Consider the following 56434-nt stretch of genomic DNA (forward strand, 5'->3'; position numbering starts at 1 on the left):
CGGCCACCATGGAGAAACACATCAAGGAGATGAAGGCGCAGCTGGATGTGGCCAAGGAGAGAAACATGCCGGCCGCCAAGAAGGAGAAGTTCCTCGAAGGCATGAACAAGGTACAGACCGAGCTGGATGCCAGCCTGGCGGCCCTGCAGGCCGGTGATCAGGAGAAGGCCCAGGCCCACCTGGCCAAGGTCAACGACCTGAAGAAGGAGTATCACAACTATGCCAAGCAGAAAGGCTGATCCCTTCCACTGGGATGGCCTGGTCCGCCTCACCCACTGGGGGGTGGCGGCCATCTGCATCGGCAACCTCTGGCTCAACGAGGCAGGGGAAGAGTGGCACGAGCGGCTGGGATACGCCGTCATGGTGCTGATAGGCCTGCGCCTGCTGTGGGGGCTCACCTTCGCACGCGGCCACGCCCGCCTGCGTGCCCTGATCCCGAGCCGGGACGATTTTCGCCAGCAGGCCGAGGCGATGCGTACGCGCGCCCCCGCGGCCCCCGGCCATCACGGCAGTGGCAAGCTGGCGGTCTGGGCCCTCTGGCTGCTGGTGCTGGCCACCGCCGGTAGCGGCTGGTTCCAGAACACCGAGACCGGCTTCGAGCTGGGGGCGGATGACTGGCACGAGTGGTGCACCTGGGCCCTGCAGGCCATGATCGCCCTGCACCTGTGCGCCATCGTCTACACCTCCTGGCGCCAGCGCAGCAACCTGGTGACCCGCATGCTGCCCCGGCGCCGGAGCCATACCCGGGTCCGGCAGCAGGAACCCAACGCCTGAATGCTTGCGGGGCCCTTCGGGGCCCCTGTGTTTCCCCTAATCGCTCGCGCCTCTCTCCCCTCCTATCCCGCCCGCACCTCCGATCGGAAGCTGGTTCCCCCATGGGTTCATGAAAGCATTTTCATTCACATTTCTTAATTAATTCAGCTTGTTCGATTTTCAACCACTCCGATTTCATGAATGCTACAGAGCCGAACGAGGTTGTTCGTTGTCCGTTCGACTCAACGACAGTGATACGTCAATAACAAGATCGAAGGGAAAATCGTCATGCACAGCACACTGTTTCGAACCGCCCTGCTGGCGGCAGCACTCGGCTCTTTCAGCCACACTGCCAGCGCCGAAGGGGTCATGGTTCACCTGTTCCAATGGAAGTTCAACGACATCGCCAACGAGTGCGAGACCGTGCTCGGGCCCAAGGGGTTCGGCGGCGTCCAGATAACTCCCCCCGCCGAACACAAGCAGGGCAGCCAGGTCTGGTGGACCGTCTATCAACCGGTCAGCTTCAGCAACTTCAACAGCTTCGGCGGTAGCGAGGCGGAGCTCAGAAGCATGATCGCCCGCTGCAACGCGGCCGGGGTCAAGGTCTACGCCGACGCCGTCTTCAACCAGCTGGCCTCGGGCACGGGCACCGCCACCGGCGGCGGCAGCTACAACTCGGGGCAATTCCAGTATCCCCAGTTCGGCTACAACGACTTCCACCACAGCGGCGACATCACCAACTACGGCGACAGCAACAACGTCTGGAACGGCGCCCTCTACGGCATGCCGGACCTCAATACAGGCTCCGCCTACGTGCAGGATCAGATCGCCACCTACATGAAGACCCTGCTCGGCTGGGGCGTGGCGGGCTTTCGCATCGATGCGGCCAAGCACATGGCCCCGGCCGACGTGAAGGCCATCCTCGACAAGGCGGGCAGCCCCAGAGCCTACCTCGAGGTGATCGGCGCAGGCGGGGAATCCGCCGACATCCAGCCCCCTCGCTACACCTACATAGACACCGTCACCGACTTCAAATACGGCACGGATCTCGCTGCCAACTTCAACGGCCAGATCAAGAACCTCAAGACCCTGGGCGAGAGCTGGGGCCTTCTCCCGTCGAACAAGGCATTCGTCTTCGTGGTCAACCACGACCGCGAGCGGGGCCATGGTGGCGGTGGCATGCTCACCTTCATGAACGGCGCCCGCTATGAGCTGGCCAACACCTTCATGATGGCCTGGCCCTATGGCTGGAAGCAGGTGATGTCGGGTTACCGCTTCGAAAACATGGGCACCTATGAAACCGACAAGGGGGCACCGGGCAGCACGCCCTGCTCCGACAGCCAGTGGAACTGCGAGCAGCGGCGCCCGACCATCATGAACATGGCCCTGTTCCACAACAGAACCGAGGGCCAGCCCGTCAGCCACTGGTGGGACAACGGCAACAACCAGATCGCCTTCGGCCGCGGTGACAAGGGCTTCGTCGCCATCAACAACGAGAGCGGCAGCCTGGTGGCCTCGGTGCAGACCGGCCTGCCGGCCGGCGAGTACTGCAACCTCCTGGGGGGCACTGATTACTGCAGCGGCGGCTATGTCACCGTCGATGGCAGCGGCAAGGCCAGCCTGAACGTGCCCGGCATGAAGGCAACAGCCATCCTCGCCGGTTGCACCAAAGCCAGCCCCTGCGGAGGTTCCGTCCTGCCGGGCAACAAGTTCAGCAGCATGAACCTGCGTGGCACTCACAACGCCTGGGGCAACACCCCCATGACCGTCGATGCCAACCGTGTCTGGTCCGCCACCCTCACCCTGACCGGCAACGGTGACGCCACCGGTGCCCAGCGCTTCAAGTTCGACGTCTTCGGCAACTGGACCGAAAACTACGGCGACAACGAGGGGGATGGCATCGCCGACAAGGGCAGCAGCAAGGATATCCTGGTCAGCGGGGCGGGCACCTACCGCATTACCCTGAGCGAGAGCGATTTGCGCTACACGGTCACCCCCCTCACCAGCAACCAGGCACCGGTGGCCGCCCTCTCCCCCAAGACCCTCAGCGTCAAGGCGGGTGAGAGCGTGGTGTTCGACGCCTCAGCTTCCAGCGACGATGGCGGCGTGGTGAGCTACAGCTGGTCCAGCGGGGGCACCGCCGCCACGGAGACAGTCCGGTTCGATACCCCGGGTACCCATACCGTGACGGTCACCGTGACCGATGCGGAAGGGTTGACCGCCAGTGCCAGCGCCACCGTGACCGTCACCGACGACAACGGCACCTATGCCAGCGTGCTGCCGACCCTGAACTTCCGCGGTACCCCCAATGCCTGGGGATCCCTTGCCATGACGCTGGTCGCCGACAACCAGTGGGAAGCCCTGGTCACCTTCGACGGGCAGACCAACCAGCGCTTCAAGTTCGACGTCAAGGGGGACTGGACCCAGAACTATGGCGACAGCAACAAGGACGGCGTGGCCGAACTGACTGGCAGCGACATCCTCACCCCGGTCATCGGCCAGTACCGGGTACGCTTCAACGATCAGACCCTGCAATACAGCCTGACCCCGGTGAGCGTCACCTATGCCAAGAATGTCGCCAGCCTCAACATTCGCGGCACCCACAACAACTGGGGCACCACCCCCATGTCCCTGGTCGGGGATCATTTCTGGCAGGCCAGCGTCACCTTCACCGGCAGCGGTGACGGCAACGGCGGCCAGCGCTTCAAGTTCGATGTCAAGGGGGACTGGACCCAGAACTACGGCGACACCAACAGGGACGGTGTCGCCGAGCTGGCCGGGGCAGACATCACCACGGCAGTGGTCGGTGCCTATGTGGTGCGCTTCAACGACCAGACCCTGGCCTACAGCCTGAGCGCCCAGTAAGGCTCAATACGCTCGGTCACTAGGCCCCAGAGTACAGAACCAGGCCTCCCGCCATATCGGCGGGAGGCCTTTTTCGTATGGTGGGTCCCGCGTGCCAAGACCATCGCGCTGGGGCTCTGGAAGACATCGCAGAGCGGGGGCGGCCCACCCTGGCCTGCGCCTCTCATACCAATGGGCACTATGACGAGGCGCTGATGAGCGCCAGAAACGACAAAGCCGCTCACGAAGAGCGGCCTTGTCTGAATGTGGTGGCCCCTGCCCGACTTGAACGGGCGACCAATCGATTATGAGTCGACTGCTCTAACCAACTGAGCTAAGGGGCCATGATGTTGGTTTTGCGGCGTGGATTATAGGGGATGCGGGATGACCCGTCCATAGTCAGATCAACCACTTGGCGAGATTTTATCCATCTTCAAACACATCCCTTGCTCACTGTCATCCATCGGCTGGTGCTGATAAAACAAAGCCCCGCATGGCGGGGCTTTCGAGAGGGGAAACGCATGCGGCTTTCGGACTACTCGTCCAGGAAGCTGCGCAGCACTTCCGAGCGGCTCGGGTGGCGCAGCTTGCGCAGCGCCTTGGCCTCGATCTGACGAATACGCTCACGGGTGACGTCGAACTGCTTGCCCACTTCCTCGAGGGTGTGGTCAGTGTTCATGTCGATACCGAAGCGCATCCGCAGTACCTTGGCCTCACGAGCAGTCAGGCCGGCCAGCACTTCGCGGGTGGCGTTGCGCAGGCTCTCGCTGGTCGCGGCATCAGCCGGCAGAGCCAGGGTGGTATCTTCGATGAAGTCGCCCAAGTGGGAGTCTTCATCATCACCGATGGGCGTCTCCATGGAGATGGGCTCCTTGGCGATCTTCAGTACCTTGCGGATCTTGTCTTCCGGCATGCCCATGCGCATGGCCAGCTCTTCCGGGTTCGGTTCGCGACCCATCTCCTGCAGCATCTGACGGGAGATACGGTTGAGCTTGTTGATGGTCTCGATCATGTGTACCGGGATACGGATGGTACGGGCCTGATCCGCGATGGAACGGGTAATGGCCTGACGGATCCACCAGGTCGCATAGGTCGAGAACTTGTAGCCACGACGGTATTCGAACTTGTCGACCGCCTTCATCAGACCGATGTTGCCCTCCTGGATCAGATCCAGGAACTGCAGACCGCGGTTGGTGTACTTCTTAGCGATGGAGATAACCAGGCGCAGGTTGGCCTCGACCATCTCTTTCTTGGCACGGCGGGCCTTGGCCTCACCGATGCTCATGCGGCGGTTGATGTCCTTGATCTGGGCGATGGACAGACCTGTCTCTTCCTCGATCTGCTGCAGCTTGCCGATGGAACGCAGGATCTCTTCGTCCATCTCGAGCAGACGGGGGGACCAGGCCTTGCCGGCCTGCTTCTGGTATTCGAACCAGGCAGTCTCGCACTCGTTGTTGGTGAAGGCAGCGACGAAGGTCTTCTTCGGCATCTTGGCCTGCTCGACGCAGAGCTTCATGATGATGCGTTCCTGCACGCGGACACGCTCCATCATCTCCCGCATGTTGTTGACCAGGCGATCGAACTGCTTGGGCATCAGGCGGAATTGACGGAATACATCGGCCAGCTGGGCGATGGCGTTCTGGGTATCGTCGTGGGCGCGGCCATTCTTCTGAATGGAGAGACGGGTGACTTCGTACTGGGCACGCAGTTCACCGAACTTCTCGCGAGCGACTTCCGGATCCGGACCGCCGTCGCCGTCGTCGTCGGAATTATCGCCGTCTTCGTCCTCGTCTTCGTCCTCGTCTTCGTCTTCGTCAGCGAGGTCGTCTTCACTGAGCTCGGAACCAATGTGGGTGGCGGTCGGCGCCATATCATCCACTTCGTTCGGGTCGATAAAGCCGGAGATGATGTCGGAGAGGCGCAGTTGTTCGGCTTCGTACTTGTCGTACTGTTCGAGCAGATAGGTGATGGCTTCCGGGTACTCGGCGACGGAGCTTTGTACCTGATTGATACCGTCTTCGATCCGCTTGGCGATGTCGATCTCGCCCTCGCGGGTCAGCAGTTCGACGGTACCCATTTCTCGCATGTACATGCGGACGGGATCGGTCGTGCGACCAATCTCGGATTCAACAGATGCCAGAGCCTGGGCCGCTGCTTCGGCAGCGTCCTCATCGGCGGTACCACCTTCAGCCATGATAAGGTCATCGGCATCCGGAGCGTTTTCAACCACTTGAATGCCCATATCGTTGATCATCTGGATGATGTCTTCGATCTGGTCGGAATCGACGATGTCTTGCGGGAGGTGATCGTTCACCTCGGCATAGGTCAGGTAGCCCTGTTCTTTACCTTTGGCAACGAGGAGTTTAAGCTGAGACTGCGGGGTTTGCTCCATAGAACTCATCCGGTTGGTGTTGCTAGGTTGCGCGTACAGTGCGCTGCTGCGCAAATAGCCAATTCTAATAGAAAACCGCCAGACATGCTATGTCTGGTTGCGGCGTCGGTCATGAGAAACCCCTGCCCGCAGTATTGTCGGGGCCAGGCGGTTATGAAATGTTTGCTTTTCATCCCGTCGATTCGGGCAACGATGTTCATATTGGGGTGACTCACTCAAATATCAAGCCCCATTCTCATTTCTTTTCTCAATCTGCACCTCTCTGATCAGCATCATCAGCTCCTGTGTTTCCTCAGAGCTTAGCCCCTCCTGCACCACCTTGGCCTGCAATTCCTCGATGCGTTGCTTCAGAAACAGGTTGATGAAACCGACGAAGGTATCCTGTAATTCTCCCAGAATATCGGGCTCCTGGTCGAGCTTTACCTCTTCAAACAGGTCGTGCATCGCCAGTTGGGCCAAGATTTCTCCTTCCTTGGTGCCACGCCAGTGCTCCAACAGGATACCCGTCGTTACCCCGGGCTGAGTCAAAATCTGCTGATGCAGCTGCAGCAGGAAGGTGATCCCCTGCAGGCGCAATCCGGCCAGTTCCGGCATGGCCGGCAACTCGGCAGTGATCGCCGGATACTGCACCATCAGGGCCAGCGCACGGCGCAGCGGTGTCAGCTTGGCAGCCTTGGGCTTGTTGCCCCCGGCCTTCGGCTGACTGCCTCTGGCAAACAGCTCGGCGATCCGCTGCTTGTTCTCCCCCCAGCGCATCATGCTGGAGAGACGAGTGATCAACCCCTCGCGGGTGAAGCCCTCCGGTACGCGGCGTATCAGTTCAGCAGCCTTGTTGGCCACCTCGAACTTGCCCGCCTCACCGGAGAGGGCTGCGTCACGCCCGAGGCGCTCAAACATGAAGTCGGCGAAGGGTTGAGCCTTGTCGAGCAGAGCCTCAAATCCCTCCTTGCCAATCTGGCGCACCAGGGAGTCGGGATCTTCGCCATCTGGCAGGAACACGAATTTGAGCTCGCGGCCATCCTGCAGATGGGAGAGGGCGTTGTCCAGCGCCCGCCAGGCCGCCTCACGACCGGCGTTGTCACCGTCGTAACAGCAAATCACCTCGGCCGTAGTACGAAACAGGGTGTGGATATGATCGCTGGTGGTCGCAGTCCCCAGCGCCGCCACCGCATAGTCGATGTCGTACTGGCCGAGCGCCACCACGTCCATATAGCCCTCCACCACCAGGATCCGGCGAGGATCCTTGTGCGCCTGTTTGACCTCATAGAGGCCGAACAGCTCCCGCCCCTTGTGGAAGATGGGGGTTTCCGGGGAGTTCAGGTACTTAGGGGTGCCGTCACCCAGCACCCGGCCGCCGAAGCCGATGACCCGGCCGCGTTTATCCCGGATCGGGAACATGATGCGATCGCGGAAGCGATCATAGCTGCCGGGGCCGCTGTCGCGGGGGATCAACATGCCACCCGAGATAAGCAGTTGCTCGTGATCCCGGCTGGCACCAAACCGCCGCCTCACCTGGTCCCAGTCGCCCGGGGCATACCCGATGTTGAAGCGTTTGACCACTTCCCCGGTCAGACCACGTCCCTTCAGATACTCCACCGCCTGCGGCGCACTCTTGAGATTGCTCTCATAGAAGCGGGCTATCTGGTTCATCAGCTCGAACAGATCCTTGCTGACCGCAGGCTGGCTATTGCCAGACCCGCCAGAGGTTTGCTCGCGGGGCACCTGCATGCCGTGCAGGCTGGCGAGCTCCTCGATGGCATCGGGAAATTCGAGCCCGTCGTACTCCATGACAAAGCCGATGGCATTGCCGTGGGCGCCACAACCGAAGCAGTGATAGAACTGCTTCTCCTGGCTGACGGTAAAGGAGGGGCTTTTTTCGTTATGAAAAGGGCAGCAAGCCTGGTAGTTCTTACCGGCTTTCTTCAACCGCACACGGGAATCGATAAGTTCGACTATGTCGGTGCGTACGAGCAGATCATCGATAAAGGATTGCGGGATCCTGCCTGCCATAACCGTCCTGTTTCATTGCATAGAAAATAAAAAAGCCGCGCATTCCCGGGGAAGCACGGCTTCTTTGACCAAACAAGAGAGTTGCCTGTTACGCCAAGCGGGTTTTCACCTGCGCACTGACGGCGCCGACATCGGCACGCCCCTGAATTTTCGGCTTCAAGACAGCCATGACCTTGCCCATGTCAGCCATGACGGCAGCACCACTTTCAGCGATGGCTTGCTCAATCAGTGCGGCAATCTCGGCTGCGGTCAGCTGCTGCGGCAGGAACTCCTGCAGCACAACGATCTCTGCGGACTCTTTGTCGGCGAGATCCTGGCGACCGGCTGCTTCGAACTGGCTGATGGAATCGCGACGCTGTTTGACCATCTTGGTCACGACAGCGAGGATCTCCTGATCATCGAGCTCGACACGGGTATCGACTTCACGCTGCTTGATCTCGGCCATCAACAAACGGATCGCTCCCAGGCGAGCCTTGTCTTTGGCAAGCATGGCGAGCTTTTGCTGATCCTTGAGTTGATCCTTCAGAGACACGGCATGATCCCTTGATTAGTACAGGCGGATACGACGTGCGTTCTCGCGGGACAGCTTCTTGGCGTGACGCTTGACGGCGGACGCCTTGGCACGCTTGCGAATGGTAGTCGGCTTCTCGTAGAACTCACGGCTACGAACTTCGGACAGGATACCGGCCTTTTCGCAAGAACGCTTGAAGCGACGCAGAGCAACGTCAAACGGCTCATTTTCACGGACTTTGATTACTGGCATGTGCCTTTCACCTCAGTGATAAATTGTTAGCTGACCTTCAATCGATCAGCATGTCTTAAAATGGTGCGAAATTATACTCTGGACAGGGAATGAAAGTAAACCCGCAGAGATCGCTCTGGTTTAAAAAACCCGCGAAGGTTACCATAGCCGTCTCATTTTAGCAGTGAAATTTTTTAGCAATGCGTGTATTGGGCATAGAGACATCCTGTGACGAAACCGGGATCGCGATCTTCGATGATCAAAAAGGGATCCTTTCCCACCAGTTATACAGCCAGGTCAAGCTGCATGCGGACTACGGCGGCGTCGTTCCCGAGCTGGCCAGCCGGGATCATGTCCGCAAGACGATCCCCTTGATCCAGGCCGCCCTGAAGGAAGCTGGGCTCGGCAAGGATGAGATCGACGGCATTGCCTACACCGCAGGTCCGGGTCTGGTTGGCGCCATCCTGGTGGGGGCTACCATAGGCCGCTCCCTGGCCATGGCCTGGGGCAAACCGGCAGTGGCGGTGCACCATATGGAAGGCCACCTGCTGGCCCCCATGCTGGAGGAGAAGGCCCCCGAGTTCCCCTTCGTCGCCCTACTGGTCTCCGGTGGTCACTCCATGCTGGTACGAGTCGACGGCATCGGCAGCTATCAGCTGCTGGGGGAATCCATCGACGATGCCGCCGGCGAGGCGTTCGACAAAACCGCCAAGCTGATGGGACTGGACTACCCGGGTGGCCCCCTGCTCTCCCGTCTGGCGGAGAAGGGCGTGAAGGGACGCTTCACCTTCCCGCGCCCCATGACCGACCGCCCCGGGCTCGACATGAGCTTCTCCGGCCTCAAGACCTTCGCCGCCAATACCATCGCCGCCAACGGTGACGACGAACAGACCCGTGCCGATATCGCCCGTGCATTTGAAGATGCGGTCGTCGATACGCTGGCCATCAAGTGCCGCCGCGCGCTGAAGGAGACCGCCCTCAACCGTCTGGTGGTGGCCGGCGGCGTCAGTGCCAACCGTCATCTGCGCGCCCAGCTTGCCGAGCTGATGGAGAGCCTCAAGGGAGAAGTGTTCTATCCACGCACCGAATATTGCACCGACAACGGCGCCATGATCGCCTATGCCGGCATGCAGCGCCTGAAGGCGGGCGTGTTCGAGCCGCTGGTCGTCAAGGCCGTGCCACGCTGGCCGCTGGACACCCTGGATCCGGTGTGATCCAAAGGATCTTTTCTAGAAGAAAGGGGCCCATGGCCCCTTTGTTGTCTCTGATGACGGTATTCGCACTGCCCAAGGCTAATTGGTTCTGAACAAGGCCTCGATGGAGAGCCCCTGCCCCAGCAGGATCTCCCGCAGGCGGCGCAGTCCTTCCACCTGGATCTGGCGCACCCGCTCCCGGGTCAACCCTATCTCGGCGCCCACGTCTTCCAGGGTCGCCGGCTCATAACCGAGCAGGCCGAAACGGCGGGCCAGCACCTCGCGCTGCTTGGGATTCAGCTCTTCCAGCCAGTGCACTATGCTGCTGCGCATGTCATCTTCCTGGGACTCCAGCTCAGGGCCCATGCCGCGCTCGTCGGAGAGCACGTCCAGCAGCGCCTTGTCGCGATCGCCACCGATGGGGGTATCCACCGAGGTGATCTTCTCGTTGAGCTTGAGCATGCGATTCACGTCGTCGACGGAGCGATCCAGTGCGAAGGCGATGTCCTCGGCGGTCGGTTCATGATCGAGACGATGGGAGAGCTCGCGGGCGGTGCGCAGATAGACGTTCAACTCCTTGACCACATGGATGGGCAGACGGATGGTGCGGGTCTGGTTCATGATGGCCCGCTCTATGGTCTGGCGGATCCACCAGGTGGCATAGGTGGAGAAGCGGAAGCCCCGTTCGGGGTCAAACTTTTCGACCGCCCGGATGAGGCCGAGGTTGCCCTCTTCGATGAGATCCAGCAGCACCAGGCCGCGGTTGTTGTAGCGCCGGGCAATCTTGACCACCAGGCGCAGGTTGGATTCGATCATGCGCTTGCGCGCCGCTTTGTCGCCGCGCAGGGCACGGCGAGCGTAGTAGACTTCCTCTTCGGCCGTGAGCAGGGGGGAGAAGCCGATCTCCCCCAGATAGAGCTGGGTGGCGTCCATCACCTTGTTCAGCTCGGGCGCCATCAGTTCATCAGAGATGGTATCTTCGGCCTCGGCCGCCACCTCCTGAACCTCTTCTTCCTCCTGAACCTCCAGCTCTTCGTCGAACTCTAACTCTGCATCCTGCATTACCAGTTGTTCTTGGCTCATGATATGTCTCCCTGACCTGCACCAGAGTAAGACCTAGCTCTCTGAGTTAACGCTTTGGCAAATAGCCCATCGGGTTGATCGACTTGCCTTTGTACCGGATTTCAAAGTGCAAGCGCACATCCGGCGCATCCGTGCTACCCATATTGGCGATAACTGCTCCGCCCTTGACGCTGTCTCCCTCTTTGACCCTCAGCTCGTCGTTGTGAGCGTAGGCGGAGAGGTAGTCATCGTTGTGCTTGAGAATAATCAGCTTGCCGTAACCCCTGAGTGCGCTGCCCGCGTAGACCACTTTGCCGCCACTTGCGGCGTAAATGGGTTGACCCTTTTGACCCGAGATGTCGATGCCCTTGTTGCCCTGTTCGGCAACGGAGAAGCCTTCGACGATCCGCCCTTTGGTCGGCCAATGCCAGGCGAGTGTTGACTTGGTGCTGATGTTTTTTTGTTCTGTCGCCTGAGCGTATGCTGTTGACGAGGCAGGAGCAATCGTTTTCTGAGCGATAAACGGGGTGGTCGTACCTGCCGGCGCCGTCGCCAGTGGTTTGGGGCCTGTGCTGGTCACGACCGGGGTCGCGGCAACAACCATCTGGCCGCTGGCCGACCCCGCAGTCCCCACGTTGAGCACCTGGCCCACGTGCAGGGCATAGGGCGCCTGGAGGTTGTTGCGCTGTGCCAGCGTCTGGTTGGAGAGACCGAACTGGCGACCGATGCTGCTCAGAGTATCGCCACGGCGCACCTCATAGGTGCCCGATCCCGTCACGCTGCCACGGCTGACCGGGCTGCCGACGCTCACCACCGAGCTGGACGCCGAGCCATCCAGCCTGAGCTGCTGACCGGGATAGATGTTGTAGGGAGGGCTGATGCCGTTGATGCTGATGAGCGAAGCCACGTCCATGCCCGAACGGAACGCAATGGAGTACAGGGTATCCCCTTTGACCACGGTATAGCCCCCGCTCTGGGCGGCAGGCTTGGCCCCCCCTTGGCGGACCGGTATGGTCGAGGCGATCTGATCATTGCCCAGGCTATGCACCGGGGCAGCAGTCTTGCTGGAGGAGCAGGCAAGCAGCAGCCATGACAACACGACGACACCGCTACCTTGCCAAACACGCGAACACATAGTGGATCCTTAACGACTAAACCAGAAATAGGCCGCAACGGCCAAACCAATACAGAGCCAACCGAGCACATCCACGTAGTGCATCAGCTTGCGCTCCATCTTCTCCCCACCCCAGCGCATCAGGCCTGCCACCAGGAAGAAGCGCATGCCGCGACCGATCAGGGAGGTGACGATGAAGGGCAATAGCGCCATATGGAGCAAGCCCGCCGTGACGGTAAACACCTTGTAGGGGATCGGCGTGAAACTGGCAATAAAAATCACCCAGATGCCCCACTGCTCGAACCACTGTTCGGCCAGGGCGATCTTGTCTTCATAACCGACCGAGGCCACCAGCGGCTGGACCACGGGCTCCCAGAGGGCATAGCCGAGCAGATAGCCGAACAGCGCGCCCAGCACCGAAAACAGGGTCGCCAGTGCGGCATAGTGCCAGGCCCGACGGGGCTTGGCCAAGGCCATGGGAGCCAGCATCACATCCACCGGAATGGGCCAGAATACGGACTCGATGAAGGCGGTGATGGCCAGATACCAGGGGGCATACTTGTGGCGTGCCCACTGCATCACCAGCACATAGAGGCGGGAAAACAACTTCACTCGACATCTCCGTCAATCAGGGGAACGAAACGCACCGGCTCCAGGATCCGGCTGGTCAGCTGGGAACCCGAACGCTCGATCAGCTGCAGGGTCTGCTGGCTATCCCCCACCGGCAACACCAGACGGCCCCCGTCGGCCAGCTGATCGGTCAGGGCCTTGGGCACCTCGCTCGCCGCCGCCGTCACCAGGATGGCGTCGAAGGGGCCCTTGTTCGGCCAGCCCAGCCAGCCGTTGCCGTGCTTGGCCGAGACATTGTGCAGATCGAGCTGGCGCAGCCGGCGTCTGGCCTGGAACTGCAGGGACTTGATCCGCTCGACGGTATACACATGCTCCACCAGATGGGCCAGCACCGCCGTCTGGTAGCCTGAGCCCGTCCCGATCTCCAGCACGTGGGCCGGATCGTTCTGGATCAGCAGTTCCGTCATGCGCGCCACAATGTAGGGCTGGGAGATGGTCTGGCCATGCCCGATGGGCAGAGCCGTATTGTCCCAGGCCTTGTGGGCCATGGCCTCGTCCACGAACAGCTGGCGCGGCACTTTCGCGATCGCCGCCAGCACGCGGAAATCTCGCACATCCTGGGCAATCAATTGGTTCAACAGGCGCTGTACTATCACAACGTCATCCCTGCAGATCCAGCCAGGCACCCAGACTCGCCAGGCTGCTGTAGGCAGTCATGTCGATGGTCAGGGGAGTGATGGAGACATAGCCCTGCTCGATGGCGGCGAAATCCGTCCCCTCGCCCGCATCCTGCTGGCTGCCGGGAGGGCCTATCCAGTAGATGGACTGGCCACGGGGATCCTCGGTGCAGATCACCGACTCGGCGCGATGGCGGTTGCCAAGACGCGTCACCCTGATCCCCTTGATCTGATCGAGGGGCAGGTCCGGTACATTGACGTTGAGGATCTGATCGGCGGGTAGCGGATGCACCATCATCCCCCTCACCAGCTGGGCCGCATAGTGGGCCGCCGTGGCGAAATGGGTCTTGCCCACCAGGGAGATGGCCAGCGACGGGAACCCCAGGTGACGTCCTTCGGTCGCGGCCGCCACCGTGCCGGAGTAGATGACGTCATCCCCCAGGTTGGCGCCGTGGTTGATGCCGGCCACCACCATGTCGGGTTCCGGGCGCACCAGCTCGTTGACCGCGAGGTGGACGCAGTCGGTCGGCGTCCCCTTCACCGCATGATACCCGGTCTCGGCGATGCGGGTGACCCGCAGCGGCACCTCCAGCGTCAGGGAGTGACTCGCGCCGCTGCGGTTGCGATCCGGCGCCACCACGATGACCTCGCCACAGGCAGTCAGTGCCTCGCTGAGGGCGCGAATGCCCTCGGCATGTACTCCATCGTCATTACTGACCAGAATTCGCATCGGTTGAGTTCCTGAAACCGTGATCGGCCTCGTCGGCCTGCATTAACTCGCGTACCACGCTGGTGGCAAAGGCGCCGGCCGGCAGGAAGAACGACAGGGTCAGCGCCCCGTCTGCCAACTGCCAGCTCATACCTTCCGGCTTGAGCAGCAGCGGGCGCCTGTCCTGATCCAGCCCGGCCTTCTCCAGCCCCTCGCACCAATCGGTATAGGGTGTCAGCACCCCTTGCTCGAACTCGGCGGCGACGCCCTGGCTGGCCAGTCGGCCACGACCCCACTGGGGCGCGGTGAGCTGCACGTCACCGGAGGCGAGGCGCGCTTCCAGCTCGGGGGTCACGCTCTCTTCGCTGAAGATGGAGTGGCTGCCCTTGAGCATCACGCAGTCACCGGCCAACAGCTGATGGGCCAGCCCCTGCTCGATGCGGGCGCTGACGATGGCGTTGAACAGCATGCTGCGCGCCGCGGAGAGATAGAGGGAGCGCTTGTTGCGATCCTTGATCCGCTTGCCGGCAAACATCGCCCTGGCCGCTTCCAGGTTGTTGCCCTCGCGCCCGAAACGCTGCTCGCCGTAATAGTTCGGCACGCCCAGTGTGGCGATGGCCTGCAGGCGGGATTCCAGGCCATCGGCCTGCTCCAGTCCGGTGAGACGCAGGGTGAAGTGGTTCCCTTTGAGGTAGCCGACCCGCAGCTTCTTGTTGTGGCGCTTCACCTGCAGGATCCGGATGCTGTCGCTCTCGATGACCGACAGATCCGGCTCTGCCTTGCCAGGCAGGTGGATGCCGAACCACTGCTCGGTCACCGCGTGGCGATCTTTCAGCCCGGCCCAGGTCACCGCGTTGCGCGCGACCCCGGCCGCATCCGCCAACAGGCCCGCCACCCAGGCGGTGTTCTCGCCGGTTTTACGCACCCGGACGAAGATATGCTCCCCCTCCCCGCAGGGCTCAAACCCGAGATCTTCATTGACCACGAAGTCGGCGGCCTCGGCCTTGAGGATGCCCCGGGCGGTGGGCGCCCCGTGCAGATAGCTAAGCTGTTCCAGCATCATTGTTTCACCAGCAGGACGACGGCTTCGGTGGCGATCCCTTCCTTGCGCCCCGTGAAGCCCAGTTGTTCGGTGGTGGTCGCCTTGACGTTCACCCGGTTCAATTCGCATTGCAGATCCGCGGCCAGCACGGCGCACATGGCGCCGATGTGGGGCGCCATCTTGGGAGCCTGGGCGATGATGGTCACGTCCAGGTTGCCGATGGCATAGCCCGCCTGCCGTACCCGGGCGAAGACGTCCCGCAGCAGGATGCGGCTGTCTATGCCCTTGAATTCGGCCGCGGTATCGGGGAAGTGGCGGCCGATGTCGCCGGCGCCGATGGCCCCCAGCAGGGCATCGCTCACCGCGTGCAGCACCACGTCACCGTCGGAGTGGGCCAGCAGCCCCTGTTCGTAGGGCACCGCCACCCCGCCCAGCATGCAGGGACCTTCACCGCCAAACTTGTGTACGTCAAAACCATGTCCGATCCGCATCATGCCTGCTGCTCCCCCATCATGCACAAACCTTCCCCATCGAATGGGTATGCCTCAAGACCATGTTCCAAGCGGATCATGCCTGCTCCTCTGTGGGTGAATCGGGTCGCGCCGGCTGGCGCGCACGCTGTTGCTGTAAATAGAGCTCGGCCAGGGAGAGATCTTCCGGCCGGGTCACCTTGATGTTGTCGGCCCTCCCCTCCACCATCCTGACGGCGAAACCGGCGCGCTCCATGGCGGAGGCCTCGTCGGTGATGGCCGCCCCCAGCGCCAGCCCCTCCTCCAGCGCCCGCCTGAGGGGGCCGGTGGGGAACATCTGGGGCGTCAGGGCGTGCCAGAGCTGTTCGCGATCGACGGTGGCGAGGATGTTGCCGGCGGCATCGGTGCGCTTCATGGTATCGCGCACCCGGCTGCCGAGGATGGCGCCGTCGCACGCCATGGCGGTGGCGATGAGCCGATCGAGATCGCCGTGGGTGAGGCAGGGACGGGCGGCGTCGTGCACCAGCACCCACTCCCCTTGCGCCACATGCAACCCGTTGAGCACCGACCAGGCGCGCTCGCTTCCCCCTTCCACCCGCCACACCCGCGGATCGGCGGCCACGGCCAGCGTCTCGAACCAGCAGTCATGGGGAGCCAGCGCCACTATCACCCGGGCTATGGCCGGATGGGAGAGCAGGCGCTCCAGGGTGTGTTCCAGGATGCACTTCCCCGCCAGCGACAGATACTGTTTCGGGCACTCGGCCCCCATTCGGCTGCCGATGCCCGCGGCCGGGACTATCGCGGTCAAGCCGCCATGGTGATCAGTCATCGTAGGGCACGCCGTCAGGCTCGGTGGCCTGATCTTTTTCTTTGGGAATGATGCGGTAGAAGGTTTCGCCCTGCTTGATATAGCCGAGATCGTTGCGCGACAGCTCCTCGATGGCCTCCAGGCCCGAGGTCAGATCGTCGATCTCCCGGTAAATCAGGTTGTTGCGGTCCTTGAGCACCAGGTTGTCCTGCTGCTGCCGCTCGATGGCATTGGAGAGATCCCGATAGTCGGAGAGGCCGTTCTTCCCGAGCCAGAAGTCATATTGCAGCCCTCCCAACAGGAGGAGCAGGATAAGAGTGAGTAGCCGCATGCACTGAGTCTCCTTCAAGCGGCCTAGTTTCCCATATTCGCAGGCAAGACAAAAGAAAGCCTGTATCGCGGATGGGGTGCCCGGAATAAAAAACATGGCGCCCACCCATGGGCGAGGCGAATACGAAAAAGCCCCGCCGGATGGCGGGGCTTTGGGAGGCTAGGAAGCAGGCGAAAATTAAGCCTGGTTCTTCACTTCTTTCAGACCGCGGAACGGAGCCTTGGCACCCAGGGCTTCTTCGATGCGGATCAGCTGGTTGTACTTGGCAACACGGTCAGAACGGCTCATGGAACCGGTCTTGATCTGGCCAGCAGCAGTACCCACGGCCAGGTCGGCGATGGTGGCGTCTTCGGTCTCACCGGAGCGGTGGGAGATGACGGCGGTGTAGCCAGCGTCCTTGGCCATCTTGATGGCAGCCAGAGTCTCGGTCAGGGAACCGATCTGGTTGAACTTGATCAGGATGGAGTTGGCGATGCCGTTGTCGATGCCGCGCTTCAGGATCTTGGTGTTGGTTACGAACAGGTCGTCACCCACGATCTGGATTTTCTTGCCCAGTTTCTGGGTCTGGTAGGCGAAGCCTTCCCAGTCAGATTCGTCCAGGCCGTCTTCGATGGAGACGATCGGGAACTTGGCAGTCAGCTCTTCCAGGAAGTCGGAGAAACCGTTGGAGGTGAAGACACGACCTTCGCCCTTCAGGTTGTACTCTTTCTTCTCGGCGTCGTAGAACTCGGAAGCGGCGCAGTCCATGGCCAGGGTCACGTCGGTGCCCAGCTTGTAACCGGCAGCGGCAACGGCTTCGGCGATCACTTCCAGCGCTTCGGCGTTGGATTTCAGGTTCGGAGCGAAACCACCTTCGTCACCGACGGCGGTGTTGTAGCCCTTGGACTTCAGCACCTTGGCCAGGTTGTGGAACACTTCTGCGCCCATGCGGACGGCTTCTTTCAGGGTCTTGGCGCCAACCGGCTGGATCATGAACTCCTGGATGTCGACGTTGTTGTCGGCGTGCTCACCACCGTTGATGATGTTCATCATGGGCAGCGGCATGGAGTAGACACCCGGGGTGCCGTTCAGCTCGGCAATGTGGGCGTACAGCGGCATGCCCTTGGCAGCGGCAGCAGCTTTGGCGTTGGCCAGGGAAACAGCCAGGATGGCATTGGCGCCGAACTTGGATTTGTTCTCGGTACCGTCGAGGTCGATCATGATCTGGTCGACAGTGGCCTGGTCCTTGGCATCTTTACCCAGCAGAGCCTGGGCGATCGGGCCGTTGACGGCTTCGATGGCTTTCAGCACGCCTTTACCCAGGAAACGGCTCTTGTCGCCGTCACGCAGTTCCAGCGCTTCGCGGGAACCGGTGGACGCGCCAGACGGAGCTGCTGCCATACCAACAAAACCACCTTCCAGGTGAACTTCGGCCTCAACGGTCGGGTTACCACGGGAGTCGATGATTTCACGACCGATCACTTTAACGATCTTGGACATGTGTATTTCCTCAGGTTTCGTAAAAAAACAACAAAAATATGCCAAAAAAAGCGGCTGTGGCACAGGGCCCCAACCGCATTTATTTTCAATTACTTCAAATTACGCTTCTGATATTCGCCCGCCGCCTTCACAAAACCGGCGAACAGGGCGTGGCCATCACGGGGAGTCGAGGTGAACTCCGGGTGGAACTGCGCGGCCACGAACCAGGGGTGATCCGGGATCTCGATGATTTCCACCAGCTTCTTGTCGGCGGAGAGACCGGTCACCTTCAGGCCTGCCGCTTCAATCTGCGGCAGCAACTTGTTGTTCACTTCATAACGGTGACGGTGGCGCTCGTAAATGGTCGGGCTGCCGTACATCTGGCGCACCTTGGAGTCTTCCACCAGGTGGCAGAGCTGGGAACCCAGACGCATGGTACCGCCCAGATCGGACTTCTCGGTCCGGGTCTCGACGTTGCCTTCGTCATCCACCCACTCGGTGATAAGGCCGACGACCGGATAGGCGCAATCTTTCTTGAATTCGGAGGAGTGAGCCCCTTCCATGCCCGCCACGTTGCGGGCGTATTCGATCAGGGCGACCTGCATGCCCAGGCAGATACCGAGGTACGGGATCTTGTTCTCGCGGGCATATTTGGCGGCCAGGATCTTGCCTTCCACGCCGCGCTCGCCGAAGCCGCCCGGTACCAGGATCGCATCCAGACCTTCCAGCAGCTCGGCGCCACGGGTCTCGATGTCCTGGGAATCGATGTATTTGATGTTGACGGAGAGACGGGTCTTCAGGCCACCGTGCTTGAGCGCCTCGTTGACGGACTTGTAGGCGTCCGGCAGGGAGACGTACTTGCCCACCATGCCGATGGTCACTTCGGCAGTCGGGTTGGCCTCTTCATAGATGACCTGTTCCCACTCGGCCAGATCCGCTTCCTTGCACTCGATGCCGAAGCGCTCGGTGATGTAGCCGTCCAGACCCTGGGACTTCAGCAGCGCCGGGATCTTGTAGATGGAGTCGACGTCTTTCATGGAGATGACGGCGCGCTCGGGCACGTTGCAGAACAGGGCGATCTTGGCGCGCTCGTTGGCCGGAATGGCGCGGTCGGAGCGGCAGATCAGCACATCCGGCTGAATGCCGATGGAGAGCAGCTCCTTCACGGAGTGCTGGGTCGGCTTGGTCTTCACCTCGCCGGCAGCGGCCAGGTAAGGAACCAGGGTCAGGTGCATGAACATGGCGTTGTTGCGACCCACGATGGCCGCCAGCTGACGAATGGCTTCGAGGAACGGCAGGGACTCGATGTCGCCCACTGTGCCGCCCACCTCGACGATGGCGACCTGGTGGCCTTCGGCACCGGCAATCACCCGCTCCTTGATGGCGTTGGTGATGTGCGGGATGACCTGGATGGTGGCGCCCAGATAGTCGCCACGACGCTCCTTGCGCAGCACGTCGGCATAGATGCGGCCGGTGGTGAAGTTGTTGCGGCGGGTCATCTTGGTGCGGATGAAACGCTCGTAGTGGCCCAAATCCAGATCGGTCTCGGCCCCGTCCTCGGTCACGAACACTTCACCGTGCTGGGTCGGGCTCATGGTGCCCGGATCCACGTTGATATAGGGGTCCAGTTTCATGATGGTCACATCCAGACCACGGGCTTCCAGAATGGCTGCCAGAGAAGCTGCGGCAATGCCTTTGCCGAGGGATGAAACAACGCCACCAGTCACAAAAATATATTTGGTCGTCATGCTGAACCTGAAAGAAGTTTAGGGAATTTTAAGGGGTGCTTCGGGGATGAAGCAGGACGGGGAAACAGTATACCAAAACCCCCACTCCCAAACAATGAACAAAAATCTATCAGGCTCCCCGCCCCCCCGTCTTGCGCCAAATCAACTTTGCTCGGATTCTTTGGTTCCGTCCCGGATGACGGCCTGTTTCCTCAGGCGCCATCCACCATGTTCACGGTTCAACTCCGCTCGGTTTCCTTGGCCTTGGACCAGGCGGCGTCCAGCTTCTCCAGGGAGCAATCCGTCATTTTCAGCCCTTCCGCGGCAATAAACTGCTCAACCTGACGAAAACGACGCTCGAACTTGGCGTTGGCGGCCCGCAGCACCTGCTCGGGATCCTTGCCCAGATGGCGCACCAGGTTGACGGTGGCAAACAGCAGGTCGCCGAGCTCGTCGCTCACCCGCGCCTCGTCCACGTCCGCCATCAGCGCCTCTTCCATCACCTCGTCGATCTCCTCGTGGATCTTGTCCACCACGGGGCCCAGGGTCTTCCAGTCGAAGCCGACGGTGGCGCAGCGCTTCTGGATCTTGGCGGCCCGGGTCAGGGCCGGCAGCGAGAGGGGAATGTCATCCAGCACGCTCGCTTTGTCGAGGGCGGCGCGCTCTTTGGCCTTTTCCGCCTCCCAGTTCGCCTTCACCGCCTGCTCGTCGCCAAGGTCGGCGTCGGAGAAGACGTGAGGATGACGGCGAATGAGCTTCTCGCTCACGGTGTCGACGATGTCGGCGAAATCGAACAGCCCCTGCTCCTTGCCGAGCTGGGCGTAGAAGACCACCTGGAACAGCAGATCCCCGAGCTCGCCCTGTAACCCCTGCCAGTCCTGGGTCTCGATGGCGTCGGCCACCTCATAGGCCTCCTCCAGAGTGTGGGGCACTATGGTCTGGAAGCTCTGCTTGAGATCCCAGGGGCAACCCCCGTCCGGGTCGCGCAGGCGGGCCATGATGTCGAGCAGTTGGTGCAGGTCGTAGCGTTGGGACATGGGCAACTCACTTTCGATTCGGTAAATGGGGTTCATCAATGTCAGGTCCCGCAACTGCTCCACATGATGTGGAGCAGTTGCGGGAGGAGATGGGGCACGTGATATCCGTCTTCAATGCGCTACAAAGAGGGCGAAGATGCAGACCGACCACTGGGGCCGGTCGATTGGGCATTACAGCCGCTTGGCGCTGATCACGTCGTTGAGCTGGCTGAGCTTGGCCAGGGCCCGGTTGAAGGCGTTGATGTTGTAGATCTCCAGCTCCATGTCGATCTCGGCGGTCTGCTCGCGCACGTTGGAGCGCGAGCGCACCCCCATCACGTTGATCTTCTCGTTGGCGAGCACGGTCGTGATGTCGCGCAGCAGGCCGGATCTGTCGTTGGAGAGGATGCGGATGGTGAGGCCGTAGCCGCCGGAGTAGTTTTCCCCCCAGACCGCATCGATCAGCCGCTCCGGGTTGCGACGCGACAGCTCCTTGAGCTGCTCGCAATCCTCCCGGTGGATGGAGACACCCCGGCCCATGGTGATGAAGCCCTGGATGGCGTCCCCCGGAATGGGCTGGCAGCAGCGGGCTATATGAGTCATCAGATTGCCGACCCCCTCTACCACGATGTGGTCCTTGGGCTTGGGACGGAACGGCACGTTGGCCTTCTGCTCCAGCTTCTCCAGCAGCCGGCGATCCTCTTCCTCGGCGGTCGGCTTGTTGTAGCGGGTGTCCAGGTAGTTGAGCAGCTGGTTGATGCGGATGTCGCCGCTGCCGATGCCGGCCAGCAGGTCCTCCAGCTCCTCGGCGTGGAAGCGTTCCAGCACCACCTTGTCCACCTTGGAGAGGGTCAGGTTGTGCCTGTCCAGCTCCTTCTCCAGCAACTCCTTGCCGGCGGCGATGTTCTTGTCCCGATCCAGCTTCCTGAACCAGGTGGCCACCTTGGCTCGCGCCCGGCTGGAGCGCAGGAAGCCGGCGTTCGGGTTCATCCAGTCGCGGCTCGGGTTCGGCTCCTTCTGGGTGATCACCTCCACCTGATCGCCGGTCTGCAGCGTATAGGTGAAGGGCACGATGCGACCGTCTATCTTGGTGCCGATGCAGCGGTGGCCGATCATGCTGTGCACGTGATAGGCGAAGTCGAGCGGGGTGGCGCCCGCCGGCAGGTCAATCACGTCCCCCTTGGGGGTGAACACATAGACCCTGTCCTCGAACACCTGACTGCGCAGATCGTCCAGCAATGATCCGCTCTCGGAGAGATCCTCCTGCCAGGCGAGGAGCTTGCGCAGCCACTCGATCTTGTCTTCGAAGGTGTTGGTCTTGGTAGCCGCCTGGGCCCCTTCCTTGTAGCGCCAGTGGGCGGCGACGCCGAGCTCCGCATCCTGATGCATCTGCTCGGTGCGGATCTGGATCTCCACCGTCTTGCCCTCCTCCCCCACCACCACGGTGTGGATGGACTGGTAGCCGTTGGGCTTGGGGTTGGCGACATAGTCGTCAAATTCGCGGGGGATATGGTGGAAGTGGGTGTGGACTATGCCGAGCGCCGCGTAGCAATCCTGCAGCCGCTTGGTGATCACCCGCACCGCGCGCACGTCGAACAGCTCGTTGAACTCGAGGTGCTTCTTCTGCATCTTGCGCCAGATGCTGTAGATGTGTTTCGGCCGGCCGTAGACCTCGGCCTCCACCCCCGCCTCCTTCAGGGCATCCCGCAGGGTTTGCACGAAGTCGCGGATGTAGCGCTCCCGATCGAGACGTTTCTCGTCGAGTTGCTTGGCGATCTGCTTGTAGGTGTCCGGATGCAGGTAGCGGAAGGCGAGATCCTCCAGCTCCCACTTGAGCTGGCCGATGCCGAGGCGGTTCGCGAGCGGCGCATAGATGTTGGTGATCTCCTGGGCCATCAGCACCCGGGTCTCTTCATCGGCCTTCTTCGCCTCCCGCAGGCAGGCGATGCGCTCCGCCAGCTTGATCACCACGGCGCGCACATCCTCCACCATGGCGAGCAGCATGCGGCGCACGTTGTCGACCTGTTCCGGGGAGGTTTCGCTGCGGTGCAGGGTCTGCAGGGAGCGGATTGCCTCCATCTCCAGCACCCCTTCCACCAGCTTGGCGATCTTGGCACCGAAGTCCTCGTTCACCTTTTCCTGGCTGATGAGGCCCGCTTCGACGAAGGGGTAGAGAATGGCGGCCTTGAGGGTGGCAAGATCCATGCTGAGCATCAGCAGTATGCCCACCATCTCGACGCCGCGCACCAGCAAGCGGTTGGTGAGCGCCTCGTCACCCAGCGTCAGACAATACTGGTAAACGGTTCGCAGCTGATTCTTGTCACTTTCACTTAAGGAGAGGGAACTGACCCACTCCTCCAGGGTGAAATTGTCTTTCAAATGAATATCGCGCACCGCAACCATGGTATCAATCCTTAAAAGTGTGGGGCCGAAAGCCGATGCCTTCCCTACCCCTCATCAGCTGATGACTGCCTCAAATGGGGATGCATGGGTGAGTTTTCAAGGCATGCCGCCGTGCAAGGCAGCAGGGCTCTCCCCCACATCCGGTCCATTTTTGAAGATCTAGATTACCCTAATCACTCCCGCTCAAACAGCGCCGCGGCCATCGGAAAACCAATGCCACCGCTTCTCCCTCCTGCCCCGGGGCACGGCACAAACGTCCGTTCCCCCCAGTTCAAACAGCACCATGGACTCCAGATGGCCGCTGCTTGGGAATATCCATTTACTTCCGTTCGAACAGTGCCACAGACTCCAGATGGTCGCTGCTTGGGAACATCCATTTACTTCCGTTCGAACAGTGCCACAGACCCCAGATGGCCGCTGTTTGGGAACATCCATTTACTTCCGCTCGAACAGTGCCACAGACTCCAGATGGCCGCTGCTTGGGAACATCCATTTACTTCCGCTCGAACAGTGCCATGGATTCCAGATGCCCCGTGTGGGGGAACATGTCCAGCATCCCCAGCCGGGTCAACCGATAGCCCCCCTGCACCAGCACCCGGCTGTCCCGGGCCAGGGTGACGGGGTTGCAGGAGACATAGACCACCCGTTTCGGTGCAAGTGCCACCACGTGGCTCATCACCTCCAGGGCGCCGGGCCTCGCCGGATCCAGCAGGACCAGGTCAAATCCCTCCCGCGCCCAGGACATGCCGACGATGTCGCCACTCAAGTCCGCCTTGTAGAAGCGGGCATTGGTGATGCCGTTGCGGCGGGCGTTCTCCTCGGCGCGGGCCACCATGGCCAGCTCCCCCTCGACCCCCACCACTTCCCGGGCCTGACGGGCCAGCGGCAGGGTGAAGTTGCCGATGCCGCAGAAGAGATCCAGCACCTTGTCGTCCCGGGTCGCCCCGAGCCAGGCCAGCGCCTGCTCGACCATGCGCTGGTTGATGGGGCCATTGACCTGGATGAAGTCACCGGGGGCAAATGCAAGAGACAGGCCATCCAGTGTGTAATCGAGTGCAAATTGCTGGCGCAGAGGTTCGATGCGATCGTCCGCCGCCTGCAGATAGAGGTCGATCCCTTGCGCTTGCGCGAATTCGATCAGCAGGGCGCGATCCGCCTCGTTGGGACGGCCCGTGTGGCGCAGCAGCATCATGATGCCCTGCTCGGCCTGGATGAGCTCGGCGTGACCCAGCTCGCGCTGGCTCTTGAGACGGTTGAGGCAGTCCCGCAGCGGCGCGATGAGGGCCGAGAGCGGCGCGGCCAGCACCGGGCAGCCGGCAATCTCCACCAGATCGTTCGATTGACGACGGCGGAAACCCACCCGGGTGCAGCGGCCGTTCTTGTCAAACTTGATGGCCAGCCGGCAGACCCGGCGGTAGGCGCGAGACTCCCCCGTCAGCACGGGATCCAGTGCCGGGGCCTGGATGTTGCCGAGGCGCTCGAACAGGCTGACCAGACCGGCCTCCTTGACCGCCTGCTGATCCGCCTCACCAAGGTGCTGGGCGCTGCAACCTCCACACTCGCGATAGTGGTCGCAGAAGGGGGCGATGCGATTGGCTGCCGGGGTCAGCACCTGCTGCAGGGCACCGTGGGCATAGTGCTTCTTGTCGTCGATGATGCGGGCCTGGATCCGCTCGCCGGGCAGCGCCCCCTCGACGAAGATCGCCTTGCCCTGATGACGGCCGACACCGACACAGTGGTGATCCAGACTGTCTATCGTAAATTCAATACGTTGGGGCTGGGTGGATTTCTTTTGGGGCTTGAAAAACTGGGCCATAAAACTTGGTGCCTATAGGTGGCTATGTCATGATTGTGGAATCTGCGGCAGACCATTGTCCCACAAGAATAATCGTATGACCAAATACGGCCTGAGTGCCCGAGCCGCGGCATCCGCCCCATCGCCCATTCTGACCAAAAGTGGCCCATTGATATGACCGGATACGGCCTGAGACCCCGTACAGCGACATCGACTGTATTGCCTGCCCGACCCCTCCGCCGGCACGCCCCCGGGGCGATGACCTTGTTCCCCCTTGCCGCCGGTTTGCCAGCATGACCAAGTATGGCCTCAGAGCCCGTGTGCTGGCCTTTACCATCTTGCCGACCCTGATCATCGGCGGCCTGATCGCCGGTTACTTTACCTTCCATCGCTACCATCAGCTGGAAAACAACCTGATCGATCAGGGCATCAACATCATAGAGCCGCTGGCCATCGCCAGCGAATACGGGATGACCCAGCACAGCCGCGAGTCCCTCAAGCGGTTGATCGGGCTCACCCATCGCAAGAATTCACCCTTCATCAAGTCCATCGCCGTCTTCACCCAGGACAACCAGCTCTTCGTCACCTCCAATTACCACCGGGACTTCAGCCAGTTGCGCCTGCCGGACGGCAGCGTCATCCCGGCCCTGACCAGCGTCTCCTTCAATGGCGATGACATCATCTTGCGCACCCCCATCCAGGCCGAGACCAGCCTGGACGGCTTCCCGCTGCCAAGCGATCTGGAGCCGCCCGTCATCGGCTACATCTCCATGCAGCTCGCCACGGACAGGGCCATCGTCCTGCAGTATCGCGACGCCTTCTTCGCCGTGGTCATCGTGCTCATCGGTCTGGCCATCAGTACCCTGTTCGGCTTTCGTCTGGTCAAGAGCGTGACCCAGCCCATCACCGACATGGTGCAGGCGGTGCACCGAATCCGGGAGGGGCGGCTCGACACCCGGGTCAGCGGCCAACTCACCGGCGAGCTGGACATGCTGAAAAACGGCATCAACGCCATGGCGAAGGCGCTCTCTGAATACCACGAGGAGATGCAGCAGAACATCGATCAGGCCACCTCGGATCTGCGCGAGACGCTGGAACAGATCGAGATCCAGAACGTCGAGCTCGACATGGCGAAGAAGCGCGCCCAGGAGGCGGCCAGGGTCAAGTCCGAGTTCCTCGCCAACATGTCCCACGAGCTGCGCACCCCCCTCAACGGCGTCATCGGCTTCACCCGCCAGCTGCTCAAGACCAGCCTGACCCCGAGCCAGACCGACTACATGCAGACCATAGAGAAGTCGGCGCGCAACCTGCTCGGCATCATCAACGACATCCTCGACTTCTCCAAGCTGGAGGCGGGCAAGCTGCAACTGGAGCATATCCCCTTCAGCCTGCGGGACACCCTCAACGAGACCATGCACCTGCTGGGCCCCAGCGCCCACGACAAGCAGCTCGAGCTCTCCCTGCAGGTGGATGCCGCCGTGCCGGACTACCTCACCGGCGACCCCATGCGCCTGCAGCAGGTGCTCACCAACCTCACCGGCAACGCCATCAAGTTCACCGAGCGCGGCAACGTGGACGTGCGTGTCGAGCAGACCGGCGAATCGAGCGGCAACAAGGTGCGCCTGCGGGTGCTCATTCGCGATACCGGCATCGGCATCTCGGAAGAGCAGCAGCGCCAGCTGTTCCAGGCCTTCAACCAGGCCGACTCGTCGATCTCGCGCCGTTATGGGGGCACCGGCCTCGGGCTCGTCATCACCCAGAAGCTGGTGCAGCAGATGGGGGGCCAGATCCGGTTCGAATCCGAGCTTGGCAAGGGTTCCGTCTTCTCCTTCAACCTGGAGCTGGATGTCTCCCCCCTGCCTCAGACCGAGCGGCTGCCGCTGGATCGCATCCTCGGCAAGCGGGTCTGGCTGCTGGAGCCGGATCCCTTCACCCACGCCTCCCTGCTCGCCCTGCTGGCCGAGTGGCAGCTGGACGTGCACTCCCTGACGGTGGACGAGGAGTGGCCCCAGATGAGCAGCCAGGACATGGTGCTCATCGGCAGCAGCACCCTGCACAGCCCGCAGCAGGTGATTGCCCGCCTCGACGGCCTGGACGGCCAGCAGAACACCATAGTGATGCTCAGCAGCCACGAGCCGTCGCTCTATGACGCCATGCTGGCCCATGGTGCCGTCCACTGCCTCTCCAAGCCCATCAACCATCGCAAGCTGCTGCACGCCCTGCTCTCCCCCGAGGCGGCCAGGAGCACACCTCTGCCCGCGCCGTCGCAGCGCACCGGGCAGGAGATCAAGGTGCAGGCCGTCAAGGTGCTGGCGGTGGATGACAACGCCGCCAACCTCAAGCTCATCGCCGCCATGCTCAAGGAGATGGTGACCGAGGTGGTGGTGTGCAAGAACGGCAAGGAGGCGGTCAACCTGGCCCAGAGCCAGCCGTTCGACATCATCTTCATGGATATCCAGATGCCCGTCATGGACGGCATCAGCGCCACCCAGGCGATCCGCCATCACTCCCTCAACACCGAGACCCCCATAGTCGCGGTGACCGCCCACGCCATCCCGGGCGAGCGGGAGCGGTTGATCCGCCAGGGGATGGATGACTACCTGGCCAAGCCCATCGACGAGGGGATGCTGGCGCAGCTCATCACCGACTTCGCCCACCGGCGCCACCAGAATCACGGGGATCGACAGATAGACTGGGACCTCGCCGTGCGCCAGGCCGCCGGCAAGCAGGCGCTGGCCAAGGAGATGCTGACCATGCTGCTGGCCAGTTTCGACGAAGTGGAGCCCCTGCTTGAGGCAGCCCTGGAAGGGACGGCCGACGACGCCGAGGTGCTGGCCCAGCTCCACCGCCTCAACGGCGGCTGCGCCTACTCCGGAGTCCCCGGCCTGCAACGCCTGCTCTCCCAGCTCGAGCAGCAGCTGCGGGACGGGGTGGCCGTGAGCGATCTCGAACCCGAGTTGCTGGAGCTGCAGGATGCCCTGGAGCAGGTGAGGCGGGAGGCCCCCCCTTACCTGGCCCTGGCCGACTGAGGCGCTTTTTCTGACTGCGACGCCGGCAGGTGGTAACATCGCGCCGTTTCCACAGGAGTCAACATGACCAACAACGATATTCTGCGCCGCCTGCGCTATGCCCTCAGCATCAGCAACGACCAGATGGTCGAGATCTTCGCCAAGGGCAATCTGGCCATCACCCACGCCCAGCTCCATGGCTGGCTGATGAAGGAGGCGGAAGAGGGCGAGGCACAGGAAGCGGGCTTCGCCACCTGCCCGGACTCGGCCCTGAGCCAGTTTCTCGACGGCTTCATCGCCCTGCGCCGCGGCGTGCGGGAGGATGCGCCGCCCCAGGTGATCCCGAACCGGATCAACAACAACCTGATCCTGCGCAAGCTGCGCATCGGCCTCAACTACAAGGAAGAGGACATGCTGGGCACCCTCAAGCTCGCGAACTTCAACCTCTCTAAGTCCGAGCTGAGCTCCCTGTTCCGCGCCAGGGATCACAAGCACTATCAGGATTGCGGGGATCAGATCCTGCGCAACTTCCTCATCGGCCTGACCGCCAAGTACAGGTCCGAGCCGTGATCACCGCCCCTGGCAAGGCGCGAGGCTGAGCCATGAGCCGGCGCGGCAGGCCGTTGCCCCCCCGTCAACCGGCGGGCGGCGGGGCGTGCCGGCCCCCTGCCAGCCTGCGCTGGCTCTGGTCGCTCCCCCTCATCCTGCTGCTCGGCGCCTGCCAGCCCGCCCCCTACCGCCTCGATACCCGGCATGCCAGCGCCAGCCAGAATGGCCGCATCGCCTTCCTGATCCTGCACTACACGGATGAGGACGACACCCGCTCCCTGCGCCTCCTGACCGAACCCGAGCACAAGGTGAGCGCCCACTATCTGGTGCCGCGCGATACCGATCAGAGTCCGCTGCCCGTCTACCAGCTGGTGCCCGACAGCCAGCGCGCCTGGCATGCCGGTCGCAGCCGCTGGCATCAGTATGCGGGGCTCAACGCCAGCTCCCTGGGCATAGAGATAGTGAATCTCGGGTATGACGAGACAGAAGCGGCCCTGCCCGCCCACCTGAGACGCTGGCAGCCCTATACCCCGGCCCAGATCGCCGCCGTCGGCGCCCTGGCCCGTGAACTGGTCCGGCGTTACGACATACCGCCGACCCAGGTGCTGGCCCACAGCGACGTCGCCCCCGAGCGCAAGCAGGATCCCGGCCCCCACTTCCCCTGGCGCACGCTGGCCCTGGAGTACGGGGTCGGCGCCTGGCCCGACGAGGCCAGGGTGGCCGAGCTGCGCCAGACGCCACTCCCCGCCTGGGATGCCCTGCAATGGCAGCAGCAGCTGGCCCGATACGGCTATGGCATAGCGCCGAGCGGCGAGTGGGACGAGCAGAGCCGCGCCGCGATGCGCGCCTTCCAGCTCCATTTCCGCCCGGCCCTGATAACCGGAGAGTCGGATGCCGAGTGCCAGGCCATCCTGATGGCGTTGCTGGAGCGCTACTTCCCCGAGCAATAGGCAAGGGCCTGCGGTCTTCGCAGATATGGGGATGCTGGGTGCCAACCCCTCTCCTGAGCGACCTGGCAGGGCCGGACTGCCCCCTGCACACCAAAGACGACGAGGGACGCCACGGCGTCCCTCGTTGGTTGTCATCGGCAACAGGGCTGAAGTCAGATCCCCTGACGGGCTTCCTGCATCAGCAGGCGCATGTCGCTGACCGCCTTGGCCAGGCCGTCGAAGGCGGCGCGACCTATGATGGCGTGGCCGATGTTGAGCTCATAGAGCTCGGGGATGGCGGCGATGGCCTTGACGTTGTGGTAGTGCAGGCCGTGGCCGGCATTGACCTTGAGCCCCTTGCCGGCGGCATAGGAGGCCCCGGCGGCGATGCGCTTGAACTCGGCGTTGCGCTCGGCATCCGTGGTGGCATCGGCGTAGCGGCCGGTGTGGATCTCGATGAAGGGGGCGCCGCTCTCGGCAGCCGCGTCGATCTGGATGGGGTCGGCATCGATGAAGAGCGACACCTGGGCACCGACGGCAGCGAGGCGGGTCACCGCATCGGTCACCTTGTCCAACTGGCCGGCCACGTCCAGGCCCCCCTCGGTGGTCACCTCGGTACGCTTCTCCGGCACCAGGCAGACGAAGTGGGGCTTGATGCGGCAGGCGATGCCTATCATCTCCTCGGTCACCGCCATCTCCAGGTTCATCCTGGTCTGGATGGTCTGGCGCAGGATCTCCACGTCCCGGTCTGTGATATGGCGGCGATCTTCCCGCAGGTGCACAGTGATGCCATCGGCCCCGGCCTGCTCGGCCACGAAGGCGGCCTGCACCGGATCCGGGTACTGGGTGCCGCGGGCATTGCGCAGGGTGGCGATATGGTCGATGTTCACGCCCAGGTAGATCTCGCTCATTGCTTAACTCCTTGAAAATACTTCTGTTAACTGTGCGGCTGCCGCCCTCGCGCCAGCCTCGATATCCGTATGTCAGCCTTGCGTGGCTCTGCGTTTTAAAAACAGCTCCCGGCTCTTCAACTGCCGCTTTCCCAGGTAGGGCTGCAGTGCCAGCCGGCTGAATCGCTTGGCCGCCTGCAACAGGGGGGGCGTGTCGAAACGCCCCTCGGCGAAGGCCAGCAGGTGGGCGCCGAGGAACAGGGTACGGGGATCCGGCGCCCGCTCGCAAGCGACAAAGCCGAGCTCCCGCTCGAAGCCGTAGAGCAGGGTGGGGTCGATGGGCGACTCGTCGTCGGCGGCATATTCAAAGTCCACCGCATAACCCAGCGCCTGAAGCAGCAGAAACTCGAAGCGGCGCAGGGGCAGCTCCGGGGTCTCGCCATCCGCCAGGGCCATGATGGCGCGGGCATAGGCGTCGAACACCTCGGGGAAGGGGGTATGAGCTTCCAGCAGGTAGTAGACCAGCTCGTTGAGATAGAGGCCGTAGAAGAGGCGATCGCCGCCGAGACGCAGGGAGTGATCCGGGCACTCCACCTGGGTGAGGTTCTTGAGATCCCCTTTGCCGCGCCAGGCGATGGTGAGCAGGGTGAAGGGCTGCAACAGCCCCTTCAGAGAGGAGCGTGGCCCACGGGAACCGCGAGCCACCAGGGTAAAGCGACCGCTATCCTGGGTGAAGACCTCGACCAGCTGGCTGGTCTCCCGATAGGGCCGACTGTGGATGACGAAAGCCGGGGTCAGCAATCAGTCGTCGCCATACCCGAGGCTGCGCAGGGCCCGCTCGTCGTCGGCCCAGCCGGACTTGACCTTGACCCACAGCTCGAGATGCACCTTGTTCTGGAACAGCCGTTCCATGTCGATGCGCGCCTCTGTGCCGATGGTCTTGATCTTCTCGCCCTTGTTGCCGATGACCATCTTCTTCTGGCCTTCGCGCTCCACCAGGATGAGCCCGTGGATGTGGTAGAGACCGGTCTCCTCCACCTTGAAGCGCTCGATCTCCACCGTCACCGAATAGGGCAGCTCCTCACCGGTGAAGCGCATCAGCTTCTCGCGGATGATCTCGGAGGCCATGAAGCGGGAGGAGCGGTCGGTCACGTAGTCTTCCGGGAAGAAGTGCACGTTCTCCGGCAGCAGATCCTTGGCCCACTCGCGGATCTTCTCCACGTTGGTGCCCTTCTCGGCGCTGATGGGCAGGATGTGGGAGAAGGCCATCTGCTGGCCCAGCCACTCGAGGTGCGGCAGCAGATCCTCCTTCTCCTTGACGTTGTCGATCTTGTTGACCGCCAGCACCACGGGGCACTTGAGGTGGCGCAACTTGCCGAGCACCATCTCGTCGTCCTTGGTCCAGTGGGTGCCGTCCACCACGAACACCACCATGGCCACGTCCCCCAGGGAACTGGTGGCGGCGCGGTTCATCAGGCGGTTGATGGCCCGCTTCTCCTCGATGTGCAGACCCGGGGTGTCCACGTAGATGGTCTGGTAGTTATCCTCGGTGTCGATCCCCAGGATCCGGTGACGGGTGGTCTGGGGCTTCTTCGAGGTGATGCTGACCTTCTGACCGAGCAGCTTGTTCAGCAGGGTGGACTTGCCCACGTTGGGGCGGCCGACGATGGCGACAAAGCCGCAGTAGGTGCTATCTGTATCCGTCATGACAATCTTTCCAATGCTTGCTGCGCGGCGGCCTGTTCGGCCTTGCGGCGGCTGGTGCCGACCCCGACCAGGGGACCATCCAGACCATCCACTTCGCACTGGACGGTGAACTCCTGGTTGTGGGCCTCACCCTTGACGTTGGTCACCGTGTAGGTCGGCAGGGATTTGCGGCTGCCCTGCAGGATCTCCTGCAACCGGGTCTTGGGATCCTTCTGCTCGATGCCGGGCTTGATCTCCTCCAGGCGGCTGGCGTACCAGCCGAGCAGGAGGCTGCGCACCCGTTCCAGATCCGTATCCAGATAGATGGCGCCGATCACCGCCTCGACCGTGTCGGCCAGGATCGACTCGCGGCGAAAACCGCCGCTCTTGAGCTCGCCCGGCCCCAGGATCAGGTGATCCCCGAGGTCGAACTCCCGGCCCAGTTCGGCCAGCGTCTTCTCGCGCACCAGGGTGGCGCGCATCCGGCTGAGATCCCCCTCCGCCGCCTGCGGGAAGCGGTGGAAGAGATCGTCGGCAATCACCAGGCTCAGGATGGAGTCTCCCAGGAATTCCAGGCGCTCGTTGTGGCGGGAGCCGGCGCTGCGATGGGTCAGTGCCCGGGTCAGCAGCTCAGGTTCCTGAAAGACATGCCCGAGACGGGACTGCAGTCTGTTCATCTTGATATTCATTTACTTGATTCCGCCAATGCGGTTGAAGCGCACACCGGTCGGCACCCAGCTCGGCAAGCTGGAGCCTTCCTCGCGCTCGAATTCGAAACTGATCCAGATGGCGACGGCCTTGCCCACCAGGTTCTGCTCGGGCACGAAGCCCCAGAAACGGCTGTCGGTGCTGTTGTCGCGGTTGTCGCCCATCACGAAGTAGTGGCCTTCCGGCACCACCCACTCATCCGGGTAGGTACCGGGCTGGCGATAGTAGCGATCCACCAGGTCCGGCATCAGCGGGTTGCGAAGGGTCTCGTGAGAAACCTCGCCCAGCTGCTCGGTGTAGCGATCCAGCGGGATCCCCATCTGGCTAAATTCGCCACGCTGCTCGAACTTGACGTCCAGCTTCTCGAAGCCCGGGCAGGTTTTCCCTTCCTGTTCGTCGCACTTGGGCCGGATCATCAGCTCCTTGTTACGGTAGATGACCCTGTCCCCCGGCATGCCGACCACCCGCTTGATGTAGTCCACCCGGGTATCCAGCGGATACTTGAAGACCACCACGTCGCCGCGCTTGGGCTCGCCGGTCTCGAGGAACTTGGTGTTGGTCACCGGGTCCTTGAGACCGTAGGCGAACTTCTCCACCAGGATGAAGTCTCCCACCAGCAGGGTGGGCATCATGGAGCCGGACGGGATCTGGAACGGCTCGAAGATGAAGGAGCGCAGGATCAGCACCAGGGCGATGACAGGGAAGACCCCGCCGGTCTGTTCGATCCAGACCGGCATGGGGGCCACCTTGGCCAGGGTCTTCTCGTCCACGCCCGGGCCGGCGCTGGCACGGGCGGCCGCGATCTTGGCCGCCCGCTGCTTGGCCCAGACCAGCTTGTCGACGGTCCAGATGATGCCGGTCAGTACGGTGACGACGACGAGGATCAGGGAAAAGGTGCTTGCCATCGATTAGTCCTTTCCGACATGGAGGATCGCGAGGAAGGCTTCCTGCGGCACGTCGACACGGCCGAGGGACTTCATCCGCTTCTTGCCTTCTTTCTGCTTGTTCAGCAGCTTCTTCTTACGGCTCACGTCGCCACCGTAGCACTTGGCGGTCACGTCCTTGCGCAGGGCCTTGACCGTGCTGCGGGCGATGATCTGGTTGCCGATGGCGGCCTGGATGGCGATGTCGAACATCTGGCGCGGGATCAGCTCGCGCATCTTCTCCACCACCTGGCGACCGCGGTACTGGGCGTTCTCCTTGTGGGTGATGATGGCCAGGGCGTCGACCCGCTCGCCGTTGATCATGATGTCGAGACGCACCATGTCGGAGGTCTCGAAGCGCTTGAAGCCGTAGTCCAGGGAGGCGTAGCCGCGGCTGGTGGACTTCAGGCGGTCGAAGAAGTCGAGCACCACTTCCGCCATGGGGATCTCGTAGGTCAGCGCCACCTGGTTGCCGTGGTAGACCATGTTGGTCTGCACGCCGCGCTTCTCGATGCACAGGGTGATGACGTTGCCCATGTACTCCTGCGGCAGCAGGATGTGACACTCGGCGATGGGCTCGCGCATCTCCTTGATGCTGTTGATGGCGGGCATCTGGGCCGGGCTGTCGATGTGGATGGTGGTGCCGTCGGTCTGCTCTATCTCGTAGACCACGGTCGGCGCCGTGGTGATCAGATCCAGATCGTACTCACGCTCCAGACGCTCCTGGATGATCTCCATGTGCAGCATGCCGAGGAAGCCGCAGCGGAAGCCGAAGCCCAGGGCGGTGGAACTCTCCGGCTCGTAGAACAGGGAGGCGTCGTTGAGGGAGAGCTTCTCCAGCGCATCGCGGAACGCTTCATAGTCATCGCTGGAGATGGGGAACAGGCCCGCGTAGACTTGTGGCTTGACCTTCTTGAAACCCGCCAGCGGCTTGTCGGCGCCGTGCTTGGCCAGGGTCAGGGTATCGCCCACCGGGGCGCCGTGTATGTCCTTGATGCCGCAGACGACCCAACCCACCTCGCCACAGCCCAGGCCGTCGGTATCCACCTGCTTGGGCGTGAAGATGCCGATGCGATCCACACCCCAGGTCTGGCCGGTGCTCATCACCTTGATCTTGTCGTTCTTCTTGAGGGAACCGTTCTTGATCCGCACGAGCGACACGACCCCCAGGTAGGAGTCGAACCAGGAGTCGATGATCAGCGCCTGCAGCGGCGCATCGGGGTCCCCCTCCGGGGCCGGGATGCGGGCGACGATCTCTTCGAGCACCAGGTCCACCCCCAGGCCCGTCTTGGCGGAGCAGCGCACCGCGTCGATCGCGTCGATGCCGACGATATCCTCGATCTCCTCGGCCACCCGCTCGGGCTCGGCGGCCGGCAGGTCGATCTTGTTCAGCACCGGCACCACTTCCAGATCCATTTCCATGGCGGTGTAGCAGTTGGCCAGAGTCTGTGCCTCAACCCCCTGACCGGCATCCACCACCAGCAGAGCCCCTTCACAGGCAGCCAGGGAGCGAGAAACCTCGTAGGAGAAATCCACGTGGCCCGGGGTGTCGATAAAGTTCAGCTGATAGGTGTTACCGTCTTGTGCCTGGTAGTTCAGGGTCACACTCTGTGCCTTGATGGTAATGCCGCGCTCGCGCTCCAGATCCATGGAGTCCAGCACCTGGGCCTGCATCTCGCGGTCGGACAGGCCGCCGCAAGTCTGGATCAGACGGTCCGACAGGGTCGACTTACCGTGGTCGATGTGCGCAATAATCGAAAAGTTACGAATGTGTTTCATCGAGCAAGAATCACTCAAAATTAAGTTAGGGTCGGATATGAGGGCAGGATTTTACTGGATAACCCGGTCGACGGCCAATCTTTAGTCGGCGGGCACCAGAAATAGCGCCTTGTCTGGCGGGCTTCCGGCACCAAGGTGGCGGCGCCAGCGCCAGCAGAGGATCCCGCCCCTCAGGAGAGATGGCGGGTCTTGAGCACCACGCCGAGCATGCGGGGGCCATATTCCCCCTGCTCGAGCCGGTCGGAAAAGTAACGAACCAGTAAAAATCCGACTGTGCCGCCCAGCAGGCAGCTGAGGATGGTGACCCCTTCCCCCGCCGACAAGAGGGGTGCCAGCCAGAGCTGGCCGATCAGGGCGCCGAGCAGCAAACAAAAGAGTGGCAGCACATAGACCAGGGCTGCCCCGCGCAGGATGCTGGCCTGGGGGATGCCGAGACGGATCTGCTGGCCCACAGCCACTTCGCCGGTGAGGGCGACCCGCAATCGCTGCGCCTTCATGGGAAAAGCCTTGGCGACGGTCCCGGTGCCGCAGCTGGACTGCTGATGGCAACCGCTGCAGGCGGAGCGACGCTCGCACTCCACCCAGGCATAGGGCCCCTCGATGGCGACCACGGTCGCCAGCTCTTCGCTCATGTTACTCACCAGGTGACTCCAGACGGGTGGCAATGGGTTTATCCGATCTCAGCACGCCAGCCCGGGTTCGGCAAGTGTCGCACTCACGCCTCACTGCACCGCCTCGTTGCGGGTCAGGGGCTGCACCGACTCGGCGATGCGTTTGGCGGTCTCGGCAGGCACCTCGCCGACCACTGTGATCTCCACGCCGACCTCGTTGACATAGCTCACCAGCGAGGTGGCGCCCTGACGGATCAGTTGCTGGCGCACAGCCTGCTTGGGGTCGACCCGGGCGACGTAGACGGAGAGATCCACCAGACCGTCCGAGAGCATCATGTAATCCACCGGCAGGCTGGTACTGACTAGCTGGTGCCTGTCCTGGGAGAGCACCTTGAACCCATCCGGCAGCCAGGTCAGGTGCCAGTTGAGGGTCTGCTGGGGCGTGGGATAGGCATCTTCCAGCGCCAGCGCCTCGGGCAGCTGGCTCTTGGCCAGGGTCACCAGCCAGGGTGCCGGGGCAGACTGCTTGTCCAGATCCACTCCCAGCACCTGCTCCACCAGGTTACCTTCCCGATCCACCATGTCCACCCTAAGCAGCAGATGGCTCTGTTCGTCGATCCAGAGCACGAAGCCGTACTTGTCTGCCTCCTTGGGCACCAGCCTGACGACCTGGGCCACCAGACCCGCCACCCGGCTGCGTCCGGCCAGCACGGGGTCATAGCTCTCCAGCACCCGGGGCAGCGGCATCTTCACCAGGCTCGACCAGACCCCGGGGAAGCGCGCCCCCTTGAGGGTGTAGGGCTCGTGGGTGTTCTCGAAGAAGGTGTACTCGTTCTGGCGCTGCAGGTACTCCACCGCCTTGCCATCGAGATAGCTGAGGTGGGCCACCTCCTTGCCATCGATCACGCCGTGGCTGAAACGGATGGGCTCGAGCCGACCCTGTCTGGCCTTGACCATGGACAATTCGAAGTTCTGTTGCGAAACGGCACTCTGCATCTGCTGCAACAAGGCCTCGGCCGACAGATCGTCGGCCGAGGCCTTGGCACAAGTCAACAGGAGAGAGGCCAGCAGAATGAGGCTGGACTGGCGCACGATCTGATCCCTAAAAATGCGTTATTCCTGAATCTGCTTGTCTTGCAGCAGACGTTGTTGCAATTGATGGTCGCGCAGGAAGGCATTGATCCGCTCGCGCTGTTCCTGCATCTGCTGCTCGCTCAAGCCTTGCTGACGCACGCCGGCCCGGCTGCCGTCCTGGGGGTAGTGCACGCTCACCGGGGCCGCGCTACCGCCGACCGGAATGGTGTTGAGCACCGGGTTGCTGGGGACACCATCCTGGCCCTGATACTGCTGCACCCCGAAGATGACGGCGGCAGCCACGGAGGCGGCAATGGCATACTGTCCCATTTGCTGACCGAACCGGCGAACCAGGGGCACCACCTTGCCAGCCGTCTTCACCGCGGGTGCGGCGGACTGGGCCGGCTTGGGTGCCAATATGGCCGGTTCGTCTTCCAGCGCCAGCATGATGCTGTCGCTGAGATCCAGTTGCAGATTGACCGGCAGGTCTCCCCGCATGGCATCACCGATCAGATGGTAACGCGCCCAGGTATCTTGCAGAGCGGGATCCGTTCCCAGCTCTTTCAGAACCTCTATCTCGCTGAGGTCACCATCCATCAGGGCTGAAAGTTGCTCTTTATTTGCCATAAGTTTGCCTGTCTTTCCCCAGTTAATGCTCGATCAGAGGTTGCAACCTTTTATCGATTGCTTCCCTCGCCCGGAAGATGCGGGATCTCACCGTACCCACAGGGCAATCCATGATCTCCGCAATCTCCTCGTAGCTCAGCCCTTCCATTTCGCGAAGGGTGATCGCCGTTCTCAAATCTTCGGGCAGGGCTTCTATGGCGGTAAACACGGTGCGCTTGATCTCGTCGGTCAGCGCCAGGTTTTCCGGGGTGGCCACCTCTTGCAGGGCTTCACCACCACCATAGTATTCAGCCTCATCCGCTTCGACATCACTGCTGGGCGGTCTGCGCCCCTGTGACGTCAGGTAATTTTTGGCCGTGTTGACGGCGATCCGGTACAACCAGGTGTAAAACGCGCTCTCGCCACGGAATGTCGGCAGTGCACGATAAGCCTTGATGAAGGCCTCTTGCGCCACATCCGGTACATCGCCCGGATTGTTGACATACCTGGCCACCAGGTTGACCACCTTGTGCTGGTATTTGCGTACCAACAGGTTGAATGCATTCTTATCGCCACGCTGGACCCGTTCAACCAGCTGTTCGTCCAGTAGATTCTGGTCGCTCATCAGAGCCGTAAAACCCCCATCAGGTTATCGTTCTTCTTTTCCGGCCCCTTCTAAGCGCACAAGTTCAGACAGGAGGAATCAGAGAAAGTTCGCTTGCATTGAAAAAAATGTGATGCGGGCTGCACCACAGCCCCCCCTTGGGCTACCATGGGGCCAGTTCTTAATCCAGGCCAATGATACTTATGAAAGCAAGTGTTGAATACCTTTGCGACGTACTGATCATTGGCAGCGGTGCCGCCGGTCTGTCCCTCGCGTTGCGATTGGCAGACCAGGCCAAAGTCCTGGTTCTGAGCAAGGGGCCCATCAGTGAGGGGGCCACTCTCTATGCGCAAGGAGGCATCGCTGCCGTGTTCGACGAGACCGACAGCATCGAATCCCACGTGAGCGACACGCTCAACGCCGGGGCCGGGTTGTGCGACCCGGCGGTGGTGGAGTTCACCGCCCGCAATGCCCGCGACTCCATCCAGTGGCTGATCCAGCAGGGGGTCCCCTTCGATCAGGAGGAGGATGCCGAGGGGGAGTCCCACTACCACCTGACCCGGGAAGGGGGCCACAGCCATCGCCGCATCTTCCACGCGGCCGATGCCACCGGCAAGGCGGTGCAGCTCACCCTGATCGATCAGGTGCGCGCCCATCCCAACATCCAGCTGATGGAGCGCTTCAACGCGGTCGACCTCATCACCACCCGCAAGCTGGGGCTGCCGGGCAACAAGGTGCTGGGCGCCTATGTCTGGAACCGCAACGTCGAGCAGGTCGAGGTGATCCGCGCCCGCTTCGTGGCGCTGGCCACCGGCGGCGCCTCCAAGGTGTACCAGTACACCTCCAACCCGGACGTGAGCTCGGGCGACGGCATCGCCATGGCATGGCGCGCCGGCTGCCGGGTGGCGAACCTGGAGTTCAACCAGTTCCACCCCACCAGCCTGTTCCACCCGGATGACCCCAACTTCCTGCTGACCGAGGCCCTGCGCGGCGAGGGCGCCTATCTGCGCCGCCCCGACGGCAGCCGCTTTATGCCGGACTTCGACGAGCGGGCCGAGCTGGCACCGCGGGACATCGTCGCCCGCGCCATCGACCACGAGATGAAGCGCCTGGGCGCCGACTGCATGTATCTGGACATCAGCCACAAGCCGGCGGACTTCATCATCAAGCACTTCCCGACCATCTTTGATCGCTGCCGCGCGGTCGGCATCGACATCACCAGGGAGGCCATGCCCATAGTCCCGGCGGCGCACTACACCTGTGGCGGCGTGATGATCGACAACAACGGCCAGACCGACATCCCCGGCCTCTACGCCATCGGCGAGGTGACCTACACCGGGCTGCACGGCGCCAATCGCATGGCCTCCAACTCCCTGCTCGAATGCGTGGTCTATGCCCACCAGGCGGGGGCCGACATCCTGGCCAAGCTGCCCACCAGCGTGGCCCCCCCCAGCCTGCCAGCCTGGGACGAGAGCCAGGTGGACGACTCCGACGAGCAGGTGGTGATCCAGCACAACTGGCACGAGCTGCGGCTGATGATGTGGGACTACGTGGGCATAGTGCGTACCAACAAGCGCCTGGCCCGGGCCAAGCGTCGCATCGACCTGCTCAAGCAGGAGGTGCAGGAGTACTACGCGAACTTCCGCGTCTCCAACAACCTGCTGGAGCTGCGCAACCTGTTGCAGGTGGCCGAGCTGATCGTCAACTGCGCCCTGCAGCGCAAGGAGTCCCGGGGTCTGCACTACAACCTGGACTATCCGGACATGCAGCCCAATCCCAAGCCGACTGTGCTGACACCGGAGCGGGACTGACCTCCAGGCTTTTCCTCCATGACCCCGCTTCGGCGGGGTCATTCATTGGTGCCAGTGCAGGAGCTCAACGAGGTGCGGCGAGGTGGATGGCGCGGGCCAGGGTACGGTAGTGCTCGGGCGCCAGCGCATCGGAGCAGAGCCAGAGGTGACGGACCGGCCCCCGCTCAGGCGACAGCCTCAACCAGAGCACCCCTGGCAGGATGCGGCTGCCGGGATCCACCCGATGGCGCGCCCCTTGCCACGTCAGCCACTCCCCATCCCAGACGAGGGGCTCGCCCGCCACAACCCGGCGTACCGCGAGCCAGAGGCCCAGCCCCCAGCAGGGAAGAAACAGCCCCCACTGCCAGCCCTGGATCAGGCGGGCCGTGGGCCAGAGCAGCAACAGAAACAAGGTGCACAGCAGCAGACGCTGCCGGCGGGAGGCGCTGACGGGCATCACCACCCGCATCGGGGGAACCGGGCTGGCCATGGGTCAGGCCGCGGGTCGGGAACCAGGCTCAGCGCAGGCGATCGTGGCGGGCCTGGTTGCGCTCGAGGATGAGGGGGATCATGGCGGCAAAGGCGGCATCGTCCGGCACGCCGTGCCCCATGCACCAGCGGAACAGCTCGGGATCCTCGCACTCCAGCAGGCGGATGAAGGTCTGCTGCTCGGCCTCGCCGAGGCCGTCGAACTCGTGTTCAAAGAAGGGCATAAAGATCACATCCAGCTCGAGCATGCCGCGGCGGCAGGCCCACTTCAGGCGGGACTTCTCACTTGGGGTCAACATGGAACTCTCCTTACAAAGACCCGGGAATGGTAGCAGCTGGATTTTCCGGCTGACAAACATTCCTTACGTCTTTACCATGCAGGTCACATACTTTCTGTCTCTGGAATCCCATCGTGAGCCTGCCGACCCCTCTTCTTCCTGCCGAGCCGACCCTGTTCTCCCTGACCGATCTGGCCGTCACCCGCTTCACGGGCCCGGATCGCGCCAAGTATCTGCAGGGCCAGGTCACCTGTGACGTCAACGCCCTGCTGCCAGGCCAGAGCAGCCTCGGCGGCCACTGCGATCCCAAGGGCAAGCTGTGGAGCGATTTTCGCCTGCTCTGCCTGGAAGAGAGCCTGCTGATGCTGACCAAACCCTCGGTGCTGGCACGCCAGTTGCCGGAACTCAAGAAGTTTGCGGTGTTCGCCAAGGTCGAGATCGGCGAGTTCCAGGGCGAAGTGGTCGGGCTGGCCGGCCAGGGCTCGGATGCCTGGATCTCGGCGCACCACGGCCTTCGGGAAACCGGCCTGGTCGACGGCGGCATGGCGATGCGGGTGGAGACGGACCGCTGGCTGCTGGCGAGCGAATCGCCCCTGGCCCTGAACCTGCCGGTCGGCGACGAAGCGCTCTGGTGGGGGCTGGAGATCAAGGCCGGTCTCCCCCATCTGGAGGCGGTCCATCAGGGGGAGTACATTCCCCAGATGCTGAACCTGCAGGCCCTGGAGGGCATCAGCTTCACCAAGGGCTGCTACATGGGGCAGGAGACGGTGGCTCGCGCCAAGTATCGCGGCGCCAACAACCGCGCCCTCTTCGTGCTGACGGGCAGCGCCGGCGGCCCGGTTGCCAGCGGCGATGCCCTGGAGATCCAGCTCGGTGACAACTGGCGCCGCAGCGGTCTGGTGCTCAACGCCTGGCAGCAGCAGGGTCAGGTGTGGCTCACCGCCGTGCTGCCGAAAGACACCGAGGCCGACGCCCGCTTCCGCCTCAAACAGGAGGAAGGTTCCAGCCTGACACTGCAGCCCCTCCCCTACCCGCTTGCCGACTGACGTCTAGCGAGGCACCCGCGCCAGCAGGGCCTCTTTCAGCCAGCGCCCCGCCTGCCCGAGCGGGCGGGCGCGATACCATTGCAGCTCCAGCTCCAGCTCGGCCTGGGCGGTAAAGTCCGGCTTGAGCACCACCAGCTCCCCCCGCGCCAGCGGCCGATGCAGCAAAAACTCGGGCACCGCCGCCCACCCCAGCCCCAGCTTGACCAGCTCCAGCACGCCGAGATCCCCCTCGACCCACCACACTTGCGCCGAGAGGCGGAAGCGATGGCGCTCCGTCCCCTCACGCCGTCCCGTCACCATCAACTGGCGGGCCCCCTGCAGGTCGCTCTCATGCAGCGGTGTCTTGCGGGCCAGGGGGTGATCCGGGGAGACAACCAGCGGCATGGTGACGGCCCCGAGGGAACGGGAGACCAGATCCCGTTCGGGGTGCGCCTTCTGGTAGCTGATGCCGAGCTGGGCCCGGCCGCTCTTGAGCAGCTCGGTCACGTCCTCCATCAGCGGGAACAACAGCTCCAGCTCCACCCTGGGGTAGCGGCTGGCAAACTCCTCCAGCAGGGAGCCGAGCCAGGGCAGGTGGGAGTCATCGTCGATGGCCAGGGTGAGGCGCGACTCGATGCCGCTGGCCAGTTCACCGGCGATGGCCTGCAGCCGCTCGCTCTGGGCCAACAGGACGCCGGCCTCCTGGCTGATGCGGGCCCCCGCCTCCGTCAGCACCGGATAGCGGCCGCTGCGATCGAACAGCTCGAGGCCGAGATCGATCTCCAGGTTGGCGATGGCGCTGCTCACCACCGACTGGGCCTTGCCGAGCCGCCGCGCCGCCGCCGAGAAGGAGCCCGTCTCGGCGGCGGCCAGCAGGGTTCTGAATTGTTCCAGTGAGGGTGTCATGGTCTGCTCCAGTACTCGGTGGTGGCGCCATATCCATCTATTTTAGCGATAGATACCAACGCGTATCTATCGCCAATTCGCGATAAGTTGGCCACCGTTCCCATTAAGAAAGAGAGACTGATCATGCGTACGACCCGTGACCGCCTGCGCCACGCCATCGGCTTCGAATTGATTGGCCTGCTGATCGCCGCCCCGCTGGCGAGCTGGGTGACCGGCGTCGGCCTGGACCACATGGGCCCGCTGGCCCTGTTCTTCTCGGTGGTCGCCACCGTCTGGAACTATGTCTACAACATCGGGGTGGACAAGCTGCTGCTGCACTGTCAGGGCCATACCCACAAGGCGTTGTGGCAGCGGGTGCTGCATACCCTGGGGTTCGAGGGGGGTCTGCTGGTCGTCGCCCTGCCGGTCATGTCCTGGTGGCTCGACATCGGCCTGCTGGAGGCGCTGGTGCTGGATCTGGGCTTCGTGCTCTTCTACCTGGTCTATGCCTTCGTCTACAACTGGAGCTATGACAAGGTATTCCCCATCCCCATGGTGCGCCAGCCAGGTGTGCTGGGGTGAAGGGCGAAAAGAGGTGTGAATAACCACGAGGCACCATCATGCGAAAGGCATGATGGTGCTGGAGGCAGGGCGGCGTGCCGGGATCAGGCCTGCGCCCTGGCCTCTTGCGGGGATTCCTCGTCCTGCTTCGCCTCCTGGTTCAGCATGGCCTCGAGGTCGCTCTGGTACTGGCTCAGCATGCGCTGGGCCGCCACCATGTCCCCCTTGTGCAGGCGCTCGAACAGATGATGCTGCACCACGCCGTTGAGATACTCCACCGTGATGGGTTGCTCCAACGCAGACAACAACTCCTCTTTCTCCAGCTCCGCATTGATTTCATCGACACTGGTACGCAGCAGACCGGCCAGTTGCACCAGCATGCGGCGCTCGCCTTCACGCAACAGGCTCAACATGCGGTTTCTCTGCTGCTCATTCTGTTGGGTCATACATTTCCTTACGTAGAGTGGGAACAAGCCCGCTCATTCTGCCCTGTCCCTCAGGGAGCGTCCATCTCAGGGCCCCCACTTATTTTCATGTCGCCCCCGCAAGGCAGGCAAGATGCTATTTGGCCCGTCGCTAGGTTATAGTAACCCCTGATTTGCGGACGCCGAACCGCTCCGATCGGACGAGATATTTCACCATGACCGACGCCATCCTGGTGCTCTGCACCTGCCCCGACGAGGCCAGTGCCGACCGCCTCTGCGAGCGGCTGCTCGACCAGCGCCTCGCCGCCTGCATCAGCCAACTGCCCGGGCTCACCTCCGTCTACCGCTGGCAGGGGAAGATTGAGCGAGCGCGGGAGATCCAGCTCATCATCAAGAGCCGGGCCGAGCTGTTCGAACCCCTTCGCCAGTGCATCCTGGCCCATCACCCCTACGAGGTGCCGGAGATCCTGGCGCTGCCTGCGAGCCAGGGTCATCAACCCTATCTCGACTGGTTGAGGGAGGAGACCTCATGACCCCTTTTCGCCTGTTGACGCCTCTGCTATTCCTGCTGGGACTGCTGTGCACCCCGCCGGCATCCGCCCAGGTCGGCAGCCAGGATCTGCTGAGCAGCCTCGGCATCGAGACCGGTGCCCAGCCCAGATTCCTCAAGGTGGACGAGGCCTTCGTCCTCGAGAGCGAGCAGCAGGGCGACCGGCTCACGCTCACCCTGCGCATCGCCGACGACTACTACCTCTATCGCCACAGCATCCGCGTCAAGGGAGAGAACCTCGCCTTCGACGAACCCGTCCTGCCCCCGGGCACCGAGCACGAGGACGACTTCTTCGGCAAGAGCCGGGTCTTCTACCAGACGCTGACCATCCCCGTCACCCTGACCGAGGCGGGTCAGGGGGCCAGCCTCACCCTGAGCTATCAGGGCTGCACCGAGGGCCTCTGCTACCCACCGACCGACAAGCGGATCGCCGTGCAGCCTCTGGCCGCCTCCGCAGATGCGGGACCTGCTGCCAGCGTCCAGGGCGCCGATGCCCCGGGCAGCCAGCAGGACAGGCTGGCGGCCGCCCTCGGCAGCCAGGGCTTCTGGCTCAGCGTCGCCGCCTTCTTCGCCCTGGGGCTGGGGCTCGCCTTCACCCCCTGCGTCTTCCCCATGTATCCCATCCTGACCGGGATCATCGCGGGCGCGGGCCAGCGCCTCTCCACCCGCCGCGCCTTCCTGCTCTCCCTTGCCTATGTACAGGGGATGGCGATCACCTACACCCTGCTCGGACTGGTGGTGGCCTCGGCGGGCCTGCAATTCCAAGCGGCCCTGCAGCACCCCTATGTGCTGATCGGCCTCTCCGTCATGTTCGTGCTGCTGGCCCTCTCCATGTTCGGCCTCTACACCCTGCAACTGCCGAGCAGCCTGCAAACCCGGCTGTCCGGCCTCTCCAACCGCCAGCAGGGGGGATCCGTGGCCGGGGTCGCCATCATGGGCATGATCTCGGGGCTGGTCTGCTCCCCCTGCACCACGGCGCCGCTCTCGGGGGCCCTCATCTACGTGGCCCAGAGTGGCGACCTCTGGCTCGGCGGGGCGGCCCTCTATGCGCTGTCGCTGGGCATGGGGCTGCCCCTGCTGCTGCTCGGCACCTCGGGGGGCAGGCTGCTGCCCAAGGCCGGCGCCTGGATGGACGTGATCAAGCAACTCTTCGGCTTTGCGCTGCTGGCGGTCCCCGTCCTGCTGCTCTCCAGGCTCTGGAGCGATCAGATCACCACCCTCGCCTGGCTCGCCTGGGGGCTGGCGCTGTGCGCCTACCTCCACCACCACAACCAGCACCGCGTTCACTCGGTCGGCAGGAGCCTGGCCGGCTTCGCCCTGCTGCTGGCCATGATGAGTCTGGTGGTGGTGGGCAAGGATCTGCTGCTGCCTGCCCCCGGCGTCCAGGCCAGCGCCGAGACCCAGGCGCCGCAGTTCATCCGCATCAAGACCCGGGGCGATCTCGAGGCCCGGCTCGCCGACGCCCGCGGCAAGCCGGTGCTGCTCGACCTCTACGCCGACTGGTGCGTGGCCTGCAAGGAGTTCGAGCACAAGACCTTCAGCGACCCCGAAGTGCGGGCCCGCTTCAAGGAGATGGTGCTGCTGCAGGCGGACGTCACCGCCAACGACGACGCCGACGTCGAGCTGCTCAACGGCCTCAACGTGCTGGGGCTGCCGACCCTGATCTTCTTCGACAGCGAGGGCAAGGAGCTCACGGGGCAGAGGATCACCGGCTTTATGGGGCCCGCCGAGTTCCTGGGCCAGCTGGACGGGTTGCGCTGAAGCGGGCTGGCCCGCACAACGGTGCGGGTCAGACCCCTTGATCGCTGATTTTCATGACCATCCCTTGTATATGACCGGCGCCATGGCAGAATTTGCCCTTTCCCGTCTCGCATCGTCCGGAGTTTTGATGAAAAAGTGGTTCATCCCATTGCTGGCCTGCTGGCTATACGGCTGCTACGGGGGGCCCGGTGAAGAGGTCATCCAGAACCAGGTGGCCGCCAGGCTGCAGGCCGACGCCGATGCCAGCCTGTTCGACATCAGCGACTTCGCCGTGCTCGGCAAGGAGGAGCGGATGGAGGGGGTCTATCTCGTCAGGGTGAGCTACCGGCTCCACTTCAAGCAGGGACTGGATCAGTTGCAGGTGCTGCACGATGAGGATCTGGTCTATGACAGGGTCGGCCCCTTCCAGCAGGAGATGGGGCTGATGGAGCTGGAGCGCAAATATGGCGACTTCGAGGCAGGCCAGGTGCTGGCGCAGGAGACCCAGGTCTGGATGATGAAGACGGAGCAGGGCTGGCGCCTCGCCGAGCCCGACCCCGCGCAGCAGGGGTAAGGCCTACAGCAGATCCTTCAGCCGGTACCATAGCATCCCGAGCGCCAGCAGCGGGGAGCGCAGCGCCGGCCCGCCGGGGAAAGTCATGTGGGGTACCCGGCTGAACAGATCGAAGCCCCTGCTCTCGCCCCGTATCGCCTCCGCCACCAGCTTGCCCGCCATGTGGGTGGCGTTGAGCCCGTGGCCCGAATAGGCCTGGGCATAGAAGACGTTGGGGTGATCGGTCAGGCGGCCGATCTGCGGCAGCCGGTTGGCCCCTATCCCTATCATGCCTCCCCACTGGAACTCGATGGCGGTGTCCGCGAGCTCCGGGAAGACCCGCAGCAGCTTGGGCAGCATGAAGGCCTTGATATCGCGGGGGTCACGGCCCGAGTAGTTGCAGGCCCCGCCAAACAGCAGGCGACCGTCGGCCGACAGCCGGTAATAGTCCAGCGCCACGTTCTGATCGCACACCGCCATGTTCTGCGGCAACAGCCGCTGGCGCAGCCGCTTCTCCAGTACCTGGGTGGCGAGGATGTAGGAGCCCGCCGGCAGCACCTTGCCCCCAAGCACGGGCTGGAGGTCGCCTAGATAGGCGTTGCAGCCGATCACCAAGTAGTCGGCGCTGACCCGACCGTGGGCCGTGGTGACCCGCACCCGATCGCCGTGGTCTATATGGGTGACCCTGGACTGCTCGAACAGGGCCACCCCCAGGCTCTGGGCGGCCCGCGCCTCGCCGAGGGCCAGGTTGAGGGGGTGCAGGTGGCCTGATCCCATGTCGATCATGCCGCCGATGTAGCGATCCGACCCCACCACTGTGTGGATCTCCTCCCTGGGGACCATCTTCAGCTCGTGCCGGTAGCCCAGGCTCGCCAGATGTTCGGCATCTTCCTCGAATCCCTTCAGGTGGCGCGCCTTGGTGGCGAGGTCGCAGTATCCCCAGGTGAGATCGCAGTCGATGTTGAAGCGCTCGACCCGCTCGCGCACCAGTTGCACCGCCTCCAGCCCCATCAGATCCAGCTCGCGTACCCCGTCTTCGCCGATCCAGCGGGCGAACTGGCTGGTGTCGTGGCCGATGCCGCGAATGAGCTGGCCGCCGTTGCGCCCCGAGGCGCCCCAGCCGATGCGATTGGCCTCCAGCAGCACCACCTTGTAGCCCGCCTCGGCCAGGTTGATGGCGGTGTTGAGGCCGGTGAAGCCGCCACCTATGATGCAGACGTCCGCATCCAGCTCACCGCTGAGCTCGGGCCACTGCCGATGGTCGTTGCGGGTGGCCGCGTAATAGGAGGCCACGTGTTCCTGATGTCCCTGTCTTCCTGTCTGCATGCTCAGCATCCTGCCTGGTTGCATTCGTTTACTAAATTAAACGGGTGTCATCGATAATACCCAGCCCCTGGCTGGCAATCCAGCCTGCCGGGATCACAGAAACGCAAAAGGTGTCCCGAAGGACACCCTGTTGCGAGCGGACCACCGTCGCGATCCGCACTCATGCAAAAGGCGCCCCGCGGGGCGCCTTTTCATGCAATCACGGGACTGTAACGAATTACAGAACGTTGATGGCGTTCAGGTCGGAGAAGGCTTTCTCCAGACGAGCGATCATGGAAGTCTGACCTTCACGCAGCCATACGCGCGGGTCGTAGTACTTCTTGTTCGGCTTGTCGGCGCCTTCCGGATTGCCCAGCTGGCCTTGCAGGTAGGCTTCGTTCTTCTTGTAGAAGTTCAGCAGACCTTCCCAGGTCGCCCACTGGGTGTCGGTGTCGATGTTCATCTTCACCACGCCGTAGGAGATGGATTCGCGGATCTCTTCCAGGGTGGAACCTGAGCCACCGTGGAACACGAAGTCCAGGGACTTGGCCGGGATGCCGAACTTCTCGGAGACGTACTTCTGGGAGGCGTCCAGGATGGACGGGGTCAGCTTGACGTTACCCGGCTTGTAGACACCGTGCACGTTGCCGAAGGAGGCAGCGATGGTGAAGCGCGGGCTGATCTTGGACAGACGCTCGTAGGCGTAGGCCACGTCTTCCGGCTGGGTGTACAGGGCGGACTGGTCCATGTGGCTGTTGTCCACACCGTCTTCCTCGCCACCGGTGCAGCCCAGTTCCAGCTCCAGAGTCATGTTCATCTTGGCCATGCGGGTCAGGTACTCGCAGCAGATGTCGATGTTCTCTTCCAGAGACTCTTCGGACAGGTCCAGCATGTGGGAGGAGAACAGCGGCTTGCCGGTCTCGGCGAAGTGCTTCTCACCGGCTTCCAGCAGGCCGTCGATCCACGGCAGCAGCTTCTTGGCGGCGTGGTCGGTGTGCAGGATCACGGGAACACCGTAGGCTTCGGCCACGGCGTGCACGTGCTTGGCACCGGAGATGGCACCGATGATGGCGGCTTTCTGGCCTTCCAGCTTCAGACCCTTGCCGGCGGTGAACACGGCACCACCGTTGGAGAACTGCACGATGACCGGGGCTTTCACCTTGGCGGCAGCTTCCAGCACGGCGTTGACGGAGTCGGTACCGACGCAGTTGACGGCCGGCAGAGCGAAGCCGTTTTCCTTGGCGATGGCGAACACTTTCTGAACGTCATCACCAGTGATCACGCCGGGTTTTACGAAGTCGAAAATTTTCTTAGACATGTTTAATCGTCCTGTCTCGTATGCCGTTAATAAAAAGTGGGGGGTTCATCATGAACCGGCACAGCGGCCACATGATAAACGAAACGGGAGGCTTTTGCCCCCCGTCCCGGGTCAATTAGGCTTTGGCGCGCTCTTCCAGAATCGCGACGGCCGGCAGTACCTTGCCTTCCACGAACTCCAGGAAGGCGCCGCCGCCGGTGGAGATGTAGGAGACCTTGTCGGCGATGCCGAACTTGTCGATGGCGGCCAGGGTGTCACCACCGCCAGCGATGGAGAAGGCCGGGGATTCGGCGATGGCGCGCGCGATCACCTCGGTACCCTTGGCGAACTGGTCGAACTCGAACACACCGACCGGGCCGTTCCACAGGATGGTCTTGGCGTTCATGATGATGTCGGCCAGGGCCTTGGCGGAATCCGGGCCGATGTCGAAGATCATGTCGCCGTCGGTCACGTCGGACACGGATTTGATGGTGGCCGGAGTGGACTCGGAGAACTCGGCACCCACGACCACGTCGGTGGTCACCGGGATGTTGGTCTCGGCAGCCAGCTTCTTGGCGGTGTCGATCAGGTCGTGCTCGCACAGGGACTTGCCGACGTTGTGACCGGCAGCGGCGATGAAGGTGTTGGCGATGCCGCCACCGACGACCAGCTGGTCAGCGATCTTGGAGAGGGACTCCAGCACGGTCAGCTTGGTGGAGACCTTGGAGCCGCCGACGATGGCAACCATGGGGCGCTCGGGTTTCAGCATGGCCTTGCCCAGGGCTTCCAGCTCACCGGCCAGCAGGGGACCAGCACAGGCGACCGGCGCGAACTGGGCCACACCGTAGGTGGAACCTTCGGCGCGGTGAGCGGTACCGAACGCATCCATGACGAAGACGTCACACAGGGCGGCGTATTTTTTGGCCAGCTCTTCGGTGTTCTTCTTCTCGCCCTTGTTGAAGCGGCAGTTTTCCAGCACGACCAGCTCACCGGCGGCGACGTCTACGCCATCCAGGTAATCCTTGGCCAGGCGAACCGGGCAGGACAGAGCGTCTTTCAGATAGTTGACGACCGGAGCCAGGGAGAATTCTTCGTTGTATTCACCCTCGGTCGGACGACCCAGGTGGGAGGTGATCATCAGCTTGGCGCCCTTTTCCAGAGCCAGCTTGATGGTCGGCAGGGTAGCGACGATACGTGCATCGGAAGTGACCTTGCCGTCTTTTACCGGCACGTTCAGGTCAGCACGGATCAGAACGCGTTTGCCCGCCAGATCCAGGTCGGTCATCTTGATAACAGACATATTCAGTCCTCTATATATTTTCAGGTAATGTTAAAAAAACAGTAACCTTGCACCCGTGCAGGCTCTCAGCCTGCGGCCATCATGGCCCGGGTGGTATCCAGCATCCGATTCGCGAAGCCCCATTCGTTATCGCACCACATCAGCATCTTGACGAGGTTGGCATCGCTGACCCGGGTCTGGGTACCATCGATGATGCAGGAGTGTGCATCATGATTAAAGTCTACGGAGACCAGGGGTTCTTCCGTGTAGTCCAGAATACCGTGTAATGTACCTCTGGATGCCCGTTGCAGGGCTTGATTTACGTCACTAACTGTCACTTTTTTACGAACAGTAATGCTCAGATCCATGGCGGTTACATTGATGGTCGGCACCCGTACCGCGATCGCCTCGAACTTGCCGGCGAAGTGCGGCAGGATCCGCTCCAGCCCCTTGGCCAGCTTGGTATCCACCGGGATGATGGACTGGCTGGCAGCCCGGGTTCGACGCAAGTCGCCGTGGTAGGCATCGATGACTTGCTGATCGTGCATGGCTGAATGAATTGTCGTAATAGTACCACAATTTATCTCGAATTCTCGATGCAATGTTTCTATCACCGGTACCACGCAGTTGGTGGTGCAGGAGGCGTTGGAGACGATCCGCTCCCTGCCCGTCAGCACCTGGTGGTTGACCCCGTAGACTATGGTGGCATCCACGTCCGCATCCGCCGGATGGGAGAAGAGCACCTTGCCCGCCCCCGCTCCCAGATGCAGCTCGGCATCGGCGCGGGAGCCGAACACCCCGGTGCAGTCCAGCACCACGTCCACCCCCAGCGCCCGCCAGGGCAACCGCGACGGATCCCGCTCCGCAAACAGGGAGATGAGATCCTCCCCCACCAGCATGCTGTTGCCCGCGAGCTGTACCGGGTAGCGGAAGCGACCGTGACTGGTGTCGAAGCGGGTCAGGTGCACCATGGCCTCGGGGGCGGCCAGCTCGTTGATGGCCACTATCTTGACTTGCTTGTCGCGGCCGCTCTCGTAGAGGGCCCGCAGCACATTGCGGCCGATGCGGCCGTACCCGTTGATGGCGATCTTGATCATGAAAACTCTGTGTCCTTACCTGCGACAAAGGGACGAACGAAGAGGCGGCTCACGAGAGCAGCGCCTCCCGGAAGACGCCGCGGGCCAGCAGCGCGGCGCCGAACACCCCGGCACTGTCCCCCAGGGACGGCGCTATGATGGGCGTGGCGAAACGGGGGTTGAAGAGGAAGGGCAGTATGGTCTCCCGTCCGGCCCGATAGAGGCTCTGCACGTTGCCCACCCCGCCGCCGATGACGATGACGTCCGGATCCAGGATGTTGACCACGTTGGCGAGCGCCTGGCCGAACAACAAGTGCAGACGGTCGATGGTGAGCCTGGCGACATGGTCATGGGCGGTGGCCGCCGCGATTTGAGCCAGGGGCAGGTGACGTTTGGCCTTGGCTTCGTACCAGGCTTCCAGGGCCGGGCCGCTGATGAAGGTCTCGACACAGCCGCGCTTGCCGCAGTAGCACTCGGGGCCGTCCGGTGAGAGCACGTTGTGGCCCCACTCCCCGGCGATGCCGTGGTGACCGTTGAGGATCTGGCCGTTGATGACGATGCCGGAGCCCACCCCGGTGCCCATGATGATGCCGAACACCACGCGGGCCGAGGGATGGTGCTGGCGCACCGCGCCGAGATGGGTCTCCGCCAGGGCGAAGCAGTTCGCGTCGTTGGCGATCAGCACGGGCACGCCGAGTCGGCGCTCCAGATCCTCCTTGAACGGCTTGCCGTTGAGCTCGGTGGTGTTGCAGTTTTTCATCAACCCGGTCTGGGGATCCCGTGCCCCTGGCGTGCCCATGCCGATGACGGCGGGCCGCTGGCCGAGCCGCTCGGCGCACTCGTCCACCAGTTTCGCGATCTGGCCGATCATGTGCTGATAACCGCCATGACGTTCCGTGGGGATGCGGTGACGCAGCAACACCTCGTCACCCTCGAGCACCACGCACTCGCACTTGGTCCCGCCAAGGTCGATGCCCCAATCCCACGCACTCTTGCCCATCCTGCCTCCTGCCATGTTCTGCGACGCCGCCACTCATCGACGGCATGCGCGCTCGCCCATCCCGTCCGTGACCCTGCTCAGTGGTGGTGCAGTGTAACCCGAGCGGCGGCCAGGATGCAGCCCCCACGGGCACAGGCAGCAAAACGGGGCCCCCAGGCCCCGTTCTCATCGCACTCTTTGCCGCTCTCAGCGGCCGTGGTAGCGGGCCGACAGCTCGTGCACCGCGTTCACGAAGACCCCGGCATGCTCGGGATCCACGTCCTGATGGATGCCGTGACCCAGGTTGAAGACGTGGCCGTTGCCCTGGCCGAACCCGGCCAGGATGGAGGCGACCTCCTCGCGGATGCGATCCGGCGTGGCGTAGAGCATGGAGGGATCCATGTTGCCCTGCAGCGCCACCTTGTCGCCGACCCGGCGTTTGGCGTCCGCGATGTCGGTGGTCCAGTCCAGCCCCAGGGCGTCGCAGCCGGTGGCGGCGATCTGCTCCAGCCACTGGCCACCGTTCTTGGTGAACAGGGTGACCGGCACGCGGCGACCGTCGTGCTCGCGGATCAGGCCATCGACGATCTTGTGCATGTACTGCAGGGAGAAATCGCGGTAATCCCGCGGGGTGAGCACGCCGCCCCAGGTGTCGAACACCATGACGGACTGGGCACCCGCCCTGATCTGCGCGTTGAGGTAAGCAATCACGCTGTCCGCCAGCTTGTCGAGCAAGAGGTGCAGGGTCATGGGCTCGGCGTACATCATCTGCTTGATCTTGGTGAACGCCTTGGAGCTGCCTCCCTCCACCATGTAGGTGGCGAGCGTCCAGGGACTGCCGGAGAAGCCGATGAGGGGCACCTTGCCCTTGAGCTCGCGGCGGATGGTGCGCACCGCGTTCATCACGTAGCCGAGCTCGTCTTCCGGATCCGGCACCGGCAGCGCCTGCACGTCCGCCATGGAGGTGATCGGACGCTCGAAGCGCGGGCCTTCCCCGTGCTCGAAGTAGAGACCCAGCCCCATGGCGTCGGGCACGGTCAGGATGTCGGAGAAGAGGATGGCGGCATCGAGCGGATAGCGGCGCAGCGGCTGCAGGGTGACCTCGCAGGCCAGCTCGGCGTTGCGGCACAGGGACATGAAGTCCCCCGCGACGGCGCGGGTCGCCTTGTATTCCGGCAGGTAGCGGCCGGCCTGACGCATCATCCATACCGGGGTCATGTCCACATCCTGGCGCAGCAGGGCGCGCAGGTATCGATCGTTCTTCAGCTCTTTCATCCCAGTTCCTGAGTCATCTCACGCATAAAATGGCGGACATGATACCACTTTGTGCAAGGCTGAGGGCGGCCCAAAGGTGCCGTAGGGCCGTCCGAGTGCAAAGATGTGAAGGGGCGCAAACAAGGGCCCGCTTTTCAACACCGTCAACGGGTCTCGCTCAGCGTCAGCTCGATAAGCCGCCGCGCTATGGTGCCCTGGGGGGGCAAGCGCGGCAGCCGGTCGGCTTCGAAGAAACCGGCGGCCACCAGCTCGTCATCCTGCACCTTGATCTCGCCGCTCTCGTAGTCGGCGGTGAAGCCCATCATCAGGCTGTGGGGGAAGGGCCAGGGCTGGCTCGCCACGTAGCGCACGTTGCGCACCCGGATGCCGCTCTCCTCGAACACCTCCCGCGCCACGCACTGCTCGAGGTTCTCCCCCGCCTCCACGAAGCCGGCCAGCACGGTATACATGGGATCCTCGGCCTGATAGTGACGACGGTGGGCCGCCAGCAGGATCGCGGGCCCCTTGCGCACCGCCACTATGATGCAGGGGGAGATGCGCGGATAGACGACGTGGCCGTGCCTGCACCCCTGCGCCCACTCCCCCGACTTCGGGGTCATGGGGGCGCCGCACTCGCCGCAGAAGCGATGGGTGCGGCGGAAAGTGGCGAGCTGCCAGGCGCGGCCGGCGAGGCGAAAGCCCTCCTCGTCTCCCGCCACCATCAGCTGGCGCAGGGGAGTGGTCGCGTCCGTGTCGGTGCCGGGCCCCAGATCCAGCAGCAGGCAGGGCAGGCCGTCCCACTCGTCGAAACGCTCAAAGGCGGCGTGTTGCAGCCGGGCGGGCAGGCAGGTCTGAGGGCCCTGTGGAATGCGCCCCTGTTCATCCAGCAGGACGAGGTGATCGCCCCCCAGCACGAACCAGAGGGCCTGTTCGGTCGATGGCATAAGGTGAACGCTCTTGTTGAGAAGCCGTGCCGCGCACGGACAAGTGAGCCCATCTTACGGCCGGGGGCGCCTGATGGCGACCCCCGAGCGGGTCGGGCTGCCCATGAAAAAAGGCCGCCATGGGCGACCTTTATCGTTGTAACCGCAAGGCGATCAGTTCATCCAGCGCTCGCTGCTCTTGCGACGGCGCGGCAGCATGGGCAGCAGGATGCCGAGCAGGATGCCGCCCCCCACCATGGCACCACCGCGGATGAACCAGTCCATCTGCATGTCGTGCTCCCGGTTGTCATAGCTCTGGGTCAGGGCGTCGTTCTGTTCCTTGAGGCTGCTCATCTCGGCGCTCTGGCTGTCGAGGCGGGCCTTGAGGTTGGCGATCTCCTGGCTCTGCTCGGCGATCTTGCCATCCTTCTCGGCGAAGCGGCGCTCGTTGTCGCCATTGAGGTTCAGCAACCTGGCCTTGGCCTCTTCCAGCTCTTTCTGGATCTGGGGCAGGCGCTCACGCAGGCTGACCTCCCCCTGCAACTCGCTGTTCTTGATCCAGCCTTCCCGGCCACGACCGTCCACCACCTGGGTGAAACCGGCCTCCTGGTTCACCGCCTTGACCTCCAGCGGCTCACCGGCCTTGACGCTGCCGAGGATCCGGTACTGGGTACCCGGACCATTGTGGATATAGGTAAAGATGTTGTCTGAAACATAGCGGGTATCGGCCAGTGCCTGTTGGGCACACAGGCAGATGAGGATCCCGAGAAGGGCGCGCATGGTCGGTCGATTCTCTTCGTTGGATTAGGTTGCAGGCCGAATGTTAAGCCGCCTGCGGGTCAAAGGACAAGCAAAGAAAAGCGCTCTCCCCCAGACTGAGAGCCGTCTCGCAGGGTCCTCCCGTCGTCACGCGACCATTCCAGACGTCGCAGGCTACTTCTGTTGCAGTGCCTTCACCTCGGCGCGCAGGGCCTTCAGCTCCTGCAGCAGTTGCTCTTGCTGGGCATTGTAGTGGTGGCGCCACTTGTCGGTCTCACTGTCCTCCTTCTTGGGCTGCAGAAAGAGGCTAGCCATGAAACCGCTGAGGGCACTGAACAGGCCGACGCCGAAGATTATCATCAGGCTGGCCACGAAGCGCCCTTCCTCGGTTTGCGGCACGATATCCCCGTATCCTATGGTGGAAAGCGTCACCAGGGTCCACCAGAAAGCGTCATAGGTGTTGTGGATCTGGCTGCCGGGTTGACCTCCCTCGACCCAGTAGATCAGTGCCGTTCCTACTCCGATTTGCAGGAAGAAAAGCAGCAGTATGCCGGCCAGCCGGGTCTCATTTCGTTCCCTTCGCACGATAGCGAGTAGATTGGGACTGCTGCGCAACAGCTGAATGACCCTGTAGAGCTGGATCAGCCGTGCCCAGCGCAGTTGCTCCACCATGGGCAGGCTGCCAGGCAGATAGAACCAGTTGGTCTTGAAGAAGGTTCGCTTGTCGCTGGCACGGAACCAGCCATAGGCGAAGTGGGCGAGGAAGATGTAGCAGATCAGGCT

54 protein-coding genes and 1 tRNA gene (2 of these 55 running past the window's edge) are annotated in these 56434 nt (G+C 62.9%); 13 read left to right on the forward strand and 42 right to left on the reverse strand.

What is annotated here, in order from left to right:
- The 3 genes from I6L39_RS02875 to I6L39_RS02885 all read left to right on the forward strand — a co-directional run.
- A protein-coding gene (locus I6L39_RS02875; RefSeq protein ID WP_042077177.1) for a cytochrome b562 crosses the window boundary here: on the forward strand, positions 1-239 show its 3' portion. 136 nt of this gene lie to the left of the window's left edge; the window shows 239 of its 375 coding nt (coding positions 137-375); the start codon falls outside the window, past its left edge; its stop codon occupies positions 237-239.
- Positions 220-774, forward strand: coding sequence for a cytochrome b/b6 domain-containing protein (locus I6L39_RS02880; RefSeq protein WP_216990972.1), 555 nt, complete (start codon positions 220-222; stop codon positions 772-774). Before I6L39_RS02875 ends, I6L39_RS02880 begins: the two co-directional genes overlap by 20 nt.
- A 267-nt stretch (positions 775-1041) precedes the next feature.
- Positions 1042-3618 carry an alpha amylase C-terminal domain-containing protein gene (locus I6L39_RS02885; protein WP_216990973.1) on the forward strand — a complete coding sequence of 859 codons (2577 nt, stop codon included), beginning with the start codon at positions 1042-1044 and terminating at the stop codon, positions 3616-3618.
- A gap of 246 nt (positions 3619-3864) precedes the next feature.
- On the opposite strand, the gene I6L39_RS02890 is transcribed toward I6L39_RS02885, so the two are convergent.
- The 5 genes from I6L39_RS02890 to rpsU form a co-directional block, all read right to left on the reverse strand.
- Positions 3865-3941, reverse strand: a tRNA-Ile gene (locus I6L39_RS02890).
- A 191-nt stretch (positions 3942-4132) separates the two neighbouring features.
- Positions 4133-5989 (reverse strand): RNA polymerase sigma factor RpoD, encoded by a 1857-nt coding sequence (gene rpoD, locus I6L39_RS02895; protein ID WP_042077181.1) that lies wholly within the window; start codon positions 5987-5989, stop codon positions 4133-4135.
- 222 nt (positions 5990-6211) lie between these two features.
- Complete coding sequence (dnaG, locus tag I6L39_RS02900) at positions 6212-7999, reverse strand: DNA primase (protein ID WP_216990974.1); 1788 nt, start codon at positions 7997-7999, stop codon at positions 6212-6214.
- 88 nt (positions 8000-8087) lie between these two features.
- Positions 8088-8531 (reverse strand): GatB/YqeY domain-containing protein, encoded by a 444-nt coding sequence (locus I6L39_RS02905; protein ID WP_209794072.1) that lies wholly within the window; start codon positions 8529-8531, stop codon positions 8088-8090.
- A gap of 15 nt (positions 8532-8546) precedes the next feature.
- Complete coding sequence (rpsU, locus tag I6L39_RS02910) at positions 8547-8762, reverse strand: 30S ribosomal protein S21 (protein ID WP_005309452.1); 216 nt, start codon at positions 8760-8762, stop codon at positions 8547-8549.
- Between the two features lie 179 nt (positions 8763-8941).
- Here rpsU and tsaD point away from each other — a divergent pair, with 179 nt between their 5' ends.
- On the forward strand, positions 8942-9955 hold the full coding sequence (gene tsaD, locus I6L39_RS02915) for a tRNA (adenosine(37)-N6)-threonylcarbamoyltransferase complex transferase subunit TsaD (RefSeq protein ID WP_216990975.1): 1014 nt from the start codon (positions 8942-8944) through the stop codon (positions 9953-9955).
- Positions 9956-10033: 78 nt separating this feature from the next.
- Here tsaD and rpoS read toward each other — a convergent pair whose 3' ends face one another.
- From rpoS to rlmD, 14 genes are all read right to left on the reverse strand, one after another.
- On the reverse strand, positions 10034-11017 hold the full coding sequence (gene rpoS, locus I6L39_RS02920; protein WP_216990976.1) for an RNA polymerase sigma factor RpoS: 984 nt from the start codon (positions 11015-11017) through the stop codon (positions 10034-10036).
- Positions 11018-11063: 46 nt separating this feature from the next.
- On the reverse strand, positions 11064-12131 hold the full coding sequence (locus I6L39_RS02925) for a LysM peptidoglycan-binding domain-containing protein (protein ID WP_216990977.1): 1068 nt from the start codon (positions 12129-12131) through the stop codon (positions 11064-11066).
- A 9-nt stretch (positions 12132-12140) separates the two neighbouring features.
- Complete coding sequence (locus I6L39_RS02930) at positions 12141-12722, reverse strand: YqaA family protein (RefSeq protein ID WP_042077190.1); 582 nt, start codon at positions 12720-12722, stop codon at positions 12141-12143.
- Positions 12719-13336, reverse strand: coding sequence for a protein-L-isoaspartate(D-aspartate) O-methyltransferase (locus tag I6L39_RS02935; RefSeq protein WP_042077192.1), 618 nt, complete (start codon positions 13334-13336; stop codon positions 12719-12721). The genes I6L39_RS02930 and I6L39_RS02935 overlap by 4 nt, the downstream gene beginning before the upstream one ends.
- Before the next feature lie 4 nt (positions 13337-13340).
- A complete protein-coding gene (gene surE / locus I6L39_RS02940; protein ID WP_216990978.1) occupies positions 13341-14087 on the reverse strand; it encodes a 5'/3'-nucleotidase SurE in 747 nt (248 codons plus the stop codon).
- Positions 14068-15126 carry a tRNA pseudouridine(13) synthase TruD gene (truD, locus tag I6L39_RS02945; protein WP_209794067.1) on the reverse strand — a complete coding sequence of 353 codons (1059 nt, stop codon included), beginning with the start codon at positions 15124-15126 and terminating at the stop codon, positions 14068-14070. The genes surE and truD overlap by 20 nt, the downstream gene beginning before the upstream one ends.
- Positions 15126-15602 carry a 2-C-methyl-D-erythritol 2,4-cyclodiphosphate synthase gene (gene ispF, locus I6L39_RS02950; protein ID WP_042077195.1) on the reverse strand — a complete coding sequence of 159 codons (477 nt, stop codon included), beginning with the start codon at positions 15600-15602 and terminating at the stop codon, positions 15126-15128. Before ispF ends, truD begins: the two co-directional genes overlap by 1 nt.
- 73 nt (positions 15603-15675) lie before the next feature.
- Positions 15676-16407 (reverse strand): 2-C-methyl-D-erythritol 4-phosphate cytidylyltransferase, encoded by a 732-nt coding sequence (gene ispD / locus I6L39_RS02955; RefSeq protein ID WP_216990979.1) that lies wholly within the window; start codon positions 16405-16407, stop codon positions 15676-15678.
- Complete coding sequence (gene ftsB, locus I6L39_RS02960) at positions 16400-16717, reverse strand: cell division protein FtsB (protein WP_041211065.1); 318 nt, start codon at positions 16715-16717, stop codon at positions 16400-16402. The genes ispD and ftsB overlap by 8 nt, the downstream gene beginning before the upstream one ends.
- A gap of 177 nt (positions 16718-16894) precedes the next feature.
- Positions 16895-18196, reverse strand: coding sequence for a phosphopyruvate hydratase (gene eno, locus I6L39_RS02965; RefSeq protein WP_041211064.1), 1302 nt, complete (start codon positions 18194-18196; stop codon positions 16895-16897).
- A gap of 89 nt (positions 18197-18285) precedes the next feature.
- The gene (gene pyrG, locus I6L39_RS02970; protein ID WP_041211063.1) at positions 18286-19923 is read right to left on the reverse strand and encodes a glutamine hydrolyzing CTP synthase; all 1638 of its coding nucleotides are present in this window, start codon (positions 19921-19923) and stop codon (positions 18286-18288) included.
- Between the two features lie 218 nt (positions 19924-20141).
- Positions 20142-20939, reverse strand: a complete 798-nt coding sequence (gene mazG / locus I6L39_RS02975; protein WP_216990980.1) for a nucleoside triphosphate pyrophosphohydrolase — start codon at positions 20937-20939, stop codon at positions 20142-20144.
- Positions 20940-21110: 171 nt separating this feature from the next.
- A complete protein-coding gene (gene relA / locus I6L39_RS02980; protein ID WP_216990981.1) occupies positions 21111-23321 on the reverse strand; it encodes a GTP diphosphokinase in 2211 nt (736 codons plus the stop codon).
- 493 nt (positions 23322-23814) lie between these two features.
- Complete coding sequence (gene rlmD, locus I6L39_RS02985) at positions 23815-25137, reverse strand: 23S rRNA (uracil(1939)-C(5))-methyltransferase RlmD (protein ID WP_209794064.1); 1323 nt, start codon at positions 25135-25137, stop codon at positions 23815-23817.
- 272 nt (positions 25138-25409) lie between these two features.
- Between rlmD and barA the strand changes: the two genes are divergently transcribed.
- The 3 genes from barA to I6L39_RS03000 all read left to right on the forward strand — a co-directional run bounded on the left by barA (position 25410) and on the right by I6L39_RS03000 (position 29623).
- Positions 25410-28145, forward strand: coding sequence for a two-component sensor histidine kinase BarA (gene barA, locus I6L39_RS02990; RefSeq protein WP_216990982.1), 2736 nt, complete (start codon positions 25410-25412; stop codon positions 28143-28145).
- A 63-nt stretch (positions 28146-28208) separates the two neighbouring features.
- Positions 28209-28694 (forward strand): DUF1456 family protein, encoded by a 486-nt coding sequence (locus I6L39_RS02995; protein WP_216990983.1) that lies wholly within the window; start codon positions 28209-28211, stop codon positions 28692-28694.
- Positions 28695-28726: 32 nt separating this feature from the next.
- The gene (locus I6L39_RS03000; protein ID WP_216990984.1) at positions 28727-29623 is read left to right on the forward strand and encodes an N-acetylmuramoyl-L-alanine amidase; all 897 of its coding nucleotides are present in this window, start codon (positions 28727-28729) and stop codon (positions 29621-29623) included.
- Between the two features lie 152 nt (positions 29624-29775).
- Here I6L39_RS03000 and pdxJ read toward each other — a convergent pair whose 3' ends face one another.
- The 10 genes from pdxJ to rpoE form a co-directional block, all read right to left on the reverse strand.
- Positions 29776-30513, reverse strand: a complete 738-nt coding sequence (gene pdxJ, locus I6L39_RS03005; protein ID WP_042077208.1) for a pyridoxine 5'-phosphate synthase — start codon at positions 30511-30513, stop codon at positions 29776-29778.
- A gap of 72 nt (positions 30514-30585) precedes the next feature.
- Positions 30586-31293 carry a DNA repair protein RecO gene (recO, locus tag I6L39_RS03010; RefSeq protein ID WP_042077210.1) on the reverse strand — a complete coding sequence of 236 codons (708 nt, stop codon included), beginning with the start codon at positions 31291-31293 and terminating at the stop codon, positions 30586-30588.
- Positions 31294-32199, reverse strand: a complete 906-nt coding sequence (era, locus tag I6L39_RS03015; protein WP_216990985.1) for a GTPase Era — start codon at positions 32197-32199, stop codon at positions 31294-31296.
- Positions 32196-32867, reverse strand: coding sequence for a ribonuclease III (gene rnc / locus I6L39_RS03020; RefSeq protein ID WP_042077212.1), 672 nt, complete (start codon positions 32865-32867; stop codon positions 32196-32198). Before rnc ends, era begins: the two co-directional genes overlap by 4 nt.
- Entirely contained in the window at positions 32868-33791 is a 924-nt protein-coding gene (lepB, locus tag I6L39_RS03025; protein WP_209794059.1) for a signal peptidase I, read from the reverse strand.
- A gap of 3 nt (positions 33792-33794) precedes the next feature.
- Positions 33795-35588 carry a translation elongation factor 4 gene (lepA, locus tag I6L39_RS03030; protein WP_042077214.1) on the reverse strand — a complete coding sequence of 598 codons (1794 nt, stop codon included), beginning with the start codon at positions 35586-35588 and terminating at the stop codon, positions 33795-33797.
- A 170-nt stretch (positions 35589-35758) separates the two neighbouring features.
- Positions 35759-36220 carry a SoxR reducing system RseC family protein gene (locus I6L39_RS03035; RefSeq protein WP_209794120.1) on the reverse strand — a complete coding sequence of 154 codons (462 nt, stop codon included), beginning with the start codon at positions 36218-36220 and terminating at the stop codon, positions 35759-35761.
- Between the two features lie 90 nt (positions 36221-36310).
- Positions 36311-37291 carry a MucB/RseB C-terminal domain-containing protein gene (locus I6L39_RS03040; protein ID WP_042077216.1) on the reverse strand — a complete coding sequence of 327 codons (981 nt, stop codon included), beginning with the start codon at positions 37289-37291 and terminating at the stop codon, positions 36311-36313.
- Positions 37292-37312: 21 nt separating this feature from the next.
- Positions 37313-37900, reverse strand: coding sequence for an RseA family anti-sigma factor (locus tag I6L39_RS03045; RefSeq protein ID WP_216990986.1), 588 nt, complete (start codon positions 37898-37900; stop codon positions 37313-37315).
- Between the two features lie 22 nt (positions 37901-37922).
- A complete protein-coding gene (gene rpoE / locus I6L39_RS03050) occupies positions 37923-38504 on the reverse strand; it encodes an RNA polymerase sigma factor RpoE (protein ID WP_042077219.1) in 582 nt (193 codons plus the stop codon).
- A gap of 182 nt (positions 38505-38686) precedes the next feature.
- On the opposite strand from rpoE, the gene nadB reads away from it, so the two are divergent.
- Complete coding sequence (gene nadB / locus I6L39_RS03055; protein ID WP_216990987.1) at positions 38687-40294, forward strand: L-aspartate oxidase; 1608 nt, start codon at positions 38687-38689, stop codon at positions 40292-40294.
- A 64-nt stretch (positions 40295-40358) separates the two neighbouring features.
- Here the strand turns inward: nadB and I6L39_RS03060 are convergent, their stop codons facing one another.
- Entirely contained in the window at positions 40359-40730 is a 372-nt protein-coding gene (locus tag I6L39_RS03060) for a protein YgfX (RefSeq protein ID WP_216991745.1), read from the reverse strand.
- Positions 40731-40791: 61 nt separating this feature from the next.
- A complete protein-coding gene (locus I6L39_RS03065; RefSeq protein ID WP_042077223.1) occupies positions 40792-41061 on the reverse strand; it encodes a succinate dehydrogenase assembly factor 2 in 270 nt (89 codons plus the stop codon).
- Between the two features lie 113 nt (positions 41062-41174).
- Between I6L39_RS03065 and I6L39_RS03070 the strand changes: the two genes are divergently transcribed.
- A complete protein-coding gene (locus I6L39_RS03070; RefSeq protein WP_216990988.1) occupies positions 41175-42086 on the forward strand; it encodes a folate-binding Fe/S cluster repair protein in 912 nt (303 codons plus the stop codon).
- Positions 42087-42089: 3 nt separating this feature from the next.
- Here the strand turns inward: I6L39_RS03070 and I6L39_RS03075 are convergent, their stop codons facing one another.
- Entirely contained in the window at positions 42090-42971 is an 882-nt protein-coding gene (locus tag I6L39_RS03075; protein ID WP_216990989.1) for a LysR family transcriptional regulator, read from the reverse strand.
- 123 nt (positions 42972-43094) lie between these two features.
- On the opposite strand from I6L39_RS03075, the gene I6L39_RS03080 reads away from it, so the two are divergent.
- A complete protein-coding gene (locus tag I6L39_RS03080) occupies positions 43095-43532 on the forward strand; it encodes a PACE efflux transporter (protein WP_216990990.1) in 438 nt (145 codons plus the stop codon).
- Between the two features lie 83 nt (positions 43533-43615).
- Here the strand turns inward: I6L39_RS03080 and I6L39_RS03085 are convergent, their stop codons facing one another.
- Complete coding sequence (locus I6L39_RS03085; protein ID WP_042077229.1) at positions 43616-43957, reverse strand: hypothetical protein; 342 nt, start codon at positions 43955-43957, stop codon at positions 43616-43618.
- Between the two features lie 194 nt (positions 43958-44151).
- On the opposite strand from I6L39_RS03085, the gene cutA reads away from it, so the two are divergent.
- The 3 genes from cutA to I6L39_RS03100 all read left to right on the forward strand — a co-directional run bounded on the left by cutA (position 44152) and on the right by I6L39_RS03100 (position 46800).
- Positions 44152-44469: a divalent-cation tolerance protein CutA gene (gene cutA / locus I6L39_RS03090; protein ID WP_216990991.1), complete on the forward strand. Its 318-nt coding sequence runs from the start codon at positions 44152-44154 to the stop codon at positions 44467-44469.
- Positions 44466-46247 carry a protein-disulfide reductase DsbD gene (locus I6L39_RS03095; protein WP_216990992.1) on the forward strand — a complete coding sequence of 594 codons (1782 nt, stop codon included), beginning with the start codon at positions 44466-44468 and terminating at the stop codon, positions 46245-46247. Before cutA ends, I6L39_RS03095 begins: the two co-directional genes overlap by 4 nt.
- Positions 46248-46374: 127 nt before the next feature.
- Positions 46375-46800: a hypothetical protein gene (locus I6L39_RS03100; protein WP_042077234.1), complete on the forward strand. Its 426-nt coding sequence runs from the start codon at positions 46375-46377 to the stop codon at positions 46798-46800.
- A gap of 3 nt (positions 46801-46803) precedes the next feature.
- Here the strand turns inward: I6L39_RS03100 and I6L39_RS03105 are convergent, their stop codons facing one another.
- The 9 genes from I6L39_RS03105 to I6L39_RS03145 form a co-directional block, all read right to left on the reverse strand.
- Positions 46804-48105 (reverse strand): FAD-binding oxidoreductase, encoded by a 1302-nt coding sequence (locus tag I6L39_RS03105; RefSeq protein WP_216990993.1) that lies wholly within the window; start codon positions 48103-48105, stop codon positions 46804-46806.
- Between the two features lie 217 nt (positions 48106-48322).
- Positions 48323-49402 carry a class II fructose-bisphosphate aldolase gene (gene fbaA, locus I6L39_RS03110; protein WP_042077238.1) on the reverse strand — a complete coding sequence of 360 codons (1080 nt, stop codon included), beginning with the start codon at positions 49400-49402 and terminating at the stop codon, positions 48323-48325.
- Positions 49403-49517: 115 nt separating this feature from the next.
- Positions 49518-50681 carry a phosphoglycerate kinase gene (locus I6L39_RS03115; RefSeq protein WP_042016220.1) on the reverse strand — a complete coding sequence of 388 codons (1164 nt, stop codon included), beginning with the start codon at positions 50679-50681 and terminating at the stop codon, positions 49518-49520.
- A gap of 65 nt (positions 50682-50746) precedes the next feature.
- Entirely contained in the window at positions 50747-51757 is a 1011-nt protein-coding gene (epd, locus tag I6L39_RS03120; protein WP_042077239.1) for an erythrose-4-phosphate dehydrogenase, read from the reverse strand.
- A 49-nt stretch (positions 51758-51806) separates the two neighbouring features.
- Positions 51807-52736 (reverse strand): ROK family protein, encoded by a 930-nt coding sequence (locus I6L39_RS03125; protein ID WP_216990994.1) that lies wholly within the window; start codon positions 52734-52736, stop codon positions 51807-51809.
- A 186-nt stretch (positions 52737-52922) separates the two neighbouring features.
- Positions 52923-53990: a uroporphyrinogen decarboxylase gene (gene hemE, locus I6L39_RS03130; protein WP_216990995.1), complete on the reverse strand. Its 1068-nt coding sequence runs from the start codon at positions 53988-53990 to the stop codon at positions 52923-52925.
- Between the two features lie 143 nt (positions 53991-54133).
- Entirely contained in the window at positions 54134-54913 is a 780-nt protein-coding gene (gene nudC, locus I6L39_RS03135) for an NAD(+) diphosphatase (RefSeq protein ID WP_216990996.1), read from the reverse strand.
- 153 nt (positions 54914-55066) lie between these two features.
- Positions 55067-55672, reverse strand: coding sequence for a TIGR04211 family SH3 domain-containing protein (locus I6L39_RS03140; protein ID WP_042077244.1), 606 nt, complete (start codon positions 55670-55672; stop codon positions 55067-55069).
- A 153-nt stretch (positions 55673-55825) separates the two neighbouring features.
- Positions 55826-56434, reverse strand: the 3' portion of a protein-coding gene (locus I6L39_RS03145) for a potassium channel family protein (RefSeq protein WP_216990997.1). The gene runs 144 nt beyond the window's last position; 609 of the gene's 753 nt are visible here — the last part of the coding sequence; its start codon lies off the right edge, out of view; its stop codon occupies positions 55826-55828.

This window comes from Aeromonas sp. FDAARGOS 1409, from assembly GCF_019048705.1.
Taxonomy (GTDB): Bacteria; Pseudomonadota; Gammaproteobacteria; order Enterobacterales; family Aeromonadaceae; genus Aeromonas; species Aeromonas sanarellii.

Bases quoted from the DNA above. Each gene is read 5' to 3' on its own strand.
- I6L39_RS02880 (WP_216990972.1), top strand. From the start codon at position 220: ATGCCAAGCAGAAAGGCTGATCCCTTCCACTGGGATGGCCTGGTCCGC.
- I6L39_RS02885 (WP_216990973.1), top strand. From the start codon at position 1,042: ATGCACAGCACACTGTTTCGAACCGCCCTGCTGGCGGCAGCACTCGGC.
- rpoD (WP_042077181.1), bottom strand. From the start codon at position 5,989: ATGGAGCAAACCCCGCAGTCTCAGCTTAAACTCCTCGTTGCCAAAGGT.
- dnaG (WP_216990974.1), bottom strand. From the start codon at position 7,999: ATGGCAGGCAGGATCCCGCAATCCTTTATCGATGATCTGCTCGTACGC.
- rpsU (WP_005309452.1), bottom strand. From the start codon at position 8,762: ATGCCAGTAATCAAAGTCCGTGAAAATGAGCCGTTTGACGTTGCTCTG.
- tsaD (WP_216990975.1), top strand. From the start codon at position 8,942: ATGCGTGTATTGGGCATAGAGACATCCTGTGACGAAACCGGGATCGCG.
- rpoS (WP_216990976.1), bottom strand. From the start codon at position 11,017: ATGAGCCAAGAACAACTGGTAATGCAGGATGCAGAGTTAGAGTTCGAC.
- I6L39_RS02925 (WP_216990977.1), bottom strand. From the start codon at position 12,131: ATGTGTTCGCGTGTTTGGCAAGGTAGCGGTGTCGTCGTGTTGTCATGG.
- surE (WP_216990978.1), bottom strand. From the start codon at position 14,087: ATGCGAATTCTGGTCAGTAATGACGATGGAGTACATGCCGAGGGCATT.
- truD (WP_209794067.1), bottom strand. From the start codon at position 15,126: ATGCTGGAACAGCTTAGCTATCTGCACGGGGCGCCCACCGCCCGGGGC.
- ispF (WP_042077195.1), bottom strand. From the start codon at position 15,602: ATGATGCGGATCGGACATGGTTTTGACGTACACAAGTTTGGCGGTGAA.
- ispD (WP_216990979.1), bottom strand. From the start codon at position 16,407: ATGACTGATCACCATGGCGGCTTGACCGCGATAGTCCCGGCCGCGGGC.
- ftsB (WP_041211065.1), bottom strand. From the start codon at position 16,717: ATGCGGCTACTCACTCTTATCCTGCTCCTCCTGTTGGGAGGGCTGCAA.
- eno (WP_041211064.1), bottom strand. From the start codon at position 18,196: ATGTCCAAGATCGTTAAAGTGATCGGTCGTGAAATCATCGACTCCCGT.
- pyrG (WP_041211063.1), bottom strand. From the start codon at position 19,923: ATGACGACCAAATATATTTTTGTGACTGGTGGCGTTGTTTCATCCCTC.
- mazG (WP_216990980.1), bottom strand. From the start codon at position 20,939: ATGTCCCAACGCTACGACCTGCACCAACTGCTCGACATCATGGCCCGC.
- relA (WP_216990981.1), bottom strand. From the start codon at position 23,321: ATGGTTGCGGTGCGCGATATTCATTTGAAAGACAATTTCACCCTGGAG.
- rlmD (WP_209794064.1), bottom strand. From the start codon at position 25,137: ATGGCCCAGTTTTTCAAGCCCCAAAAGAAATCCACCCAGCCCCAACGT.
- barA (WP_216990982.1), top strand. From the start codon at position 25,410: ATGACCAAGTATGGCCTCAGAGCCCGTGTGCTGGCCTTTACCATCTTG.
- I6L39_RS02995 (WP_216990983.1), top strand. From the start codon at position 28,209: ATGACCAACAACGATATTCTGCGCCGCCTGCGCTATGCCCTCAGCATC.
- I6L39_RS03000 (WP_216990984.1), top strand. From the start codon at position 28,727: ATGAGCCGGCGCGGCAGGCCGTTGCCCCCCCGTCAACCGGCGGGCGGC.
- pdxJ (WP_042077208.1), bottom strand. From the start codon at position 30,513: ATGAGCGAGATCTACCTGGGCGTGAACATCGACCATATCGCCACCCTG.
- era (WP_216990985.1), bottom strand. From the start codon at position 32,199: ATGACGGATACAGATAGCACCTACTGCGGCTTTGTCGCCATCGTCGGC.
- rnc (WP_042077212.1), bottom strand. From the start codon at position 32,867: ATGAATATCAAGATGAACAGACTGCAGTCCCGTCTCGGGCATGTCTTT.
- lepB (WP_209794059.1), bottom strand. From the start codon at position 33,791: ATGGCAAGCACCTTTTCCCTGATCCTCGTCGTCGTCACCGTACTGACC.
- lepA (WP_042077214.1), bottom strand. From the start codon at position 35,588: ATGAAACACATTCGTAACTTTTCGATTATTGCGCACATCGACCACGGT.
- I6L39_RS03035 (WP_209794120.1), bottom strand. From the start codon at position 36,220: ATGAGCGAAGAGCTGGCGACCGTGGTCGCCATCGAGGGGCCCTATGCC.
- I6L39_RS03045 (WP_216990986.1), bottom strand. From the start codon at position 37,900: ATGGCAAATAAAGAGCAACTTTCAGCCCTGATGGATGGTGACCTCAGC.
- rpoE (WP_042077219.1), bottom strand. From the start codon at position 38,504: ATGAGCGACCAGAATCTACTGGACGAACAGCTGGTTGAACGGGTCCAG.
- nadB (WP_216990987.1), top strand. From the start codon at position 38,687: ATGAAAGCAAGTGTTGAATACCTTTGCGACGTACTGATCATTGGCAGC.
- I6L39_RS03060 (WP_216991745.1), bottom strand. From the start codon at position 40,730: ATGCCCGTCAGCGCCTCCCGCCGGCAGCGTCTGCTGCTGTGCACCTTG.
- I6L39_RS03065 (WP_042077223.1), bottom strand. From the start codon at position 41,061: ATGTTGACCCCAAGTGAGAAGTCCCGCCTGAAGTGGGCCTGCCGCCGC.
- I6L39_RS03075 (WP_216990989.1), bottom strand. From the start codon at position 42,971: ATGACACCCTCACTGGAACAATTCAGAACCCTGCTGGCCGCCGCCGAG.
- I6L39_RS03080 (WP_216990990.1), top strand. From the start codon at position 43,095: ATGCGTACGACCCGTGACCGCCTGCGCCACGCCATCGGCTTCGAATTG.
- I6L39_RS03085 (WP_042077229.1), bottom strand. From the start codon at position 43,957: ATGACCCAACAGAATGAGCAGCAGAGAAACCGCATGTTGAGCCTGTTG.
- cutA (WP_216990991.1), top strand. From the start codon at position 44,152: ATGACCGACGCCATCCTGGTGCTCTGCACCTGCCCCGACGAGGCCAGT.
- I6L39_RS03095 (WP_216990992.1), top strand. From the start codon at position 44,466: ATGACCCCTTTTCGCCTGTTGACGCCTCTGCTATTCCTGCTGGGACTG.
- I6L39_RS03100 (WP_042077234.1), top strand. From the start codon at position 46,375: ATGAAAAAGTGGTTCATCCCATTGCTGGCCTGCTGGCTATACGGCTGC.
- I6L39_RS03105 (WP_216990993.1), bottom strand. From the start codon at position 48,105: ATGCAGACAGGAAGACAGGGACATCAGGAACACGTGGCCTCCTATTAC.
- fbaA (WP_042077238.1), bottom strand. From the start codon at position 49,402: ATGTCTAAGAAAATTTTCGACTTCGTAAAACCCGGCGTGATCACTGGT.
- I6L39_RS03115 (WP_042016220.1), bottom strand. From the start codon at position 50,681: ATGTCTGTTATCAAGATGACCGACCTGGATCTGGCGGGCAAACGCGTT.
- epd (WP_042077239.1), bottom strand. From the start codon at position 51,757: ATGATCAAGATCGCCATCAACGGGTACGGCCGCATCGGCCGCAATGTG.
- I6L39_RS03125 (WP_216990994.1), bottom strand. From the start codon at position 52,736: ATGGGCAAGAGTGCGTGGGATTGGGGCATCGACCTTGGCGGGACCAAG.
- hemE (WP_216990995.1), bottom strand. From the start codon at position 53,990: ATGAAAGAGCTGAAGAACGATCGATACCTGCGCGCCCTGCTGCGCCAG.
- nudC (WP_216990996.1), bottom strand. From the start codon at position 54,913: ATGCCATCGACCGAACAGGCCCTCTGGTTCGTGCTGGGGGGCGATCAC.
- I6L39_RS03140 (WP_042077244.1), bottom strand. From the start codon at position 55,672: ATGCGCGCCCTTCTCGGGATCCTCATCTGCCTGTGTGCCCAACAGGCA.